General features: G+C 59.2%; 44 protein-coding genes (2 of these 44 cut by a window edge). 10 read left to right on the top strand and 34 right to left on the bottom strand.

All coding sequences use genetic code 11. The features are described from left to right. Both AC3RLQ_RS26715 and AC3RLQ_RS26710 read right to left on the bottom strand, forming a co-directional pair. Window positions 1–222 carry the 5' portion of a beta strand repeat-containing protein gene (locus AC3RLQ_RS26715; RefSeq protein WP_493031722.1) on the bottom strand. The gene continues 3,591 nt to the left of window position 1, outside the view, so only the first 222 of its 3,813 coding nucleotides appear in the window; the start codon lies at window positions 220–222; the stop codon falls past the left edge of the window. A 260-nt stretch (window positions 223–482) separates the two neighbouring features. Next, window positions 483–1,349, bottom strand: coding sequence for an RluA family pseudouridine synthase (locus AC3RLQ_RS26710; RefSeq protein WP_487683150.1), 867 nt, complete (start codon window positions 1,347–1,349; stop codon window positions 483–485). Between the two features lie 83 nt (window positions 1,350–1,432). On the opposite strand from AC3RLQ_RS26710, the gene AC3RLQ_RS26705 reads away from it, so the two are divergent. Then, on the top strand, window positions 1,433–2,005 hold the full coding sequence (locus tag AC3RLQ_RS26705; RefSeq protein WP_493031721.1) for a c-type cytochrome domain-containing protein: 573 nt from the start codon (window positions 1,433–1,435) through the stop codon (window positions 2,003–2,005). Between the two features lie 2 nt (window positions 2,006–2,007). On the opposite strand, the gene AC3RLQ_RS26700 is transcribed toward AC3RLQ_RS26705, so the two are convergent. Further along, window positions 2,008–2,439, bottom strand: coding sequence for a YkgJ family cysteine cluster protein (locus AC3RLQ_RS26700; RefSeq protein ID WP_422319937.1), 432 nt, complete (start codon window positions 2,437–2,439; stop codon window positions 2,008–2,010). Window positions 2,440–2,621: 182 nt separating this feature from the next. Between AC3RLQ_RS26700 and AC3RLQ_RS26695 the strand changes: the two genes are divergently transcribed. The 3 genes from AC3RLQ_RS26695 to AC3RLQ_RS26685 are packed head-to-tail and all read left to right on the top strand — an operon-like array spanning window position 2,622 to window position 6,216. Further along, window positions 2,622–5,204: a protein kinase domain-containing protein gene (locus AC3RLQ_RS26695; protein WP_493031720.1), complete on the top strand. Its 2,583-nt coding sequence runs from the start codon at window positions 2,622–2,624 to the stop codon at window positions 5,202–5,204. Next, window positions 5,201–5,626 carry a SufE family protein gene (locus tag AC3RLQ_RS26690; protein ID WP_493031719.1) on the top strand — a complete coding sequence of 142 codons (426 nt, stop codon included), beginning with the start codon at window positions 5,201–5,203 and terminating at the stop codon, window positions 5,624–5,626. Before AC3RLQ_RS26695 ends, AC3RLQ_RS26690 begins: the two co-directional genes overlap by 4 nt. Before the next feature lie 2 nt (window positions 5,627–5,628). After that, a complete protein-coding gene (locus AC3RLQ_RS26685) occupies window positions 5,629–6,216 on the top strand; it encodes a GNAT family N-acetyltransferase (RefSeq protein WP_493031718.1) in 588 nt (195 codons plus the stop codon). A gap of 9 nt (window positions 6,217–6,225) precedes the next feature. Here AC3RLQ_RS26685 and AC3RLQ_RS26680 read toward each other — a convergent pair whose 3' ends face one another. From AC3RLQ_RS26680 to purM, 8 genes are all read right to left on the bottom strand, one after another. Then, window positions 6,226–8,529, bottom strand: a complete 2,304-nt coding sequence (locus AC3RLQ_RS26680; protein WP_493031717.1) for a dienelactone hydrolase family protein — start codon at window positions 8,527–8,529, stop codon at window positions 6,226–6,228. A gap of 114 nt (window positions 8,530–8,643) precedes the next feature. Beyond that, window positions 8,644–9,195: an acyltransferase gene (locus AC3RLQ_RS26675; protein WP_493031716.1), complete on the bottom strand. Its 552-nt coding sequence runs from the start codon at window positions 9,193–9,195 to the stop codon at window positions 8,644–8,646. Between the two features lie 121 nt (window positions 9,196–9,316). Beyond that, window positions 9,317–10,264 (bottom strand): ROK family protein, encoded by a 948-nt coding sequence (locus AC3RLQ_RS26670; RefSeq protein ID WP_493031715.1) that lies wholly within the window; start codon window positions 10,262–10,264, stop codon window positions 9,317–9,319. After that, window positions 10,261–11,184 carry a methylenetetrahydrofolate reductase [NAD(P)H] gene (metF, locus tag AC3RLQ_RS26665; protein WP_395729992.1) on the bottom strand — a complete coding sequence of 308 codons (924 nt, stop codon included), beginning with the start codon at window positions 11,182–11,184 and terminating at the stop codon, window positions 10,261–10,263. Before metF ends, AC3RLQ_RS26670 begins: the two co-directional genes overlap by 4 nt. Window positions 11,185–11,211: 27 nt before the next feature. Beyond that, window positions 11,212–12,504 carry a diaminopimelate decarboxylase gene (gene lysA, locus AC3RLQ_RS26660; RefSeq protein WP_422319945.1) on the bottom strand — a complete coding sequence of 431 codons (1,293 nt, stop codon included), beginning with the start codon at window positions 12,502–12,504 and terminating at the stop codon, window positions 11,212–11,214. 52 nt (window positions 12,505–12,556) lie between these two features. Next, the gene (locus tag AC3RLQ_RS26655; RefSeq protein ID WP_493031714.1) at window positions 12,557–13,807 is read right to left on the bottom strand and encodes a hypothetical protein; all 1,251 of its coding nucleotides are present in this window, start codon (window positions 13,805–13,807) and stop codon (window positions 12,557–12,559) included. Between the two features lie 119 nt (window positions 13,808–13,926). Then, window positions 13,927–14,613, bottom strand: a complete 687-nt coding sequence (locus AC3RLQ_RS26650; RefSeq protein WP_493031713.1) for an SGNH/GDSL hydrolase family protein — start codon at window positions 14,611–14,613, stop codon at window positions 13,927–13,929. Window positions 14,614–14,648: 35 nt separating this feature from the next. Next, window positions 14,649–15,650: a phosphoribosylformylglycinamidine cyclo-ligase gene (purM, locus tag AC3RLQ_RS26645; RefSeq protein WP_493031712.1), complete on the bottom strand. Its 1,002-nt coding sequence runs from the start codon at window positions 15,648–15,650 to the stop codon at window positions 14,649–14,651. A gap of 173 nt (window positions 15,651–15,823) precedes the next feature. On the opposite strand from purM, the gene AC3RLQ_RS26640 reads away from it, so the two are divergent. Then, window positions 15,824–17,200: a DUF1501 domain-containing protein gene (locus tag AC3RLQ_RS26640; protein ID WP_493031711.1), complete on the top strand. Its 1,377-nt coding sequence runs from the start codon at window positions 15,824–15,826 to the stop codon at window positions 17,198–17,200. Between the two features lie 2 nt (window positions 17,201–17,202). Here AC3RLQ_RS26640 and AC3RLQ_RS26635 read toward each other — a convergent pair whose 3' ends face one another. Then, the gene (locus AC3RLQ_RS26635; protein WP_493031710.1) at window positions 17,203–17,640 is read right to left on the bottom strand and encodes a 3D domain-containing protein; all 438 of its coding nucleotides are present in this window, start codon (window positions 17,638–17,640) and stop codon (window positions 17,203–17,205) included. A gap of 292 nt (window positions 17,641–17,932) precedes the next feature. On the opposite strand from AC3RLQ_RS26635, the gene AC3RLQ_RS26630 reads away from it, so the two are divergent. Both AC3RLQ_RS26630 and AC3RLQ_RS26625 read left to right on the top strand, forming a co-directional pair. Next, entirely contained in the window at window positions 17,933–19,378 is a 1,446-nt protein-coding gene (locus tag AC3RLQ_RS26630; RefSeq protein WP_493031709.1) for an amidohydrolase family protein, read from the top strand. After that, window positions 19,375–20,082: a 3-keto-disaccharide hydrolase gene (locus tag AC3RLQ_RS26625; protein WP_493031708.1), complete on the top strand. Its 708-nt coding sequence runs from the start codon at window positions 19,375–19,377 to the stop codon at window positions 20,080–20,082. Before AC3RLQ_RS26630 ends, AC3RLQ_RS26625 begins: the two co-directional genes overlap by 4 nt. Here AC3RLQ_RS26625 and AC3RLQ_RS26620 read toward each other — a convergent pair whose 3' ends face one another. Next, complete coding sequence (locus AC3RLQ_RS26620) at window positions 20,083–21,420, bottom strand: neutral/alkaline non-lysosomal ceramidase N-terminal domain-containing protein (protein ID WP_493031707.1); 1,338 nt, start codon at window positions 21,418–21,420, stop codon at window positions 20,083–20,085. Between the two features lie 120 nt (window positions 21,421–21,540). On the opposite strand from AC3RLQ_RS26620, the gene AC3RLQ_RS26615 reads away from it, so the two are divergent. Next, on the top strand, window positions 21,541–22,521 hold the full coding sequence (locus AC3RLQ_RS26615; protein ID WP_493031706.1) for a hypothetical protein: 981 nt from the start codon (window positions 21,541–21,543) through the stop codon (window positions 22,519–22,521). Between the two features lie 5 nt (window positions 22,522–22,526). Here AC3RLQ_RS26615 and AC3RLQ_RS26610 read toward each other — a convergent pair whose 3' ends face one another. From AC3RLQ_RS26610 to AC3RLQ_RS26600, 3 genes are read right to left on the bottom strand one after another with little or no spacing between them, the layout of a single operon-like run. Continuing rightward, window positions 22,527–23,951 carry a hypothetical protein gene (locus AC3RLQ_RS26610; RefSeq protein WP_493031705.1) on the bottom strand — a complete coding sequence of 475 codons (1,425 nt, stop codon included), beginning with the start codon at window positions 23,949–23,951 and terminating at the stop codon, window positions 22,527–22,529. 32 nt (window positions 23,952–23,983) lie between these two features. Beyond that, complete coding sequence (locus AC3RLQ_RS26605; protein WP_493031704.1) at window positions 23,984–24,958, bottom strand: Kelch repeat-containing protein; 975 nt, start codon at window positions 24,956–24,958, stop codon at window positions 23,984–23,986. A gap of 15 nt (window positions 24,959–24,973) precedes the next feature. Further along, on the bottom strand, window positions 24,974–26,410 hold the full coding sequence (locus AC3RLQ_RS26600; protein WP_493031703.1) for a Gfo/Idh/MocA family protein: 1,437 nt from the start codon (window positions 26,408–26,410) through the stop codon (window positions 24,974–24,976). 81 nt (window positions 26,411–26,491) lie between these two features. Between AC3RLQ_RS26600 and AC3RLQ_RS26595 the strand changes: the two genes are divergently transcribed. Further along, on the top strand, window positions 26,492–29,281 hold the full coding sequence (locus AC3RLQ_RS26595) for an outer membrane protein assembly factor BamB family protein (RefSeq protein ID WP_493031702.1): 2,790 nt from the start codon (window positions 26,492–26,494) through the stop codon (window positions 29,279–29,281). Between the two features lie 18 nt (window positions 29,282–29,299). Here AC3RLQ_RS26595 and AC3RLQ_RS26590 read toward each other — a convergent pair whose 3' ends face one another. From AC3RLQ_RS26590 to AC3RLQ_RS26535, 12 genes are all read right to left on the bottom strand, one after another. Further along, window positions 29,300–30,391 (bottom strand): lactonase family protein, encoded by a 1,092-nt coding sequence (locus tag AC3RLQ_RS26590; RefSeq protein ID WP_493031701.1) that lies wholly within the window; start codon window positions 30,389–30,391, stop codon window positions 29,300–29,302. Window positions 30,392–30,446: 55 nt separating this feature from the next. Further along, on the bottom strand, window positions 30,447–31,859 hold the full coding sequence (locus AC3RLQ_RS26585) for a DUF1501 domain-containing protein (RefSeq protein ID WP_493031700.1): 1,413 nt from the start codon (window positions 31,857–31,859) through the stop codon (window positions 30,447–30,449). Then, window positions 31,849–33,678 carry a DUF1549 and DUF1553 domain-containing protein gene (locus AC3RLQ_RS26580; protein ID WP_493031699.1) on the bottom strand — a complete coding sequence of 610 codons (1,830 nt, stop codon included), beginning with the start codon at window positions 33,676–33,678 and terminating at the stop codon, window positions 31,849–31,851. The genes AC3RLQ_RS26585 and AC3RLQ_RS26580 overlap by 11 nt, the downstream gene beginning before the upstream one ends. A 33-nt stretch (window positions 33,679–33,711) precedes the next feature. Then, entirely contained in the window at window positions 33,712–35,193 is a 1,482-nt protein-coding gene (locus AC3RLQ_RS26575; protein ID WP_493031698.1) for a DUF1501 domain-containing protein, read from the bottom strand. A gap of 5 nt (window positions 35,194–35,198) precedes the next feature. Continuing rightward, window positions 35,199–36,536: a DUF1501 domain-containing protein gene (locus AC3RLQ_RS26570; protein ID WP_493031697.1), complete on the bottom strand. Its 1,338-nt coding sequence runs from the start codon at window positions 36,534–36,536 to the stop codon at window positions 35,199–35,201. Window positions 36,537–36,593: 57 nt separating this feature from the next. Beyond that, entirely contained in the window at window positions 36,594–38,720 is a 2,127-nt protein-coding gene (locus AC3RLQ_RS26565; RefSeq protein WP_493031696.1) for a PSD1 and planctomycete cytochrome C domain-containing protein, read from the bottom strand. Window positions 38,721–38,722: 2 nt separating this feature from the next. Then, window positions 38,723–39,739 (bottom strand): alkaline phosphatase D family protein, encoded by a 1,017-nt coding sequence (locus AC3RLQ_RS26560; protein ID WP_493031695.1) that lies wholly within the window; start codon window positions 39,737–39,739, stop codon window positions 38,723–38,725. 17 nt (window positions 39,740–39,756) lie between these two features. Next, window positions 39,757–40,764 (bottom strand): Gfo/Idh/MocA family protein, encoded by a 1,008-nt coding sequence (locus AC3RLQ_RS26555; RefSeq protein ID WP_493031694.1) that lies wholly within the window; start codon window positions 40,762–40,764, stop codon window positions 39,757–39,759. Between the two features lie 37 nt (window positions 40,765–40,801). Further along, window positions 40,802–42,046, bottom strand: a complete 1,245-nt coding sequence (locus AC3RLQ_RS26550) for a hypothetical protein (protein ID WP_493031693.1) — start codon at window positions 42,044–42,046, stop codon at window positions 40,802–40,804. Between the two features lie 22 nt (window positions 42,047–42,068). Beyond that, on the bottom strand, window positions 42,069–43,250 hold the full coding sequence (locus AC3RLQ_RS26545) for a sialidase family protein (protein WP_493031692.1): 1,182 nt from the start codon (window positions 43,248–43,250) through the stop codon (window positions 42,069–42,071). Between the two features lie 76 nt (window positions 43,251–43,326). Further along, entirely contained in the window at window positions 43,327–44,733 is a 1,407-nt protein-coding gene (locus tag AC3RLQ_RS26540) for a DUF1501 domain-containing protein (RefSeq protein WP_493031691.1), read from the bottom strand. A 4-nt stretch (window positions 44,734–44,737) separates the two neighbouring features. Further along, complete coding sequence (locus AC3RLQ_RS26535; protein ID WP_493031690.1) at window positions 44,738–47,884, bottom strand: PSD1 and planctomycete cytochrome C domain-containing protein; 3,147 nt, start codon at window positions 47,882–47,884, stop codon at window positions 44,738–44,740. Between the two features lie 105 nt (window positions 47,885–47,989). Between AC3RLQ_RS26535 and AC3RLQ_RS26530 the strand changes: the two genes are divergently transcribed. Further along, on the top strand, window positions 47,990–49,183 hold the full coding sequence (locus AC3RLQ_RS26530; RefSeq protein WP_493031689.1) for a hypothetical protein: 1,194 nt from the start codon (window positions 47,990–47,992) through the stop codon (window positions 49,181–49,183). 4 nt (window positions 49,184–49,187) lie between these two features. On the opposite strand, the gene AC3RLQ_RS26525 is transcribed toward AC3RLQ_RS26530, so the two are convergent. From AC3RLQ_RS26525 to AC3RLQ_RS26500, 6 genes are all read right to left on the bottom strand, one after another. Then, the gene (locus AC3RLQ_RS26525) at window positions 49,188–49,850 is read right to left on the bottom strand and encodes an SGNH/GDSL hydrolase family protein (protein ID WP_493031688.1); all 663 of its coding nucleotides are present in this window, start codon (window positions 49,848–49,850) and stop codon (window positions 49,188–49,190) included. Window positions 49,851–49,876: 26 nt separating this feature from the next. Further along, complete coding sequence (locus tag AC3RLQ_RS26520) at window positions 49,877–51,742, bottom strand: alpha/beta hydrolase domain-containing protein (protein WP_493031687.1); 1,866 nt, start codon at window positions 51,740–51,742, stop codon at window positions 49,877–49,879. A gap of 76 nt (window positions 51,743–51,818) precedes the next feature. After that, on the bottom strand, window positions 51,819–52,463 hold the full coding sequence (locus AC3RLQ_RS26515; protein WP_493031686.1) for a gluconate 2-dehydrogenase subunit 3 family protein: 645 nt from the start codon (window positions 52,461–52,463) through the stop codon (window positions 51,819–51,821). Beyond that, the gene (locus AC3RLQ_RS26510; RefSeq protein WP_493031685.1) at window positions 52,463–54,274 is read right to left on the bottom strand and encodes a GMC oxidoreductase; all 1,812 of its coding nucleotides are present in this window, start codon (window positions 54,272–54,274) and stop codon (window positions 52,463–52,465) included. Before AC3RLQ_RS26510 ends, AC3RLQ_RS26515 begins: the two co-directional genes overlap by 1 nt. Window positions 54,275–54,313: 39 nt before the next feature. Next, complete coding sequence (locus AC3RLQ_RS26505) at window positions 54,314–55,645, bottom strand: DUF1552 domain-containing protein (RefSeq protein ID WP_493031684.1); 1,332 nt, start codon at window positions 55,643–55,645, stop codon at window positions 54,314–54,316. Between the two features lie 12 nt (window positions 55,646–55,657). After that, window positions 55,658–57,671 carry the 3' portion of a DUF1592 domain-containing protein gene (locus tag AC3RLQ_RS26500; protein WP_493031683.1) on the bottom strand. Its footprint extends 947 nt past the window's final position, so 2,014 of the gene's 2,961 nt are visible here — the last part of the coding sequence; its start codon lies off the right edge, out of view; it ends in the stop codon at window positions 55,658–55,660.

Below are 57,671 nucleotides of genomic sequence, written 5' to 3'. Positions count from 1 at the left end.
ATTGGTGCCGGCGGAAAAGTGGAGATCGTTGCTGCCGTCTGTGGTGCTCTGAAAGGTGTTGCTAACACCGGCTGGATCGGTGTTCCAAAAGAGACTGCTGCCCCAAGTGCCGGTGGCTGCACCGGAGCCGTCGGCGGTGCCGTTGGTATCCCAGTAGAGGTCGTTGGCAGCCTGCAGCCTGCCATTGAGGCAGAGCATGACGCTCCAGGCGATGGCTGTCATGAAACACCGATTCAGACACGGACCCAGAACACGCAGCGAGAACGCTGGGGCCTGAAGAGAAGTGACTGAAGATGAAAAATGGGAGACGGCAGCTGGGGTGGAGGCGGCTTTCAAATCAAGGAGGTTTTTTTCAGACATGCGTCTGAATGAGGGCTCCTGACATACGCCAAGACACCGTCCGTTTCGACAGCAAAAAGGCCCTCGACACTAGGAAAAAGCGCCAGTTTAGACAGACCTTTAAAACAAACTAGCGCCCACCATTACACCAGCTTGGCCAGAGCGTCCGGCAGGGGCAGAACGAAGTCCATTTTTTCCTCGGTCGCGGGATGGATGAAATGAAGCTCGCTGGAGTGGAGGCCGAGGCGTCTGGCGGGATCGGTGGTGGCACCGTAGGGCTTGTCTCCCACGATGGGATGGCCCATGTCGGAAAGATGGACACGGATCTGGTGGCGCCGTCCGGTTTCGAGCTTCAGCTCGACGAGCGTGGTGTGATGCGTGCGCTTGAGCACTTTGAAATGGGTGATGGCCTCGCGGGTGTCCTCATCCGGCGGAACGCTGCGGACGCGCAGGGAGAACTCTTCATTGAGATGGCAGCGCAGGGTGCCGGAATCCCGTTTGATGACGCCTTCGGTGATGGCGAGGTAGGTTTTGTCAAAAAGGTGCCAGTTCTGCTGCAGGATGCGCTTGAAAGGCTCAGTTTTGGCAAAAACGATGAGTCCGGAGGTGTCGCGATCCAGACGATGGACGATCCAGACGCGGTTGCGGACATCGGTGCCGCGCACGTGGTCGGTGAGTGCGGCATAGGCGGTGCGGCCACTGCCGGAATCCGTGGCCACAGTTAGCCAGCCTGCGCCTTTGTTCAGCACGATGATGGCCTCATCCTCATACACGATGCTGAGACCGGCAGGCAGGGGCTTGACATTGGCACGCGGGGCGCGCTCCACCTTGATGGTGATCTTGTCGCCGGGCTTGAGCTTGTGGTCGTGGCGGGTCACGGCGTGGTCATTCACGCGGACGCTGCCGTATTTGAGCCACTGCTTGAGGCGCGTACGCTTCATGTCCGGCCAGTTTTCGAAAAGAAAAGGCAGGAGTTCGGTGGCTGCGGTGACGGTGCGTTGCTCAGGCATGGGGTCACATGCCACGGAAAAAAGATGCTGGCTAAGGAAAAGCGGGATGGCACGTTCCTGCTGAGCTCAAAAACGCGCCTTCCATGTCCCTGCTCCGCCCTTCCCTGATCGTTCCATTCCTAGCTGTCTCATCCGTCTTTGCGGCGGATTTCCAAAAGGACATCCAGCCCATTCTGGAGCGGAACTGCTATGAGTGCCACAGTGAGAAAACCGGGAAAAAGAAGGGGGGCTTTGTCTTTGACGACCTGAAGACCTTCAAAATGGACATCGCTGACAACGACGTGGCGCAGATCCGCCCGGGGAAACCTTCGGAAAGCCATTTCCTCGAAGTCATCGTCAATGACGGCAAGAACCACATGCCGCCCAATGAAAACCTTTCCGGTGCGGAGATCAAAAAGATCACGGAATGGATCAGTGAAGGGGCAAGCTTTGACAAGGATGCGCCGAAACTGGCCCCGACAGCGGTCAAAAAATCACTGCCACCGATCATGAGCTGGACCAGCACCGAAGGCAAAACGATCAAGGCGGGCTTTGTGCGCCTGGAGGGTGAATACGTGGTGCTGCGCATGCCTGCCAACGGCAAGGAGGCATCCGTGGCGCTGACGAGGCTGTCCGAGGCCAGCCAGAAGCTGGCGCGTGATTGCGCAGCGCCTTGAGGTCACATTTCAGCCAGGGCGTCACTCACGGCGGATTCCAGGGGGCGGGAACCGCTGCCGCCGAGACGTTCGTCGAGAGCTTCAAGACGCTGGATGAGATCCGCCACGTGCTTGCGTGGATACATGCCCCCGGCTTCGGCACAAAAGTGGGTGCGGCAGCCAAAGGGGCGGTTTTTGTAGATAGTGCAACGGCCATCGCGACCCAGCAGGGGGCAGGCGCCGTCGGGATGAGGTTTGAGCGCCTTGCGTCCGCTGGCACGGACTCCCTGGGCTGCATACAAAGCCTCCCCACGGGTGAGCATGGGGGTGTGACCTGCCAGCCGGAAGTGGCAGCAACCGGTGCGCATCTCGCACTGTCGGGGCAGCGGCCGACGCTCCAGCTCGGCGTAAATCGCCTCGATTTCATGGCGGTGGTCTGGCTTTGGTGGTTTCATGCGGGGGGGGACATGCAGCATGGCTGCGCTGGCAGGGGTGGCACGCGATTTTTGCAATGCGGCATTTTGAGATTTGAGATTTCCCATTCCGCCCCCATCGTACGAGCCCGTGATGCTTCTGCAGTCCAGTTTTCGCGTCATCCGGGGTCATCAACCACCTACTAGAGACACCTGAATCACGCATGAGTCTGCCTGAAATCGCCGGACATGAATTGCAGGACCTAGTCGGCAGCGGGCGGTGTGGTGCCGTGTACCGGGCGGTGTCCGCCAACGGCAAAGCCTGTGCCGTGAAGGTGTTTAGTTCGATGGCGATCAATCGCAAAGCGCTGGCGACGGCCTTCCGCGCCTTGCAGCAGATGCCGCACCATCGCGGTGTGCTGCCGGTGGAAAGCTACAGTTTTGACAGAACGCCCTACTTTTGTGTGATGCCGCTGGTCGGCGTGATGACGAAGGACAGCCATGGCCGCCGTCAGTGGCAGACACCGACGCTGGAATCCGCCTGCAATGGCCTGCCACCGGAGCAGGCCTGGCGCCACATCTATGAAGTCGCCGATGCCCTCTCCTGGCTGCACAAGCACGGCATTCCGCATGGCAACCTGCGCCCGTCGAACATCCTGCTGGAGGACGATGCGGAGTCTTCGATCCGCCTCACCGACATCGCTCAGGGCTGGGTGGGGGGGATTCATCATCTCGAATTGACGGATCACTTTGTGCATCTCTGCCCCGAACAGGCGGAAAACCCGGATGGGGTGTTTGCAGGCTATGGTCCGTCTTGGGATGTGTACAGCTTTGGTGTGCTGGCATATCGCCTGCTCAACGGCACTCTGCCGCGCGGTGCGGACATGTGGGCGAGCGAGGTGGAACGTGCCCAGCAGCAGGCGGCATTGGGGCTGGCCGTACAAGTGAACAGCAATGCTTTGCTGGCCGCCGTCAAAGCGCAGCCTAAAATCTACTGGCCGCAGGAGGCCCAGTCCAAATGGGAGGAGCGCCGCCGCAGCATCATCGAGCGGGCCTTGGATCTGAACCCAGCAGCGCGCTGGGCGGACATGCGCGAGATTGTGCGTGAGTTTGAGGTGCTGGAAAGCGACTACCTGCTGGAAGAATCGCGTGAGCAGACCGTGCGCGAGCGTCAGAAGCAGGCCAAAAAGGTGCTGACGTGGCAGACCACCGCCATTTCCCTGCTGGTCATTTTCGTGCTCTGCTTTGTTTACGCCTTCAGGACCCAGCGAAACCTGAACAAGGCGGAAAACACCATCTCCAACATCAATGAGGTGCACAAGATGGAAAGTGATGCGCTTCACAACCGCATCGACCTGCTGACCAGTGAGCGCGACAACGAGCACAGCGCCAAGGCTGTGGCGGATCAAAATCTGCAGAATTCGCAGAACGCGGTGGACCAGTTCCTCACGCAGCTGCTGCAGACCCCCACGGGCAATGAGATGGAGGCCAGCTTTCAGAAGGAGCAGCTGCATGACGCACTGGCCTACTGCATGCGCGGGCTCCCTGCTCTGGAACAATCCCCCACGCTCGGAGTGGAAAGGCTGCGTGCGTATGGCAACATCGGCCAGCTGCACCTCAAGCTGCGCAACAGCGTGCAGGCGGTGGTTTACCTCACCAAGGCGCGTGATCAGGCCGCTGAATTGATCCGTAAAGCAACCGGAGAAGGAGCCCAGACCGCACTTTACCAGCAGTGGCTGGGCCGCTACAGCCTGCTGCTCTCCGACATCCGCGGACGCGAGGGCCGCCATGTGGAATCCCTCACCCTGCTCAAGGAAGCCACGGTCAATCTGGACAAGGGCCTGGCGGCTGATCCGAAAAACCGCCTCGCGCGGAATGAATGCGCCCGTGCATGGCTAGAATATGGCCTGCGCACGCTGCGCAATGGAGATGTGGCCGACTCCGAGCAGGCGCTGGCGCGAGTGCCGACGATTCTCGATGCCAAGATGATCGGTCACGACCTGATCAACGACGAAAAATTCATCCTCGCACGGGCCAAGTTTGCCAAAGGCATCAGCCAGCGTGATGCGGGCAAGGTCGAGGATGCGCTCAACACGCTGATCGATTCCGTGAAGGACATGGGAGAGCTGGTGCTCGGCAGCAGCCCGCGCAACCAGGACCAGGCGTTGCTGCTGGCGGAGGCCTACACCGAACTGGCAGAACTGATTGGTCGTCATTTCAGTGGCTCGGATGCCAAGGAGGCGCACAACCAGGCGGTCCCAATCCTGCTGGAACTCAATCGTCTGCTGCCTGAGTGGGGCGAGGTGAAGTACCTGCTTGCCCGCAATTACGGTGCCCTTGCTTCGCTATCACGCGATGCTGGCAACCCGGCTGAGGCAAGCAAGAAGAAGCAAGATGCCATCGAGCTGGTGAACGAAATCCTCGCGGATGACAAGGAGAATGTGCGCTACGGCTTTCTGCTGGCCAAACTGCGCGGCGAATACGCCGAACTGCTCGCTGACACTGGCAAGACTTCCGCTTCACTTCCGATTGCGAAGCAGGCCGTGGAATCTCTCGAATCACTCATCAAGGCGCAGCCTGCCAATGACAACCTCACCCCGGAGCGACGCATGTGGGCCAGCCAGCTGGCGCAACTCTATGGCTCGCTGGGTCACACCAGCGAGAGCGCCGGCAAAAAGACCGAAGCCAAGGCTGCCTTTGCCAATGCCGTGGCGATCTGGGAAAAACTCGCCGCCGCAATTGCCAATGACGAGGCCATCCAGACGGGCCTCAACTGGAGCCGGGGCCGTCTCGCGAAGCTGAAATGAGCCTTGATGAAAAACAGCAGTCGCTCATCGACGACCTGAACATCATTCACGACCCGCATGAACGTCTGAACGCCGTCGTCATGCGCGGGCATGCGGTGAAACTGAATGAGGCGCAAAAAACTGAAGCAAATCTTGTGCCCGGCTGCGTCTCGCGCGTCTGGCTGCATGGTGAGCTCGTGAATGGCCGCACACGCTTCCTCTGCGATGCCGAATCCCCCATGGTGAAAGGTCTCGCCGCGCTGCTGTGCGAATTGTACACCGACGCCGAACCTTCCGAAGTCGCTGCGGTCGAGCCTCGTATGTGGGAAGCATGTGGTTTCACCAAAATGCTTTCGCCCACGCGTTTGAACGGACTGGCCAACATGCGCCTCAGGATCCGCGACATGGCGAACCAGTTTATCACTTCCAACTCGTCCCTCTAAGCATGCTGCGCCTGCAAAACTTCCATGGTGCTGAACTGGCACCGCATCTCGATGCGCTGGGTGAACTGCGCATCGCGGTGTTTCATGAGTATCCCTATCTGTATGCCGGCACACTGGAGCATGAGCGTGAGTATCTTGGAACCTATGTGAGGTCCAGCGGCAGTCTGGTGGTGCTGGTGTTTGATGAGGAGCGGGTGGTGGGAGCGACGACGTGCCTGCCAATGGTTGATGAAGGGCCTGAATTTCAAGCGGCGTTCGTGCAGGCTGATTACGATCTCTCCACCATCTGCTACTTCGGTGAATCGATCCTGCTGCCCGCCTATCGAGGCCAAGGCATTGGCAAAGAGTTCTTCGTACGACGTGAAGCCCACGCTCGAAAGCTGGGCATGAAATGCAGCACGTTCTGCGCGGTGGACCGCCCTGCCGAGCATCCTCAGCGCCCGCAGGGCTATCGGCCGCTCGACAAGTTTTGGGGCAATCAGGGTTATGAAAAGCATCCGGAGCTGCAGGCGACGTTTGTGTGGAAGGAGATCGGTGAAGAGACCGAATCTCCAAAGACATTGACGTTTTGGATAAAGGAACTGGCGTGATGGCGCGAGCTAGGGCTTGGGCCAGTTCAACTGTTTGTGCAGGAAGTTAAAAGTCCCCTGCCCATTGATGGTGTGGCCACCGTTGAAGAACTCGATTTCGGTTTTTTCCTCCATGCCAAACTGGGCGTAGAGCCAGCGGGTCTTGGCATATTCATAGGCGACCCAGGGATCGATGGAGACGCCGTCGTGATGACCGCGCTCGACCATGAACGGCCGTGGGAACATGAGGTAAGTGAGCTCGGCGTAGCTGAAGGTGCTGCCCATGTTGAAATAGGGCATCTCCCACTCGTCCGTGAACATGAAGCTGTGCTTGTCCTCGGTGGTGGCAACCTTGCGGGTCCAGTCGTTGAAGTCACCGGAGCAGATGGAGAGGCAGTAGCCGTCGAGCAATGGCGGAATGCGCACAGCAGATTCCCCGCCGTAGCTGAGACCGTAGAAGCCGATGCGTTTGGCATCCACCTGCGGGAGATCAGCGAGCCATTTGAGCCATTGCTGGTGATGCCGCAGCATGACGGAAAACATGGAGGTTTTCACTGTGTTGCCTTTGCGTGAGAGGGTGCGGTACTGCTCCTCTTCCTTGTACAAATTATGCGGGGCGAGGGTGATAAAACCGCGCTCAGCGAGATGGGCGGCAAAGTCGTGATACGCGGGCTTGTCGCCTTCGATCACGTCTGATGGAATGCCATGGCGTCCATGCTGACAGACGACGACGGGACGCTTCTCTCCGGGCTGCAAATCTTTGGGCAGAAGAAGAACTCCCCAGGCGAAACCTTCACCACCGACATCCAGCACGACTTCGTAGCCCGTCCATTTTGGTTTGTCGTAAATCTTGCGCGTGCGTGGCTTCGGCGTGGGCAGCGGCGTGTCAATCCTGCCGATCACTTCGTCCCAGAACGTCTTGCGGAAGTCTTTGGTCGCAGCAATGAACTTGTCGGGCTTTTTGTCGGCAAATTGGGCGTAGGTCCAGGCATCATTACGAAACTCCGGCATGGCCTTGAAGAGGAAGAAATCATTTCTGACCTGATCCGATCCCCGTATCAAGCGCTGCACATGGGCCTCGATTTCCTTCATCTGAGCAAACTGGCGCACGGCAGGCAGATAAGTCTGGCGCAGGTTCTGGGGCAGCTCTTTGGACAGCGCCATGTTCGTCTCGGTCTTGAGCAGCTTCGCGAGGGCGTTAGCCGCAGCAGCATCACCGCGTACGAGTGAACGACGTTGAAGGCTGGCCGGCACCAGTGAATCAATGCGCAGATACTCCTCCTCCACCTCGTCAAACTCGGGCGTGCTGAGCTTGCCTGGTGCAGCCTGGCCTTTTTTGCCCTTGGGCTCGGGAGGACCATCCACATTGGGTTCTTCCGCATACTGAATGACGAGTCCGCGTGGAGCGATGAGTGAGGCGATTTCGGCGTCGCCAAATTCGGCGAGGAGGCCCCACACGTTGCGATACAGAGGCTCGCGCCAGGTGCGCTGGCGTGATTTGAAGTAACCGCTCACCAGTGCAGCGTCGATGCGCGGATCCACAGCGGCTGCGTACATGGCGATGAGCCCGCCTTCGCCATAACCTGCGATGCCAATCTGCTCGTTGCGATGGATGTTGATCCAATCCACCAGCGCCAGCACCTTCTGCACTTCGTAGCCGATGATGTGCCGGCCCATCATGTAGGCCTGCCGGTGAATCCATTCACGATGCGGCATGTTCGTCATGAGGATCTCCGGATTACCTGAGCCTGCATCACTGCGATTGATCAAGACCGGCACGATGACGGCGAAGCCATTTTCCACGAACCGACGGGCGATCTGCGCCTCTGGCGCCACACCCGAAGTCAGACCAGCGATCTGCTCCGGTGTCTGATCGGCATCCGGCAGTGCGATGATGTAGCCGCGAGGCTTGCCTTTCGGTTCCAACAGCAGGCCTTCTCCCGAGACTTGCTCCAACACCGGCCAGCGAACCTGGTAGATGCGGTAGGTTTTCGTCTTGCCCACCAGCGCCAGGTTTGTCTCATCCCCGTAACGTTCAAGGGCCACAGGCACACGCTTGTCCTTGAGGCCGATGATGTGCTTGAAGTGTTCACGATTCACGTGGACCGACTCCGCATAGGCTTGCGGAGACGAGACGTTGCGGTGCCAATGCTGCGCGCGCGTTTTCAGCGAGTCGGCAATCAGCTGGTCCATGTCCTCCAGCGCTGCAGCGTGCATCTGCTCGGAGATGTCACCTTTCTTGATCAGAGGCTGTGTCTCAGGCAGTGTCTCAGGCTGCTGAGCCAAGAGGCGTGCACCCAGCAACAGGGCAGCAAGAACGAGCGGTAGTTTCATGGAGATGAATCAACGCTCATCATGCCAGTCTTGCAAGCATGGTGGAAATGAGAGCAGTCTTACTTATAGGTGGCGTTTGCCCGATGGGCGGGAGTGGAATACCACTGGACCATCTCATGACCGGACCCAGTCATCTTCACATGTGATGGACTTGATCACCTTCGCAGGAATGCCCGCAGCAATGCTTCGTGCGGGAATGTGCCCGCGCACAATCGCCCCCGCCGCGATAACCGAGTGATCTCCAATGGTCGAGCCTGGAAGAACCATGACACGAGCTCCGAGCCATACGTTTTTCCCAATGGTGATGCTCTCCAACCTGACGGGCTCCGAGGGCTCAACCGCGTGAAAATCAGTGTCATACAGCACCACCCAGTCGGCGATTTTTGTATTCGGCCCGATGGTGATGCCCGTCGAGCAGCAGATGTTTACTCCATCGTTGATAAAGCAGCCATCACCGATGCTTAACCTGGCGTCTTTAAAAACATCGATCCTTGTCTGGGTACGAAACGATCGAAAGCAGACACCGCTCCCCAGATGAAATGCCCCCTGGTTGCGTATTACAGGCCAGCGGCCATCCACATAACCTCGTCCAGGTGTGCCCACGTTGTTGATTTGGCAGTATCTGGCGAAGAAGAGATTTCGAACCTTGTTAAGATACCGTTTCATGGTCGGAAGACTGCCTGGGTGGTCGGTTGGATTGAAAGGACAGATTCCTGCCCCCCTCTTCAACGACAGGACCACCGGCTATTTTTCCGGAACACGCCAAGTCACTATTTATAGGGCCTTTTTAGAAAGAGCCTATCTCGGTCTTCTGATTCAAGTGCCGGTCCAGCTCATATTTCCCGAGCGCCAGCGCCCCGAGCAGCCCTGAGCGTGCGCCCAGGCCGGGAGAGACGATGAAGTCATCGATGCTGCGGCCTAGCTCGGGGATGCGGAGGTAGCCGTTGTTGAGCCTGTGGAGCTGGCCGCGGATGAGCGGAAGGATGTGCTCCTGGCTCATGACACCACCACCGAGAATGATGCGTTTGGGCGAAATGCTGAGCGTGAGGTTCATCAGCGCATGAGCCATGACATCAGCAACCTCTTCCCAGGCAGGATGGTCGGGTGGCAGCGCGTCCGCTTTGACACCCCAACGAGAGGCGAGAGCGGTGCCGCTGACGTAGCCTTCAACGCAGCTTTTGTGAAACGGGCAATGGCAGGCCTGCTGAATCGCGGAAGAGTTGTGAGGTGGTGGCACCAGGATGTGGCCAATCTCAGGATGCAGCGCACCGTGCAGCAGCTGACCGTTGATCAGCACTCCGCCACCGACCCCCGTACCAACGGTGATGTAAATGAGCGGATCCGTATCCTGCCCGGCACCCCAGAGGTATTCACCGAGTACGGCGGCGTTCACGTCAGTGTCCCAGGCGATGGGCACGTGGTAGCGGTCGTGCAGCTTGGACACGATGTTGGTGAACTGCCAGCCGGGTTTTGGCGTGGTGGTGATGTAGCCGTAGGTTTCGCTTTTTTTGTCGAGGTCGATCGGGCCGAAAGAGCCGATGCCGATCGCGGCGATGGAGCCGTACTTCGACTTGGCCATCGAGAGGAAGCGGGTCACTCCCGCGAGGGTGTCTTCCGGCGTGGTGGTGTCAATGCGCGTGACGTCTCGGACATCGTGAGGGCCGGTGCCGACCGCGCAAACGAACTTGGTGCCGCCGGCCTCAATAGCGGCGATGAGGGGGGCTTCTTCGCTCATGAGTGTGGCCGCACGGCGGCGGAGTCACGAATGCCGAGACTGGAGTAGATCTCGCGCGTGGCGTGGGATTTGTTCAGGGTATAGAAATGGATGCCATCGACGCCGTGATCGAGCAGATCATGGCACTGCTCGGTGGCGTAGTGAATGCCGACTTTCTGCACGGCGGCTTCGTCACCACCACAGCGCTGGATGGCGCGGAGGAGCTTGGCGGGGTAGCGAGCACCGGCCGCGAGTTCCGCCATACGGCGCATGCCTGAGGCGCTGGTGATCGGCATGATGCCGGCGATGATCGGGATGTTGATCCCGGCCAGTTGGCAGCGTTCGCGGAAGTCGAAGAAGTCGTGATTATCGAAGAACAGCTGCGTGCAGATGTAGTCCGCTCCGGCATCGACCTTTGCCTTGAGATAATCCATCTCCAGCACGCGGTTCGGCGTGGTTGGATGACCTTCAGGGAATCCGGCGACACCGATGCCAAAGCCACGTTTGTCGGGGTGCGCGCCGCTGTCGTTGAACTTTTTGATGAAGGCCACAAGGTCGGCGGCATGCTGGAAGGCGTCTTTGGCACGGTCGTAGTTGGCAAGATTCTTGGGCGGATCTCCGCCGAGGGCGAGGATGTTGCTCACGCCCGCCTTCGCGTAGCGTTCGAGGATGGCGGCAATGTCCGCCTCGCTGTGGCAGACACAAGTGAGGTGCGGCACCGCATCGAGACTCGTGGTGGTTTTGATGCGCACGACAAGATCATGCGTGAGCTCGCGTGTGGAACCGCCTGCGCCGTAGGTGACGCTGACAAACGAAGGTTTGAAAGCCTCGAGTTCGCCGATGGCCTGATACAGCGCTTCAAAGGCCTCGGCGCTCTTCGGCGGGAAGAACTCAAACGAGAGTGTGGGACGCTGGTCTTGGAGGATGTCGGCGATGTGCATGTCGATGGTGCGCAGTTCTCAGCTAATTCAGGCGATGTGCTCGCCTTTGAGGACGTCTTCGAGGGTCTGGCGTTCGCGCACGACGGTGGCCTTCTCATCATCGACCATGATTTCAGCAGGCATTGGGCGTGTATTGTAGTTCGAAGCCATGGTGAAACCATAAGCTCCGGCGCTGAGCACCGCGAGGTATTCGCCCTCTTTGACGAGAGGGAGCTCGCGGTTCTGGGCGAGGAAGTCGCCGGATTCACAGATCGGACCGACCACATCGACTTTCTCGACGGTGGCGTTTGCTGGCTGCTTGAGGGGCACGATTTGATGCCAGCCTTCGTAAAGTGTCGGACGGATGAGGTCATTCATGCCAGCATCAACGATCTTGAAGACTTTGGCAGAGCCGCGCTTCTCATAGAGCACTTTGGTGAGCATGACCCCGGCGTTGCCGACCATAAAGCGGCCGGGTTCGCAAAGAATGCGCAGACCGAGCGGTTCGAGGTGCGGCACCACGGCTTCGGCGTAGGCCTGAATGGTGAGCGGATGGACTTCGGCATTTTCCTGCCACCAGGCTGAGTCACCGGAGTCGAGGCTCTGCTTGTAGTTGATGCCGATGCCACCGCCGATGCTGAAGAATTCAATGCCGTAGCTCTTTTTCACCTGGGTCACGAGGGGGATGACCTTCTGCACGGCTTCCAGGAAAGGATCCACATTGGTGAGCTGCGAACCGATGTGCATCTGCAGACCTTTGATGATCAGATTCGGACAGTCGGCGGCCACGCGGGCATAGACGTCGATGATCTGGTCGAAATCGATGCCGAACTTGTTCTCGCTCTTGCCGGTGGTGATCTTGGCGTGCGTCTTCGCATCGACATTAGGATTCACGCGGACGGCGACGGGGGCCTGCATGCCGAGCTCGCCGGCGACCTGATTGATGTAGTGCAGTTCCGCCTCTGATTCGGCGTTGAAGCAGTAGATGCCCTGCTTGAGGGCGTATTCGATTTCGTCGCGAGTTTTGCCGACGCCGGCAAAGGTGCATTTGGCGGGATCGCCACCGGCCTTAATGACACGGTAGAGTTCGCCAGCGGAGACGATGTCAAAGCCGCCGCCGAGTTTGGCGATGGTGTTGAGCACGGCGAGATTCGAATTTGCCTTCACCGCAAAGCAGATCAGGTGATCCAGCTTGGCCAGAGCAGCGTCCAGACGGGTGTAATGTCCGGCGATGGTGCTCTTGGAATAGACATAGAGCGGCGTGCCGTATTTCTCGGCAAGGGACTGAAGGGGGACGTTTTCGGCAAATAACTGGCCTTGGTGGTAGCGGAAGCTGTGCATAAGCGGGCGGCGTAAATAGGCGGGATTCACGCCTGCGCAACCCCGCTAAGGTTCATCCTTGGTGCATTTCCACGAGTTTTCTTCCGGAGGACAGCATCTCCACGAGCCACAGACGCATGGCTTTGAAGCCTCGCAAGAGCGCCCCGTCCATGACTTCCTGGCAGCCGAAGTGCCGGGCGATCGTGTCTTCCAGCCTGCGGTAACGAGGCAGCAGAATGAGAGTACTGCGAACCGCAGCGCACTCTGAAGCTGGGCGCTGAGCCAGTGAGGGATGCAGCAGTCCTTTGCAGATGACCATGTTTGTGTCTGCCAGAGCAATGCGTCGCTCAGGCAATACCAGCCACGGGTGATAGGTCAGAACGGCACAGCCTGCGGGGTCCTGTTTCAGCCTGACCAGCGTACGCACGGGCACGCCCTCGGTACGGCGTGCCAGGAAGCCTTTCACGCCCGTTTCCACATCGGCGACGGTGGCGCGTTTGTTGAGCAGAAAATCGCTGCCCATGAGGGTGCCGAAAAGGGTGAGGCGAAACGACCAGCCTGCGAAGAGCAGGCCGATGAGAATCAGCAGAAGGGAAACCGCCGCACCGGCATACGGATGAATTATTGTGCTACCGGCTACCAGGGCGATGAGGCCAAGTTTGGCGATTTTGAGGCCCGCATCGACGATGCCAAAGGGAGAGAGAGCGATGAGGACATTGAGAGCGTGCGAACTGAGCCAGACGACGCCGAAAGCCATGACGGCGACGGGAATGGAAATCCAGGGTGTGTGCACGCCAAAGTCAAGGACGCTGGCCAGCGGCATCACGGCCAATCCTGAATCCGCCAGCGCATTCATGGCCTGCGGCTCCCCCTTGTTAAAGTGAGCCATGGCGAGTGCTACCAGAGGCACGAAGCCGACGCTGGCGACGAGGGCGCTGACCTTGTTTTCGAACAGCTCAAGGAAATCGAGGGGCTTTTTGACCAGCGGTGGAGCAGCGGTGCCGAGGAAGTCTTTGAGAAAGCAGATGAGGATCAGCGCCAGACCTGTGCCCCAGACTCCTGGGTGGCAGTACCAAGGCAGGCGATGGCGCAGATGGGGCTCGGTCTTGTAGAAGGTCCATACGCCCATGGCGCTGACACCCAGCAGCGGGCTGATGGCGACGCCAGTAATTTCGGAGATGCCTTCCGACAAAGAAACGCCGGGCAGCAGCATGGATTCACGCAGCAGTTTGTCCGGTGCAGTCTCGGCAGCTTTGAGCAGTGGACTGCCCACCACGGCAACGAGCACCATGACAAACAAGCAGCGGCGAAACAGGGTATTCATGACAGGTGTGGGTTGGTTACGTCGCATGGCCAATGCAACCCGCCCATGATGCACTGGAATCCGCCGCAGGCGCTGACAAAAAATCACGCTGTGTGGAATGGGCAAACCACCCGCCCAACTCACTTGGTCAGGGCCTTGCTGATCTCCTCAGCGACCTGCTGGGCCAGATATTCGCTGCCTGCGGGGGTGTAATGCACATCGCGCGGATTCTGCATCGTGGCGAGCTGGGGAGTGATGTGGGCGTTCAGGTCATCGACGGCGACGCCGTTTTCGGACATCACTTTGGCGGCGATGTCATTGTACTCCTTCACTTGCCCGAATTTGCGTGGTGGATTGAGCTCTCCTTCCGGGATGGGCGTGGTCGTGGCCCAGATGAGCTTGGCACCGGTTTTTTTCAGGGTGGCGACGAGGCTGCGCAGATTGGCCTCGTAATCAGCGGGTTCGACTTGGCGCTTGCCGTCCGGCATGTATTTGAGGTCGTGGATGCCCCAGTTGAAGTGAATCACGTCCCATTTGCTGGTACCGAGCCATTTGGCGATGTTGGCGACGCCGTTTTTGGTCGGACCGCCGTTCGTGGGGATGCGGTGGACGTTGGCCTTGCCCTCCAGCAATTTCCGCACGGGCAGCGTGTAGCCGATGGAAATGGAATCGCCGATCAGCAAAACGCGCGGCAGGCCCGCGACATCCTGGATCGGGTCCATGGCCGGATTCGGGGTGCGTTTGGCCTTGGCGGCTGGCGCTGGCTGCTGAGCGGTGGCGCTCAGCAGGACGAAGAGGAATGCGAAGGAAGGAAGGAGGCGGTTCATGGAACCTCCCTTCACTGCCGAAAAGGCGGAATCTTTCAGACGATCTCCACGCTGACCTGGGCGCTGGTGTCCATCTCACCGATGATTTTGGCGTTTTTGCCGCAGGTGAGGGCTTTGTCGGCATCTGCCGATGAGACAATGGCGACCCAGCCGAGGCCCATGTTGAAGGTGTCGATGGCGTCTTTTTGGTCCGCGTGGCGCAGGACTTTTTGCACTACATCGTTCTGCCAGAATGGAATACGGAGATTTGCACCCAGGCCGCGCTTGAGGAACATGCGACCAAGGTTTTCCGGCAGACCACCACCGGTGATATGGGCCATGGCCTTCGGCCGGATGCCTGCGGCTTTGATAGCAGCCGTCTGCTCATGATAGAGAAGCGTAGGAAGCAGCAGAGTACACATCTCGTCCTCGCTGAACTGGATGTTCTCCTTTTCGATGATGCGGCGGACGAGGCTGAAGCCGTTCGCGTGGAAACCAGCGCTGGGCCAGCCGATGAGCACGTCACCGGCAGCGATGGTGCCAGGATCGAGCAAATCTTCCTTTTCGCAGGCGCCAATGGCGAAGCCGCTCAGCTCGACCATGCCCTCGGGCACCATGCCGGGCATCTCGGCCGTCTCGCCTCCGGCGAGAATGCAATTGCAAGCCTCCAGGTATTCGGTCATGCCAGCGATAATCCGGGTGATCTGCGTCTTCTGAATCTTCGGGATTCCCACGTAATCGAGGAACATGATGGGATCAGCCCCGGTCGTGAGCACGTCGTTCACATTCATAGCCACGAGGTCTTTGCCGGCGGCTTCGAGCTGATCGTGCTTGAGCAGCAGCTCGATCTTCGTGCCGACCCCGTCACAGCCTGTGAGAATCATCGGATGCTTGTAGCCGCTGAGGTCGTAGGCGGCGGCAAACAGACCAAAAGGATTTGCCAGCTTCCGCTTCTGCTGGGTGCGCTTCACCAGCACGCCGATGTCATCGACCAGCGATGCTGCTTCGTGAATATCGACGCCTGCTTGTTTGTACGTGTGTGCGGAGGGGCTGCTCATGGAAAATGGATGGCCGGTTGCCTAGCCCGAAAGCGGGGGCGGCTCAAACGGAAACTCACCATTGAGGCTCCGCAGGCAGTTTCCCCCCTCCCCCCCTCGGCAGCGATTTGCCGGGACAAAGCAAGGTAAGCGGTCTCGCGACGTAGGTTCTTCAGCCTTCGGCCCTCCCATATATGAAAACCACTGCCACTCCCTCACCGAGCATTCCGCAGGCTTTCAGCCCAGTGAGCGGCGATTTGCTGCGCATCGGCTCGACCCGTCGCGGCTTTTTGCAGACCGGGCTTGCGGGACTGGCCGGTATTTCAGTCCCCTCCCTGTTCCAGCAGCAGGCCTTCGCCGCAGCGGCAGGACAGGCCACGCGAAAGACGAATGTGGTGCTTTTTTGGCTCTCGGGCGGTCCGAGCCACATCGACATGTGGGACCCCAAACCCGATGCGCCGAGCGAGATTCGTGGCCCTTTCGGCCACATCCCGACCAAAGTACCGGGCATCCACGTGTGCGAACATCTGCCACTGACCGCGAAGATCATGGACCGGCTCACGTTGGTTCGTTCGGTTGATTGCAGCGCCAGCGATCACACCCCCATCACCATGCAGGCCTGCAATCCGCTGGCACGGCGCACGAACGATGGTCGTGATGGCGGCGGCTATCCTTCCATGGGTTCCATCGCCGCGAAGTTTCGGGGTGCCAATGCCCCGGGAATTCCTGGATATGTGGCGCTCGCAGATTCACTGCCCGCCGACATCTGGGGCGCGGGCCATATGGGCAATGCCTTCAATCCTGTCAGCGGCAAGGATTTGTCCGGCCGCCTCAAGCTCGTCGACGGTCTAAGCATCGAGAGGCTCGGCAGCCGTCGTGATCTGGCGGAGCAGATGGACCAGTGGAAACGTGGCATCGGCACGAATGAATCCATCGCCTCGGCGGATCATTTCACGCAGCAGGCTTATGAGGTGCTCATGACCGGCAGTGCGCAGCGTGCGCTCAATTTGGATGAAGAATCATCCGCCATGCGGGACAAATACGGTCGCGACAGTCTTGGTGAGAAAGCCTTGCTGGCACGCCGACTCATTGAGGCGGGCTCCACCTTTGTGACCGTCAGCGGTGCCTGGGGTTACTTTGATCATCATGGTGATGAAGTGAAGTGGGGCGGCATCAAAAAAGGTCTCACCCCGCTGCTGCCCAGCGTGGACCGCACCTTGCACGCCATCGTCACCGATCTTGAAGACCGTGGGCTGCTGGACAGCACGTTGATTTTGATGATGGGCGAGTTTGGCCGCAGTCCCGTGATCAATAAAAATGCTGGTCGCGATCACTGGCCGCGCGTGATGTCCATGGTCATGGCCGGCGGCGGTTTGCGCCATGGTCAGGTCATCGGCAGTACCGACAAGCATGGCGGAGAGATCGAGACCCGCCGAGTCGCACCGGGAGATCTCGCGGCCACGGTGTTTCATCATCTCGGCATCGAACAGAACACGAACTGGATCGACCCTCAGGGCCGCCCGCGGCCCATCGTGCACGAAGGAGGCAAGGTGATGGCCGAGCTGGTGTAGAGCTACTGAATTCCGATGCCGGAGGGCGAACGGGTCTCGATAGCGCTGACCATCTGGCGGATGTGGGGTTTGATCCCTACGCGCGGTTTCATGATCGCAAGACTCTGGTCAAAGGAGCCCCACTTGAGCACCTTGATGTTTACATTACGGGCCCCCCATTGGTTCATTGAAGCCTTGGAGGGGCGGTAGAGATCGATGGTCTTGGTACCAACGAGAGCGGAGCCGTAATCATCCACTTGATAGACATAGGGCTCGCCCTCGATCTTAAATTCCGTCCCGACCGGGTAAACGGACCAGTCGGCAGCGGCGCTGCGCACAGCGCCAAACTTGAGGGTGTTGCCGACGGCGCTCTTGGCACCATAGACAATGTGGTCGCTTTCACTTTGGGTGTAAGCGGTCGTCTTGACATTGCTGAGGGTGCTGCCGGAACGCAGACTCACCACCTTTCGAGGCGCAACTTTGGACACACTTTGGCAGGAAGCACAACCCGCGCACAGCGCGGCCAGCAGGAATAAACGGAGGTTAGTCATTATGGGATGGGCGCGTCTCTTTGCGTGCCCGGGGGTGAAGACTGAGACAGGCATCGGGGCCCCATGTTCGATCTTTTCGCCCCCACCATCACGCGCCACATACCGCTTAGAGCGTCAACGCTTCCCATAGACATCATAATAATGCCTATCGTAAGCGGGCTGGCCCTACGAAGAAATCAAGCCGGCGTGCCGTTTGAGGTTCATGAGGTCGTTTTTGCTCTTCGTGTTGTTTTTTCATGTCAGCCGCTCTTTCGCGGAAGAATACGACCTCGTACTCAACAGTGGCCGTTTGATTGACCCGGCGACAAATCTGGACGCTGTTCGTCACATTGGCGTTCGTGAGGGCAAGATCGCCGCGATCTCTGAAACACCGCTTGCCGGTAAAGAAACGCTGAATGTGAAGGGTCATGTCGTCGCGCCTGGTTTCATCGACCTCCATGCCCATGGGCAGACCACGAGTGATATGCAGATCAAAGCTTGTGATGGCGTCACCACAGCGCTCGATCTGGAAGCGGGAGTGTATCCGGTGGCGGCGTGGTATCGTTCGATGGAAGGCACGGCACCACTGAACTACGGAGCCACGGTGGGCCACATCGCCACACGCTTTGCCGCATTTCATCCTGGACTGGAGATCGGACACTGGGCGGTCAACCGTGCCAAGGTGGCGGGACTCGGCGCGAAGCCTGATGGAGCAAACAAGGGGGCGACGGACAAGGAATTGAAACTCATGGGCGATGCGATAAACCGTGGACTCGATGAGGGCGCGCTGGGCATTGGCTTTGGCATCAACTACACGCCTGCCGCCACACCGGACGAGATCGAGGCCATGTTTCGCATCGCAGCCAAGCGCAAGGTGCCCGCGTTTGTGCATATGCGCGCCTTTGGCATCGCCGCGATCCAGGAAGCGATCAGCGCCGCAAAAACGACCGGCGCGGCGTTGCACATCGTACATGTTGGCAGCAGCGCCATTGGCGACATGAGGGAAGTTTTGAAACTTATCGATGCCAGCAAGGCCGCAGGCATGGACATCAGCACCGAAGTGTACCCCTACACCGCCGCATCCACCGTGCTGGAGTCGGCGATGTTCAATCCCGGCTGGCAGGACAATCTCAAGATCGACTACGGCGATCTCGCCTGGGCCGCGACAGGTGAACGGCTCACGCAGGAAAGTTTCGAGCGCTACCGCAAGCAAGGCGGCTGGGTGATCATCTACATGATGAAGGATGAAAATGTGGAGATGGCCATCGTACACCCCGGGGTGATGATCGCGAGCGACGGTGTTCCCTTCATTGAAGGCAAAGGCCATCCTCGCGGCGCGGGAACCTTCGCTCGCGTGCTGGGCCATTACTCGCGCGAGAAAAAGCTGCTGCCGCTGATGGAAGCACTCGCCAAGATGACGATCCTGCCCGCCCGGCGTCTGGAAGGATATGTTCCCATGATGAAGGGAAAAGGCCGCATCGCTCTGGGTGCCGACGCGGACATCACCGTCTTCGATCCGGCGACCGTAATCGACCGTGCCACCTTTGAGGAGCCAACGGCACCTTCCGCCGGTATTCCCTATGTCATCGTGAACGGTATTCCCGTCGTGCGTGATGGCAAACTCGTGAAAGAAGCCCGTCCTGGACGCGCTGTAAGGATCACTCCATGAAACACATTTTTCTTAGCTTAATCCTTGGCACTGCCTTGCTCGCAGAGGACGCCCCACAGTGGCGCGATCTCTTCAACGGCAAGGATCTCACCGGCTGGGTGGATGTGAACACGAGCCCTGAAACCTGGGGCGTCAAAGACGGCATGCTCGTTTGCAAAGGCAAGCCCATCGGTGTGATGCGCAGTGAGAAGCAGTATGAGAACTTCGTCCTGCACATCGAATGGATGCACATGGAGGCGGGAGGAAATTCCGGTGTGTTTGTGTGGAGTGAAGGAACGGCAGCGCCGGGCAAAGAACTCCCGAAAGGCATGGAAGTACAAATGCTCGAACTCGAATGGCCGAAGCTGCATCCAGGCAAAGATGGGCTGCCGAATCATCCCGGCTATGTCTCAGGCGAACTCTTTGGCGCGAATGGTCTCGAAGGCATCCCGGACAATCCGCGTGGCAAAAGAAGCATGGCCTGGGAGATGCGCTGCAAGGGAAAGGGCGAGTGGAACACCTATGATGTTGTTTGTGTGGACGGCACGGTGAAGCTCTCGATCAACGGCAAGTTCGTGAATGGCATCAGCCAATCGACAGTACGCAAAGGCTACCTCTGTCTTGAGTCCGAAGGTGCGGAGATCCATTTTCGCAACATCCGCATTCTGGAGCTGCCCGGCGGCCGGGTAACGCCGGAGCAAACGGCACCGGTCGTGGAAAAGTAGTCACTTCGTCTGCTTCATCAATTCCTCGACCTTTGTCGTGATCCGCTCCTCCACGGTCTCGGTGTATGGCGCACGATGGCCGTATTCAAACATGCCGGTCACGCCTTCATAGCCGCCTTCTTTGAGCACACGCAGGCTGGGCACATAGCTCGTGAGATCATTGTTGTAACCGCAGACCCAGGTGCTGTTCCAGCCGTAGGCGGCTTTGAACTTGAGCGAGTAGTCCACCACCGTCTCACCGGTCAGTGCGATGAACTGAAAGTCTGTGCCAATGCGCCAGACTTGTACTGGATACTTCACACGATCCGGCGGCGAACCGAGTGTCTCGTATTGGCGAACGAAGTGCTCGAACTCGCGTTTCGGCATGCCGGTGAGGTTGGGGAGGCGTTGCTTGAGTTCTTCGAGCGGAATGCCTGGCTGCAGCGACAGCTCCGTCTCGCCCATCGCTGCATGAATCGGCCCGTTGAGTGGCGGCATCTTGGTGGCAATCACCTGACGCACCGCCTCTGCCAGAACTTTGCCATACATGCTCGCGAGTTCGGTCGCTTCGACATCCCGGCCGCGAATGCGTGGGAGCGGATTCGCATCGCCACCGCAGTTTTGCACAAACATCGCCACGGAGCCTGGGAACGACTTTTCCAACTCAAGCTGCGCGAAGCCTGCGTAGTCGCCATTGATGCTGAGGCCGCCGAGTGCGGTGGTGTGGCAGGAATAGCCGAAGACGATGGCCTTGAGATCATTGCCAGCCTTCACGGTGATGACTGGCACATCCTGATCCACCTGCCCACCGAGGGCGCGGCTCTCGGGGCCGCGTGAGCGCCGCCGATTGACCGCCACTCCGGCCAAACCTTGCTCAAAGGCCAGTTCAGCGGGCGCGAGGTTTGCGATAGCTTTCCCGATCACTTCCTCATACTTGGCGTAAACCATCGCCGTGTAGCGATCCTTCACCGCCGCTTCCTCCGGCGTGAATTCATAATACAGCCACAGCACATCCGCCGTCACCGGGCAGGAGTGATTGTGCGAGGTGTTCAGGATCAGCCGCTCTCTCGGAATGCCATGCTTTTCCAGAGCCGCCTTCGCGATGATGGCGACCATTGTGTCGCTCAGGCCTACGAGATCCGCCGTCACCAGCACCGACGTCGCGCCTGAGTCATCCTTGAGCGCGAGCGCCTTTAACCAGATGGGATGCTCCACTCGCTGGGACATGCGAGTCTTGCCGCCATAACCCGCAAGGGGCACCGGTTCCGTGGGAGTGATGTCTGCTTTAGCCGCTCCCGCCAGCCATGCGGCAGAGGTTGTCAGAGGCAGCAGCAAAAGCGTGAGACAAAAAAGTTTCATGGGCATTTCATACGTGATCCGTGCACCGATATTAGCCACCTTCATCGACTGCCCATCACAATCATTCACCTCTCCAAGCTGTCTTTTGACAACGTAACGCCCCCGTCCCACGCTAAATGCATGCTCATTCCATACTTCTGGGCCGAAGCGCGCCTGCAAAATAAACTGCCTGAGCGCCAGATCACCGTGCGGCGATGGGGCTGGTCTGACATCAGCCAGGCGGATGCTCAAGCGCTGGCCGACCAGCGTGCACAGGAGGCGATGAATCGAATCCAATCGGGTGAACCACTCCGCCGCCGGGAACCCAAAGCGGCCTATGACTGCGCTGATGGGGTGCCCATTCGTGAAGAAGTGGTGTCGCGGCATGGAAACACGGTGATCACGCGCAACAGCTATGGCTCGCTGTGTTTGAATGCTCCGAATGTGTTCTTTGCCGATGTGGATGCCGAGTGGCATCCGTCATTGCAGATGAGCATGCGGGGATGCCTGCTGATGGCTGCCACCGGTGTGGCTGCGGGCGTTTTGTTAAAATCGGCGCTGACCGGATTTGTACTGGTCATAGGCCTGCCATGGCTGACGTCGTGGATCATCGACAGGATCAATGCGAAGCGTCGTTCTGCTGCGGAGGCGGGAGAAAAGGAGCGGGCTCTGGGCGTCATCCGCGCCTTTTCAGCCGCACATCCGCTCTGGCACCTGCGCGTGTATGAGACGCCCGTCGGTTACCGGCTGCTGGCCATGCATGAGGTGTTTGAACCTGCAGAAGAGTCTTGCCAGAAAGCATTTGAAGAACTGAACACGGACAAGGTTTTCATGCGGCTCTGCGCCGTTCAGGGCTGCTTCCGTGCGCGGGTCAGTCCGAAATCCTGGCGCATGAAATACCGGCCACCGCTTAGCCTGCCCAAATCCAAATGGCCGTTTCCTGCGGAGCATGTTTCGCTGCGGCAGCGATGGATCGCAGCGTATGAGGAGCATGCGCCCCGATATGCGTCATGCCGGTTCATCGAGACTCTCGGCAGCAGGGTCACGCATCCTGAAGCAGAAGCGGTGCGTGAAGTGCATGATGAGTACTGCCAGGCGCATTCGAATCTGCCGCTGGCCTGAACCTGCTATTTGAGCTCCGCTGCCATCTCCATCAATGCATCCATCATTTTCACGGAGGCCTGAGGTTCCAGATTGTTCGTGCCGGGCCAGGTTTCGTAGCCGCCGAGTTCAAAGTGGCGTGGGGTGGGCATGTAGCCGTAGTAGCCGTTTGCCAGCTCGACCATGAAGGATTTGGCAAAGGGACTGCGCTTGCGGAATTCGACACCGGTTTCAGCGAAGGTTTCCGTCGGCGTGGTGCCGATGCAGATGTCGCCGATACGGAGGATCTGCACGGGGGACTTGGTGGCAGGGCTGGCCTGTGCGAGGCGCTGAATGCGCCCGGCATAGGCGAGAGGCAGATCGGCCTTGCCCTGGATGCGGGGAGTTTTGGCCTCAGTTTCTTTGGCCCAGGCGATGAGTTCCGGATCAATCTTGCGCCAAGCGACGTCGAGCTCACGATAGCGTGCGGCGAGAGGTGCGCTGTTCTGCCAGGTCACGTTTGCCAGGGCCGTGTTTACTTTTGCCGCGACGTCCTTTGCGACATAGCGCATCTGCTCATAGGGCTTTTTGCGCGGCTGCGGGCTGCGGAAGTTGATGTTGTTCGCGTCACCGCTGGTGCCGTTGGCCATCATCGCGACAAAGGGTGGATCATCGGAGCCCCCGGATTGCAGACGCTTCAGGGCTTCGCAATACATGCCGTAATAATCAGCGGAGATGTCCGCGCCATTCACGCCGCCAACATAATGCAGGGAATATGCCGAATAGACCGAGATGAGCCGCCCGCCGGGCTCGCGCAGGGCGATGAATGAAACAATGGGATCGGGCTCGCCAGCAGGCTCGACGAGTGCGGGATTGCCAGCTCCGGGGTTCATCTTCACCTTGTCGATTTTGCCGAAGGGATTGGGAGGCATTTTGCCCTCTTGAAGGAACCAGCGGCGGATATGCACATGCTCCGGCACCGCCACTGTGCCAAAGGCGATCTCCGCCGGACGCAGCAGATAGAGCGCACGCCGCACTCCGTCTGCGATGCGGCGGACAACAAATTTTTGGTAGTCCGTGAGTTCCAGATCGGAAAAATAACCCCGAACCGGACCACCCAGGGCATTCACCGCCGAATGGGTGTGCGTGCCGGAGATTACCACATTGGCCGCAGGGATGCCTGTTTCTTTTTCAATCAACTCCCGTGCAGCCACACAAACGCTGCGGTGGAGTCCTAGCAGATCACAGACGACGAGGGCGAGCTTTGTTTTACCGTCATCAAGCACGAGACAGCGTGCGTGCAGTTCATCGTGAATGTTGGTGCAGGGGAAGGGCAAAAAGCCGCCCACGACCTCGCCGCCGAGATCCGGCGTGATGTTGCTGGTGGCGGCACCTGCCATCAAAGGAGCCTTAGGGGCATCCGCAGCGTGAAGGGAGGCAACAGTAAAGAGAGCGAGGAAAAACGAGCGCATGAATCCTATACAGCGCTGAAGAGGCGGTTTTGTCACGGCTTCCAATCCACCGGCAGACTGAGCGACCACACTTCGTTCGAAAGCGGGCGCGCGTGCCCGCCTGCGAGCCAGAGCTTGTCCTGAAACACGAACACCGAGTGCTCATGCCGTGACTTCCAGCAGGTCTTCGTTTCCAAACGCTGCCAGTGCTTGCCATCGGCGCTGTGCCAGACATCGCCAAAATTATCTTTTTCCTTCGACCAGCCGCCGAGCACCCACATGCGCCCACGATAAACAGTCGCGCTGAACCACAGCCGTGGTGCCCAGGGTGCGGATTCGGTTTCGCAGGTCCAGTTCACTCCATCGCTCGATGACCACACGTCATTCTTCGCGTGGTAGCCCGGCACGTAGTTGCCGCCGCCGAGCACGTAGATTTTGTCATTCAGCACCACCGCCTGGTGATACGCACGCGGTGACCACGCCGCTTTTGCAGTCTCCAGCCTCCACTCTTTGCCATCATCTGACGACCAGACATCGTCCTTCAGGCTCGCATCATCGCCAAAGTAGTAGTTCTCCGTGCCGCCGAGCATCCACATGCGGCCGCGATGCTCCACCAGACCCGCAGCAAGTCGCGGAGTCCAACCTGCAAGCGCCGTGGCTTGATCCCACGTCACGCCATCAGTAGATGACCACACTTCATGGCTCGCCGAATGACCCGGCAGACGGCCTTTGTGCCACCCTCCCATGATCCACATGCGGTCATGAAAGGTGAGGCTCATCGCGAGATCACTGTGCAGCCACGGAGCATTCGGTGTTATCAACTTCCATGCTTTGCCATCGCTGGAGGCCCAGACATCCCGAGGCGGTTCCTCGAACGATTGAAACCAGCCGCCGCCGATCCAAAGCTGATCCTTGAACACCCACTCCGCCTGCGAATCACGTGCCTGCCAGGCTGCCTTAGATTCAAGCACCCAGTCGATCTCGGCAGCAGAAATTTTCAGGCTGATGAACCCGATCAGGAAAAGCATGAACGGTCGCATAATTCAGATCTCCGACTCCTTTGGCAGCAGGAAGGGCGCACGATACTCACGACCGAGCAACGCATTGGCCGGTTCGTTTTCGAGGAAGGATTCCTTGCCGCCATCCACGCGAAGATGCTGACCAAGGGTGAGTTTTGTCTTGTCCAGATCGACACCCGCATCGCTGAGATAATGGCGGGTGCGCTCCAGCGTCTCCTGCACGTCGTCATGAACCTTGATTTCGCCGAGGCTTTTAGCGATATCGTTCACCGAAGTCTGGGAGCCGAGCCGATACGAGATATTGGCGATGTGGCAGAGCGCGCTGCTTTGATGGCCCTCCTCGATCTCCGCTTTCAGATCGCCCTGCCTGCGGCTGCGCACGGCATTGAGGAAATTGGCGAAATGGTTCTCGGATTTGCCCTCGAAGGCGCGGATGAGATTACCCTTCGGATCATAGAGATTCGTGTCGGCGATGATGCCTTCGCTGCCGTAGAAGAACCACATGGATTTGATCGTCGGATGAAACGGCGCTGATTTAAGACCTCGCGTTTCAGAGATGATGGTCTTGTCGCCAAAGTCAAAGATGCCCACCTGCGAGTTCGGTGTCTCGGCGACATCAGTGTAACCGAGACGGCCACCGTAGCTCAACACGCTGCGGCCAAGACCGGTCACACCCAGGCCCCAGCGGCAGATGTCGAGCGAGTGGACGTTGTTGTTGCCGATCTCGCCGCTGCCGGTGTTCCAGAACCAGTGCCAGTCGTAGTGGAACTTGGGCCGGTTGAGTTTCGGCATCGCCGCTGGTCCGGCCCAGAGATTGTAGTCGCAGCGTGGCGGCATGGCGCATTCGGCCGGCCCACCGATGGAACCACGCCCACCGTAGATGATGCTTTTCGCCAGCTTTACCTCGCCAAGTTTACCCTCGCGCATGTATTTGACCGCCTCGGCCAAAGCACCCCGTGAACGATTCTGAGTCCCACCCTGACAGATGCGGCCCAGCTTTCGCGCCACCTGCACCATGCGCCTGCCTTCGATGACGTTATGGCTCACCGGCTTTTCCACATACACATCTTTGCCCGCCTGCATCGCCCAGATTGCAGAAAGTGAATGCCAGTGATTCGGCGACGCGATGAACACCACATCCACCGACTTGTCCTCCAGCACCTTTCGCAAGTCCTGCACCTTCTTCGGCATCGGCCGTTTCAATTCGACGAGCAATGCGCCCACTTCATCCGCGCGATCAAGGTCCGGGTCACATACATAAGCGACATCGCAGTCCGCGAGTCGCGCCAGCTCCCGCGCATGCGCCTTGCCACGAATGCCGCAGCCGATGATCGCAGCGGTGATTTTTTCATTGGCGCTGACCGGCTTGGTCTCAGCAGCAAACAAGGGCGCTGGCAGGCTGACTGCGGTGGCAGCCATGAGGGAGTCTTCAAAGAAACGGCGGCGGGTGAGAGAACGCATGGTGGGAAATTCATACGAGTCAAAAAGCGCCGGGCTTGCCGTTTTATCCAAATGAGCTGGCGCCTTCAAGAGTGCAGAAGCGTGCTGCTCCGCAGAGAAGAGGTGATCGGCTGCGAGTTCTGGCTGTTGGAGGCGTATTCACCCGTCATGATTCGTTTCCTTGTCCTCATCACCTTCGTTTGGATATTGAATGCCTCCGCTGAGGACTGGCCGCAGTTCATGTTCAACTCGGCGCATTCTGGCAATGCGGCGGCTCGTGACATCGACGTGAAAAAGCTGCACCTGGAGGGAGCGTTGTCGATGAAGGACGGCATCTACACATCGCCGGCAGTTGCGGAGGGCAAGGTGTATGTCGTGGATGGGTCAGGTTACGCTGCGTGCTTCGATACCGCGACATTGAAGGAGGTTTGGCATTTTCAAAGCAAAGGGGGGAAGCAAAACGTGAACAACGTGAGTTCACCGGTCATCGTGGGCACGCACCTACACTTTGGCACCGCAGCTGGGATCTATTACGTGCTGGACTGCAGCACAGGCGCGGTGGTAAAGGAGATCGAATGCGGCGAGCCAATCTTTAGTACGCCGGTCATCGGCAAGGACCGTGTCTATTTTGCCACGCTCGGTGCGCAGGTCTATGCGATCACGAACGAGGGAGAGGTGAAGTGGAAATGGGACTTCGTGAAGGAGGTGGTCGGCTTCGACGGCAACCGCTGGAGCGGCGAGGAGTGGGCGAAGTTCTGCGAGAAGCGGATGCTGGCAACACTGAAGCCGGGAAGCAAGCCAACGTCCAGCGACGGGCGCGTCACCTGGAAAGATCACTTCGTCTGCTCGCGCGACATCTGCCTCATCAAAGGGAACACCGTCGTCATGCCTGCGGGTGGGCGCACCCTGTTCATCGAAGACACGGGTGATGCGCCGAAGCTGAAAGCCACGGGCGAGATTCCAGAGTGGTCCGGCAAGGAATTTCCCGCGACCTTTGGGCAGAGCGCGGATGATGACGGCAATGTGTATGTGCAGTGGCACCGCCGGGACAATGCGGGCCGTGTGGACATCATGCGGCTGGAGGGTGACACGCTGACCACCGGCGACTTCGTGCCAGGCACGGACACGAACATCCGCATGGACGGCCTGCTGAGCTTTGCGCCTGTGGCGATTCGCGGGAAGGACGTTTATCGGGTGCGTCCGGAAAGTGATCGGGGACTCATGCGACACCGGCTGGACGCCAAGGATGACAGGGGGGAAGTGCTGACGATGGGGGGATTTATCGCTCCGCCAGTGATCACCAAGAATCACGTCATCGTGGGTGATCTCAATGGATGGCTGCACATTGAACCCATTGCAGAGCATCTTGCGATTGCCAGTTCCACCCAAGCCTCTGCCGCACCGATCTCTGCACCGGTGGCGGTGGCCGACGGCCGGATCTATGTGCCCAGCGAGGACGGCCGGGTCTATGTCTATGGTCCCAAGGACGTCGAATATGGACGGCATGACCGGGACGACATTGCCAAAATACGCAGCCCGCTCACCGGCAAGCTGGCCGCCTCCGAGTACGACTGGTACACGAACTACGGCAACTTCGCGGGACAGAACTCGAACAACCAGGGCATCGCGCCGCCGCTGCGCATGCGCTGGGCGCGGCGCCTCGAAGGAACAGTGAAGCATCTGCCAGTGTGCGGCGGCGGACGAATTTACACGCACACCGCCGAGGGCCAGATCATCGCGTGCGAGCAGGACACGGGCCGGCTGCTGTGGCGGCGCTGGTGGCCGGATGTGTATCTGTCTTTCACGTCACCACTGTTCATCGACGGCAAGCTCCTGATCCCGCAGGCAGGCATTAAAAAATCCTTTGTGCGCTGTCTGGATGCCGCGACAGGGCAGATGCTCTGGGAGGCGCCATTCACGGGGTCACCGAGTTGGAGCCGTCAGTTTCCGCCGGTCGTCTCCGGGAAGATCGCGATCTATGCGAGCGGCACCGGCGACTACGCACCGCAAGGAAGCGAGAAGCCATGGACCTTTGGCGGAGCACCGGTCAAACCGGCCGATGGACGTGATGTGATGAGCTTCATCTATTCCAATGACAATCCATACTATCCCACGAACCACCACCCGCGAGTCTGGGCCTGGGATCTCGACACCGGCAAGGTGGTATGGGAGAAAGACTTTTCCGACCAAGGCCGCGGCGGCAACGACTGCGGCATCTGCATCCTCGACGGCAAGCTCTATTACTCCGTGTTCTTCGGCTATGACGCCGAGCAGCGTGCGCGCCGCGGACAGCCGGTGGGAAACAACGGCCTCACGGTGTGCATCGAGCCCAAGTCCGGCAAAATCCTCTGGCAGACCAACGACTATTACGTCACCGCCAAATGCACGCTGAGCGCACGCGATGGCAGGCTCTACATCGGCGGATACAACAAGGCGGACGCAGGCACCGAAGACCGTTTCGTCTGGTGCCTCGATGCCAATACCGGCAAACTCATCTGGAAATCCGATGCCGTGACTTCGGCGCTGAACGTGGTCAGCGTCGGCGAGAGATTCATCTTCTCCAATGCGCTGCGTGGCAAAGGCAACATCTTTGACCGCAACACCGGCAAGGTCACCTACAGCATCCTCACGAACTATGCGTGCTGCCGCTTCACCCTGAGCGAGCCGTATGTCCTTGGTGCGAACATGGACATGATCGACCTCTCGCAAGAGGGCAAGCTGGTCTCCACAGGACCCGCTATCGATTCGCGCGAGTGCCTCGGCGCGGTGGTGAGCAACGGCCGCATCTTTTACACCTCGCAGGCGAGCGGTTTTGTCGTGTCGCAGACTTATGGGCCGGAGTCGAAGGAACTGCCGCCTGCATGGGAGGTGCGGAGCACTGTCAAACCATGATGAGGATGCGTGAAACGTTCACTTTACCCAGCGAATGCACGATGGCATCGGCATCTCGACGGGAGTGCCGGTGGCTGTGATCTTCCCGCTTGTGGCATCAATCCGAAACACGACCACGCTGTTTCCCGGCATGTTTGCACAGAGGAGCCATCGGCCATCCGGGGTGATGAGCAGGTTCTGCGGCCCTTTGCCGAGACTGGGATCGATGGAGAGCAGCGTGAGTCTGCCATCGTCAGCAATGCGATAGGATGCGATGCTGTCGTGGCCGCGATTTGTGCCGTAGAGGAACTTCCCGTCGGGAGTGATTTTCAAGTCAGCGGTGTAGCTTTTGCCGGTGAATCCGGTGGGAAGCGTGGAGATGGTCTGGCGTTCGGTGAGCGTGCCGGATGCAGGGGTATAATCAAAACACGTCACGGTGTTTGCCAGTTCGTTGATCACATACACGTGGCTGCCATTCGGATGAAACGTGAGGTGACGCGGCCCCGAGCCGGGCTGCATCTTCGCAAAGGGCTGCGCCTTATTTGGCGTGAGCTTTGCCTGGGCCGCATCAAGTTGGTAAACCAAGATCTTGTCGATGCCCAGATCGGCAGCGAGTGCGAAGCGGTTGTCCGGACTGATGACGATGCTATGCGCATTGGGTCCCTTCTGGCGTTCGGGGTCGATGCTGGAGCCGCTGTGCTGCACAAATGTGGCTGCTTCTCCCAGCAGACCATCCTCTTTCACCGGCAGCGACGCCACACTTCCTGACGCGTAATTTGCCACCACCACGGTCTTGCCCGTGGCATCGACATCGAGGTAACACGAAGCCGTTCCGCGCGCAGACTGCTGATTCAGCTTCTTCAGCCGGCCGGTGCGACCTTCAAGAGCGTAGGCCGCCACAAATTCATCATCCGCCCCACCGAACTTGTCGGCATTGATCGCATAGAGGAAGCGTTGGTCGGGCGAAACCGCCAGGAAGAACGGATTCTGGATATCAGTGGTTCGATGTAATGGCTGCAAAGCGCCTGTCTTCGAGTCGAAGCGAAACGCATGAATGCCAGCTTTGTCCCCCGAGGCGAACGCGGAGATAAACACCACAGGTTCGGCCGCCGATAGCGTGACGGAGGCCATGCAGAGAGCAGCTAGAAGCGAGAACGTAAAATAGCGCATAATGGAATGATAAGCCTCACGCAAGAATGCCAGTCACCACATCACCATACACGTCTGTCAGACGGAAGTCGCGACCGGCATAGCGATAGGTGAGCTGTTCATGATCGAGGCCGAGCTGATGCAAAATGGTCGCATGCAGATCATGAACATGAACCTTCTTTTCGACGGCATTCATGCCGAGTTCATCGGACGCACCATAGGCGAGGCCGCCTTTGATGCCGCCACCGGCCAGCAAAGTGCTGAAGGCGGTGTGGTGATGATCGCGACCACGGCGCATGGGATCGATCTGCTTGTTTTTATCCTGCGTTTCCTGCGAGTAGGGCGTGCGGCCAAACTCACCGGTCCAGACGACGAGGGTATCCTCCAGCAGGCCGCGCTGCTTGAGATCGCTGATGAGTGCGGCGGAGGCGCGGTCGCTGTCGGCGCAGAGTTTGGGGTGATTCTTGTAGTGGTCGCTGTGCGTGTCCCAGGGCTGGTTGCTGCTGCTGGTGTAATAGACGCTGATGTAGCGCACGCCGGATTCGGCAAGACGACGCGCGAGCAGGCAGGAGCGGCCAAAGGGTGTGTCGCCATACATCTCGCGCATCTTCGCGGGCTCGCGGCTGATGTCGAAGGCATCGCTGGCGGCGCTCTGCATGCGGTAGGCGGTTTCCATGGCCTTGATCTGGCCTTCGAGCGCGTGGTCCTGCTCGCGCTTGGCGGCGTGCAGGTGATTGAGCTTTTGAATGAGATCGATCTGGCGCCGCTGCTGCGCAGGGGCGAGCACGGAGTTGCGCACGTTGGCGACGAGCTTGTCCACGCTCATGTCGGAGGTGATGACGCCGGTGGCCTGATACTCTGAAGGCAGGAATGAATTGCTCCACAGCGCGGGGCCCACCACGATGTTGGGCGTGGGCCGCAGCACCACGAAGCCGGGCAGGTTTTCATTTTCACTGCCCAGGCCATACAGCACCCAGGAGCCCATGGACGGGCGGATGGGCTGGAGGTTGCCGGTGTTCATCATGAGCAGCGCGGGCTCATGATTCGGTACATTGGTGTGCATGGAGCGGATGACGCAGCAATCGTCAATGATGCTGCCCAGCGCGGGCAGGCTTTCGCTGACTTCGATGCCGCTCTGCCCGCACTTGTGAAACTGCAGCGGGGATGACATGAAGCCGCTGGTCTTCGGCGCTTTGTAGAGCTTGCCGGAGGGCTGCTGGCCTTCGTATTTCTTCAGCGCCGGCTTCGGATCAAAGGTGTCGATGTGCGAGGGCGCACCGTTCATGAAGAGGAAGATGACCCGCTTGGCGCGCGGTGTGATCTGCTGTTTCACTGCGGCACCGGCCTGCGAACCCATCATGCCCGCAAGGCCGATGGCACCAAAGCCAGCCGAGAGACGATGGAGGGCTTCGCGCCGGGTGAGCTGCGCGGGGTTGGAATCAGTCCACATAGAGCATTTCATTGGTGGCGAGAAGCGCCTGCGCCAGCTGCTCCCAAGCATTGGGGCCGGCTTCAGTGGCGGGCTGCTGTAAAAACTCACGGGCGATGGCGAGTTCCTCCGCCTCGGGCTCGCGCGCAAACAGGAGTGTGTAGGCGTGGCGGATGCGGGCGGCATCATCGCCGCCGGTTTCCTGGATGCGCCGGGCCAGGTGTTTTGACTGCTCAATGATGAAGGGGCTGTTCATCACATAGAGCTTCTGGGTGGGCGTGGTGCTGGTGCTGCGGCGTGCGGCATGGACGTTCGCATCCGGGTAGTCGAAGAGCATGAGCGTCTTGTTCAACTCACGGCGGCTGACCTGGGAGTAGATCGTGCGCTTGTGGTGCGTGGGTGCGTCAAGATTCTGCGAGGTGCCCCCTTCCCGGCTGAGCGTGCCTGCGGTAGCCATGATGGCATCCCGCCAGGACTCAATGCCGAGCTGGCGGCGGTTCATGCGCCAGAGGTGATCGTTTGCTTCATCGAGCTGCGCATTCGCCGCGCTGCCGCTGCTGCCCTGGCGGTAGGTGGCGGACATGACGAGCTCGCGCATGAGGCGCTTCACGGACCAGCCGTTTTGCATGAAGCGCAGCGCGAGGTCATCGAGCAGTTCGGGATGCGTGGGCTTGTCTCCCGTAGTGCCAAAGTTGCTCGGAGTGCGCACCAGCGGTTTGCCGAAGAGCAGGTCCCAGACGCGGTTCACCATCACGCGGGCGGTGAGCGTGTTGGTGGGATCGGTGATCTGGCGGGCCAGCTCGGCACGGCCGCTGCCTTGCTGAAACTTCACCGGCTGATCTTTGCTGAGCACCTGCAGCCAGCCACGCGGGACATTGGGGCCGGGCGTCTTAACATCGCCGCGATCATAGACGGGCAGGTCATGCGGGTTCACATCGCGCACGATGTGCAGGGTGCCCGGGTCCATTTTATCGGCCAAAGTTTTGCCGTCTTCATCCTTGCCATCAGGGCGCAGGTTCACCAGCTGCATGGAGGCAAAGACGCCGGCCATGGCGTAGTAATCGCGTGCGGTGATGGGATCGAACTTGTGATCGTGGCAACGTGCGCAGGCCACGGTGAGGCCAAGGAAGGTCTGTGACACGGTGTCCACCTGCTCCGACCATTCCTCCGCCTGCACATCGAGCATGCCGCGGGCATACAGCTTGTGCCCGAGGCCGAGAAAGCCGAGCGCCGCGAGGTCCGCCTTGTTTTGCGGCTCGATCAAATCCACCGCGAGCTGCTTCTGTACGAAGGCATCGTAGGGCAGGTCGGCATTGAAGGCGGCGATGACCCAGTCGCGATAACGCCAGGCGTTCGGATAGGCGAAGGACGAATTGTTGCCCACCTGATGCGCCTGATCCTCGGCATAGCGGGCGAGGTTCAGCCACATGGCGGCCATGCGTTCGCCAAAGGCTCGGCGGCTGAGCAGACCATCCACAAGTCGTGCGTAGGCATCCGGGCGCGTGTCATTCACAAAGGCCTGCACTTCCTCCGGCGTGGGCGGCAGTCCGGTGAGATCAAACGTGGCGCGGCGGATCAGCGTGCGTGCATCGGCCTCGCGTGTGGGCGTGAGGTCTGCGGCCTCCATGCTGGCGAAAATGAAGTGATCCACGCGCTCGCGCGGCCAAGAGGTTTCCTTCACATTCGGGAGGGCCTGAGCCTTGGGCGGCACAAAGGACCAATGCTGGCGCGCTTTGTTCCAGTCAATCGGCGCAGGATCCGCTGCCTGCGTGGTGACGCAGAGCAGAAGCAGCGTGGCGATGGTTTGAAACGGGGCGTTTGGCACCCGGACATTACGCACTCAAAAGCCCTGTTTTACGCTCGATAATCGCAGTTAGGCAATCAGCCCCTTCACCACCTTGGCCGGATTCACGCCGGTTAGGCGGAAGTCGAGGCCCTGGAAGCGGTAGCTGAGCTTGTTGTGATTGAGGCCGAAAAGGTGGAGAATCGTGGCGTGGAAGTCGTGGATGGACACGGGATCACGCGCGACGCGCCAGGCAAAATCATCCGTCTCGCCATGGACTTGGCCGCCTTTAATGCCGCCCCCCGCCATCCACAGGCTGAAGGCATAGGGATGATGATCGCGGCCTGTGACCTTCTTGAAGCCTTTCCGATTTTCGCCCAACGCGGTGCGGCCAAATTCGCTGCCCCACACGACGAGCGTGGTATCGAGCAGGCCACGTTGTTTGAGGTCTTTGAGCAGTGCCGCGATGGGCTGATCCACCATCCCGCAATTGTGCGCGAGCTGGGGATCGAGGGCGCTGTGGTGGTCCCATGAGGCGTGGATGATGTTCACGAAGCGCACGCCGCGCTCCACCATCCGCCGTGCATTGAGGCAATGCCGCGAAAAGGTCTGGTAGTTGCCGATGCCGCCGAGGTTGCTCTTGATGGGAGGCTCGATGCGGTTCACACCATAGGCATCCAGCGTGGCCTGGGATTCACCGCTCAGGTCCACCAGCTCCGGTGCGGCGCTCTGCATGCGGAAGGCGAGCTCGTAACTGTTGATGCGCGCCGCTATCTCAGGGTCACCGATGTGCTGGTGCTGAAGACGGTTGAGGTCGTTCAGAGCGCGAATGCTTGCAGACTGCATCTCCGGCGAGATGCCTGCGGGATTGCCCAGATTCAAAACAGGCGAGGCACCATTGCGAAACATCACTCCGGAATACGAGGAAGGCAGGAAGCCGCTGGACCAGGTGGAACTGCCACCCGGCAGCCCGCGACCTTTGCTGACCATGACGACATAGGAGGGCAGCTCCTGCGACGGATTGCCGAGACCATAGGTCACCCACGAACCCACGCTCGGGCGCCCGAGGCGGGATTCTCCACAGTTCAGCATGAGCTGGCCCGGCAGATGATTGAACTGCGTGGTGTGCATGGAGCGCACCAGGGCGATGTCATCCGCGCAGGTGGCGATGTGCGGCAGCAGATCGCTGATTTCCATGCCGCACTGCCCGTGCTTTTTGAAGACACGGCTGGTGCCCATCACCGTGGCCGTGTCTTTTTGCAGGAAGGCAAACTTCGCATCCCCTATGATCGAATCGGGCAGCGGCTGGCCATCGTATTTGTTGAGCAGGGGCTTCGGATCAAAGAGATCCATCTGCGAGGGGCCGCCTTCGAGGAAGATGAAGATGCAGCGCTCCGCCTTCGGCGCAAAATGCGGACGGCGTGTGGCCTGAGGATCGGCCGGCATGTCCGCCTCCGCAGCGAGCAGTCCATCCTGTCGCAGCAATGAAGCCAGGGCGAGCGTCCCAAGGCCACAGGAACTAGTCGCCAGGAAATCGCGACGAGTTTGGGTGATGTACTCCTGCGGCGACATGAGGGTCAGGCCAGTTCCTTGATCGACTGGAATTCGTTATCGACGAGATAGTGCGGACGACCGGAGAAGTCAGACACCGTGCTTGTGTGCGGATTGATGCCCAGGTTGTTATACAGCGTGGCGAAGATCTCCTGGAAATGCACTGGGCGGTCCGTGGCTTCGCCGCCGAGGCGGTCCGTGGCGCCGATGACCCGGCCGTTCTGCATGCCGCCACCCGCGAGCAGTGCACAGGAAACATTGGGCCAGTGATCACGACCACCCTTGTCATTGACGCGCGGAGTGCGGCCAAATTCGCCCCAGGCGAGCACGGTCACATCCTTGTCCATGCCACGTTCATGCAAATCCTGTACGAGAGCGCTGATCGCCTGATCAAAGTCGGGCAAATTCTCCTGGGCGTTTTTAAAGTTCTGCCCATGCCAGTCCCAGAAGCTGTAACTGAGTGTCACCACGCGCACACCGGCTTCCACCAGCCGACGCGCCAGCAGGAACTGCTCATTGAGGCGCGGTGCGGCATCGCCCTGGATTTTTTCCGTACCTTTGCCATAGCGCTCGCGGACCTTGGGAGACTCTTTGGAAAGGTCGAGCGCATCGACAAGCTGCGAAGAAGTCAGAATGCCGTAGGCCTGCTGCCGGAAGACATCGATGCCCGCCATGGTGCCCGAGGCATCCGTCTCGCGGCGGAAGGTGTCGAAGGCGGAGAGCAGTCCGCGCCGATCACCCAAGCGTTCCAAGGTCACACCGTTGAGCGACATGTCCTCCTTGCCGCGCTCCAGCGGCATAAAGGGCGCATGGGCCACGCCGAGGAAACTCGGACGCCCTTGGTTGTACGGCGTGTGCTTCATCTGCTGTGAGAGATTTACGTAGCCAGGAACCGTGGGAGCCCCGCCTTTCAGCTTGGACACCACGCTGCCGATCTCCGGCCAGCCGCCAGGAGGTGCATTGTTACTGAGGCGACCTGTCACACACTGAAAGCTCTCATGCCGGTCCTTCGCACCCACGACGCTCCGAATGAAGGTGAGCTTGTCCGCCATCTTCGCCATGCGCGGCAAATGCTCGCTGATCTGGATGCCTGAAACATTGGTGCCGATGGGCTTGAATGGTCCGCGAACCTCCGAAGGTGCATTCACCTTGATGTCATACATGTCCTGATGTGGAGGTCCGCCAGGCAGATAGACAAGGATGAGCGCCTTCTGCGATTTGCCGACTCCTTGTGCCGACTCCGCACGCAGCAGTTCTGAAAAGCTCAGGCCTCCCAGACCGAGCCCGCCGATACGCAGAAACGAGCGTCTGGAAAGGCCGTCGCAGTAGCAGCTGGTGGGTTGTTTGGAGAAAAGAGTGAGCATGAGGTTTAAACGGCGGCCGGACGTAAGGTGTTGCGGTGGCGAGGTGAGGAAAGGAGGCTATTCACGATTGATGAACTCATCCAAGTTCATGAGCACCCGCGCGACAGCGACGAGCGTGGCGGCTTCGATTTGACCGGACACGGGAACAAGGGTGCTGGTGCTGCCAAGGACCTCCAAGGTTTTTGCACCGCCCTTTTTCACACGAGCTTTCTGTTCGCTGTGAAATCCGGCAAGGCGCTGCATCTCCTCAGCGCGCGGAGAACGGTTGAGTGTCCATTCAAACAGGTGCCGCAGGCGGCTGGCCGTGTCATGAGATGACTCACGCATTGCGCGCAAGGCGAGCGCCTGCGCGGCTTCCACGAAGACGCTGTCATTCATCATGGCCAGAGCCTGGAGCGGTGTATTGCTGCGTTCACGCCGCACGCAGGCGTCTGCGGCGTCGGGTGAATCAAAGGTGGTGAGAGTGGGATACAGCACGCTGCGCAGAGTAATGATGTACAGGCTGCGGCGGTAAATTTCGTCACCAGGACTGGCCTGCCAATTTGAAGAGCGACCCACATCAAACACATCTTCTGGAAGTGGAGGCCGGAAGCTGGGGCCGCCGAGGGTGCGCTTTAACAAGCCGCTGACAGAGAGCGCGGAGTCGCGCAAGATTTCAGCATCCAGGCGGATGCGATTCTGACGGGCGAGGAGGCAGTTCAGCGGATCGAGTTCAACGATGTCTTCACGGTGCGCTGAGGACTGGCGATAGGTGGCGCTCATCACGATGAGCTTGATGAGTTGCTTGCGGCTCCAGCCGTTGCGCATGAACTCAGAGGCGAGCCAGTCAAGCAGATCGGGATGCGAGGGCGATTCGCCGGCGGTGCCGAAGTCATCCGGCGTTCGCACGAAACCAAAGCCGAAGAGCTTGCTCCAGATATGATTCACCGCGACGCGGCTGGTGAGCGGATGCTGCGGCGCGACAAGCCAGTGCGCGAGATCAAGTCGGCCGGGCTCCGGCTGAACGGGCTTTGCCATCGGCGGCAGCGCGGAAAGGCTGGCGGGAATGACATCAGGGCCGCGGCGGGTGTAGTCGCCCGCCAGATGAACATAGGTCTGGCGACGATCCTTGTCAGCCTCGGCCAAGGCTTGTGCCTTGGTCTTCGCATCGTCACGGTCCACGGTGTTGTCGAAGAAGGCGTAGAAGCTGTAGTAGTCGCGGATGGTGATGGGATCGTATTTGTGCGTGTGGCACTGCGCACAACCCACGGTGAGCCCCATCCAGACACGACCGGTGGTATTGACTCGATCCACGAGGTTTTGGTAACGCGCCTCCTCCTTGTCCACGCCTGCCTCGGTGTTCAGCGCGGCATTGCGATGAAAGCCGGTGGCGGTGATTTGATCCGGCGTGGGTTGCGGCAGCAGGTCGCCTGCGATTTGCTCAATGGTAAACTGATCAAACGGAAGGTCAGTATTGAAGGCACGGATGACCCAGTCGCGATACAGGTAGGCGTTGGGGCGAAAGCCATCGCCGAGGAAGCCGTTTGAATCCGCGTAACGCGCCATGTCCAGCCAGTGGCGTGCCCAGCGCTCGCCAAAATTGGGCGAGGCAAGAATGCGGTCCACGATCTGCTCGTATTTTTGCTCAGACCAATCGGAAAGAGCAGCGAAATCCGATGGGGATGGCGGCAGGCCGGTGAGATCGAGATAAACGCGGCGAATCAGAGCGGCAGGTGAGGCTGCGGGGGCGGGCTTGAGTCCATGCGTGCGGAGTCTGGCGGCAATGAAAGCATCAATGGGATTTTTACCGTCCGACTGCGGCACGGCGGGACGCTTGATCGGTTCAAAGGCCCAGTGATTCTGGTATTCAGCGCCTGCTGCAATCCAACGACGAATGAGGTCGCGCTCAATTTTGGTAAGCTGCTTCGGCGACGAAGGCGGCGGCATCACATCAGCGGGATCGGTGTGGGTGATTCGTTTCCACAGTTCACTGGCCTCGGGCTGGCCGGGCTTGATGGCCGCCTTTACAGCCTCGGCACGCACATCCAGACGCAGATCGGCCTCGCGCTTGTCTTCGTCCGGGCCATGGCAGGCGTAGCATTTCGCAGCGAGGATGGGGCGTATGTCGCGATTAAATTCCACACGCGGTTCTGCAGCGAGAGCGCTGCAGGAGACCATGATGACGAATGGAATAACGAGACGCATGGCTAACTTATCAGCAGTTCACGGAAAGGCAGAGTCTGCGTAATCTTGGTACCGCCGTCTTCTCCGAGGACCTTCACCGTGATCGTGGCAGCGGCCCAGTCAATGCGCAGATGGCCGACGTTGGGCAGGTGGTAGGTCTGGGGAATGCAGCGGTGCTGGTTCGGCGTGGGAGTGCCGCGCGGATGCTTCTGCGTCATTGAACTGGTGGTGAAATCGAACACGCCATTGTGCGAGAACTCGCACCAGTGGCGGTCGCCGCTCAAGATCACCGCAGTCTGACCCTGCAGGAGTTTCAGGAGGCGCTGCTGCTCGTGCGGCATGTTGGCCCAGCATTCACCGCCATGTGCCTGCGGGGAAAACTGGATGCTGGACACGATAAGGCGGAGTTCCGCCGGCTGCTGAAGCACCTGGGCGAGCCAGCTCCACTGCGCGGCGCCCAGCATGGTGGCGGCAGGGTCATCCGTGGGCACGTAAGCGCCGCCGAGCATGGCCTTGTCCTTCGGCACCTTTTTGAGCGGACTGCGAAAGTAGCGTGTGTCCAGCATGACGACCTGCACGCGCTTGCCGGCCGGACCGAAGGTCTGCGCCTGATAAACACCTTCCTGCTGACGGCGTGGTGATGCGGCGGGCTCGTCGAGCCAGTTCCAGAACTCCACCTGCGCCTCTTTTTTGTGCGGGTAGCTCCCGCCGCCGTCGTTTTCGCCAAAGTCGTGATCGTCCCAGGTGGCGAGGATGGGCTTGTTTTGCAGGCCTTTGAAAAAGCGGCTGTTTTTGAGCAGCGCGTACTTTTCCTGCATCATCGGGATGCCGCCTTTGTCCGCATAGATGTTGTCCCCCATGAAGATGAACAGATCGCGCGGCAGGGTGAGCGTGCGATCGAGCATGGGGTGATCGTGCGTGTCGAGGCAGGAGCCGAAAACGATGTCCTGCAATGGGGGATCGTCGGCGGCATGGGCAGCGACCCAGCCAATGGCGGGAAGAGTCGCGAGGAAATGACGGCGGCTGTTGAGCCTGGGCATGGACGGGGGCGATGGGTTCATGGCACAAGCTTCGCCGCCTCTATTTTCGCCTTTGCCAGCACATCAGCCAGCGCGACAGGTTTGCCACCCTGGCGCAGGCTTTCATCCGCCGCCTCCATGAAGGTGAATATTTCGATCGTCTCGGCTTCACTCACCGGCGGCTCTCCAGTGCGGAAGAACTTGCCGATCTGGCGGCAAAGCGCCTCATAACTGATGGTTTTGGCCCCCTGACGCACGCCTTTGCTTCCATAAACTATGGCACCGAATTCGGACTTTCCCCTCACAATTCCACGATAAGTGCCAATTCGCCCATCCTTCCACACGCCCGTGACTTGATCGGTGATGGGGCCTTTGCTGCGTGACACGGTTTGACATCCAGTCCCCATAAGCGTGAAGAGGGATTCGATGCCGTGGATGGCATAGAAAAACAAGTCCGGCGTGCCGCTCTGATATGAACACGGCCCCCAGGTGGTGACACCGAGGATGTCGCCAATTTCCTCGTTGCCTTTCAGGGCGATGAGGTCGGCCCCGAAGCGTGAGGATGAACTCGACCAGGTCTTGACGTGGTGCTTCTTGGCGAGCTCAAACAACGCGATGGTTTCTGGAAGAGTGCCAGCAATGGGTTTGTCGATGTACACGAGTTTGCCCGATTGAAAGACCTCACGCGCTTCTTTCAAATGGATGCGGCCATCCACGCTCTCAATCAGCACGACATCGACCTTTTCGAGCAGCTTGGAAATGGAGTCCACAATCTCCACACCCATTCCGCTTACCTGCTCGGTGAATTTGGCCACGCGGTCTTTGCTGGCAGGCATGTCGGTGCCACCGGGATAACCCGCCACCACCTTGATGCCTGCGAGATCACCATCGGCCTTCGGATTGTTGAAGAGCTTGGTGAACGCGGGCACGTGTGAGGTATCGAGACCGATAATGCCAGCACGGAGTGGCTTGAGCGTGTCCTGGGAGAGCGCGGAGCCTGCCAGACTGAGGAAGAGAGCCGCTGCGAGCGGAAGAACCTGTTTCATAATGGCTTACACTTACGCAATGAAGTACTGAGGTTGATCAGGTCATCAGCCCCTGAATGTCGATCAGGTGTAACTGGCGCCCTTGATCGGCATGCGGAGCGTCGATGCAAACCCACCGTTCGTCACGGCTCGAACGCGGGTGATTGTCCACCCGCCATTCGCCGGTGTATTCGCGGGGCAAGTGGAACTCACCGAGGTCGATGCGTTTGTTGGTAGCGATGTGATACAGGTGCGGGGTCTGGATGCGACGCACGCCTTTGGGATAGGTGTCGTTCAGAATCCACTCGTTGTGGCGCAGGTAGGTCAGGTGGCCGCCACTGTCGAGAACGCCATGACCGATCTCCTCAACGATGCCGCTGTCCTTGTCCTCAAAGAGGAAGTCGCCCCACTCCTTGTTGCCGAGCCAGTCCTTGGCCTGGGAGAGAATGTGCGTGGCATCGCGCCAGATGAAGTGAGAGGCGTAGCCATTGGGAATGACGATGCGCAGATCGCTTCCGTCCATGTTGGCCGTGATCAGGCGGGTCAGATGCCCGCCCTTCGGTTGCGTCCAGCGATGCAGCATGATGAAGCGTTTTCCATCAGGACCAACGAGAAGGTGGTAAGCGTGATGCTTTGAGTCGGGATGGTTTTCCATCACCACGCCGGTCTTGGCGAGCAGCTCGTGCGAGACAATGAGCTTCTCCGCACCGGTTTCGATATTTACATGGGTGACGCCGCTTCCTGCGGGTGCCATGTCATCAAAAAAACGGTCCTTGATGCCGGCATAGCCGTAGCCGGGCCGGCAGTCGGCCACGCGTGAGAAATCACAGCTCACAGCTTCCTTGCCATTCGGAGCGAGCGCGTAGATGGGGCTGGGAATCGTGTTCTTCTCGCCCGTCTTCACATCGAGGATGTGACTGACAAAGCGATCCTTCTCACGATCATTCCAGATCACCTTGGATTCGGTGCCGGGAATCCATTGCAGCATGCAGCCCTGCTGCCAGCACCAGGCACGGGACTTGCCGAGAGGGATCCATTTGTCTTTCTCCTGCAGATCGACCATGCCGACCTCGATCTCGTCGTCCGCAGTCGGAGAGCGATGTTCGAAGCTGGCTTTGTTGCTGAGCACAAAACGGTTGTCCGGCGAGAACTGGAGCTTGTCATAGTAGGCAAACCAATGGAACCCGGGGCCTTTGGTGATGACACGCGTTGGCGGAAACTTGGGCGCATCCTGCGCACGTGCAGCGAGCGATCCGAGAGCGAGCGTGGAGAGAAACTGACGGCGGTTGGGGAATGAGGTCATGGCTGTAAAAATTGACGATCTGTTATTTGGCGGCCTTTTCATCGAGCTCCGCCAGTTTGAAACGGACGCTCACGATGTAGGGAGCCTCGCCTTCCGTCCAGTGGCCGTAGGTGGTGGTGACGATGGTGCCGTCTGGCAGCACCTCGATGCCAGGGTAGGTGCAATCGGCACCTTTGGTATTGTCCATGATGCGCACGCGATACTGGCCCTCAGTGCCATTGACGATGTCTTCGTATTTGCCCACCCATCCGACCCAGTCGCCTTTGGTCGAACTGACATGCGTGGTATCACGAAAGCTGATGAACAGGCGACCATCGGGCGTGTATTTGGCGACGTGCCGATCTCCCGTGAGTGCCGCAGGCAGTTCCTTGGGCTCGCTCCAGGTCTGGCCTTCATCGTTCGAGAAGATGACGAACGAATTGTACTTCCGTGAATTTTCACGCAACAGCACGGCAATCTGTTTTCCATCCGGCGAGCGCAACGCGCCCGGCTCGCACAAGTTCGCATCTGGCAGCATGGCGATAGGGGTGGGCGCGCTCCAAGTGAGTCCACCGTCTTTGGAAAGCGTGGTGTAAACCCAGAAGCGCCAGGCTTTGGCCGGCGCGCCACGGATGAACCGACCGTCATCATGGAAGAACGCCATATAATGCCCCGGTGTTTTCAGATCGATCACCGTGCCCATAGTTACGATGCCACCGAAGTTGCCGATGGGTGCCAGTTCGCTCCATTTTGCCCCATCATCTTCGGTAATGGCCATGCGAATGGGGTAAAGGCCGCTGAACATGATGATGCGCTTCTTGCCGCTGGCATCCACCACACGGTGCAGAGTCGGCACCTCCACTGAGGTCTCCCATGATTTTGGCGTCGGCAGCCGCTCGCTCCACGTCAGTCCCGTGTCGTTGCTGCGCTTGTAAACAATGGGGCCGCGCCCGTGTCCTTTCGGGTAGACGATGAGCATGGTTTTGTTGTCTTCGAGCAGCAGCGTGGTCGGATGCCCGAGATACTGCCCTTTCTCCTGATCCACGATGACCTGTCGCTCTTTATCACCGCTGATATCGACGATGGGAATCGTGTAGCCGGGCGCGAGCATCGTTTTGAGATTTTTCGGCGGCACCAGAGTGACGTCCACTTTTTGCAGCCCCGTTTGGGCTAGAACGGAAGTGAGCAGCAGGGGGAAAAGGATGACTAGGGATCGACGATGCATGCAAAGCAAACGGACAACCTCGCGAAGGCTTTGCAAAGGAATCATCTTGGTGAAGCGGACTCACCATCCACCGCGATCAAGCGCCCAGCAGTTTCGTCATCGGGTGCCCCTCGTTCTGGTCGATGCGTTCGGGACGGCCTTTGTGGTTATAGACGAGCTTGGTATGATCCAGGCCCATTAGATACAGGATGGTCGAATGGATGTCATGCACATGCAGGCGGTCTTCAACGGCATAGAGGCCGAGGTCGTCCGTGGCACCGTAGGTCTGGCCACCCTTTACGCCGCCACCCGCCATCCACATGGTAAAGCCTGTGGGGTTGTGGTCACGGCCATCACCTTGCTCGCTCATGGGGGTGCGGCCAAATTCACCGCCCCAGATGACGAGTGTTTCGTCGAGCAAACCACGAGCCTTGAGATCGCCAAGAAGGCCGGCAATGGGTTTATCAACCGCATTGCAGAGCCGCGAATGATTCACCTCGATGCCTTTGTGGCTGTCCCACTTGCTGCCAGCACCGCTGTAGAGCTGGATGAAGCGCACGCCGTTTTCGACGAGGCGGCGGGCGAGCAGGCAGTTCCGGCCAAACACAGCGGTGGCCTCGTTGTCCATGCCATAAAGCTGTTTCGTGGCCTCGGTTTCTTTGCTCAGGTCCACCGCCTGCGGTGCCTCGGCCTGCATCTTGTAGGCGAGTTCATAACCGCGGATGCGGGCATCGAGTTCAGTATTGCTGGCACGAGTTGCGCCGTAGTCACGGTTCAAGGCACCGAGCAGGTCGAGTTTGTCGCGCTGCCGCTTGCGGTCCACGCCTTTGGGATTTTCGAGGTATTTGATCGGCACGCCGTCAGAGTTGAACTCCACACCCTGATACACGGCGGGCATGAAGCCGTTGCCCCAGTTGCGCACACCATTCACCACGGTAGCTTCGCTGTCTTTGATGACCACAAATCCAGGCAGATTCTGATTTTCGGAACCAAGTCCATATGAGGCCCAGGCACCGAGCGAAGGCCGTCCGCCAAAGACGGAACCGGTGTTCATGGAACACACACCGCCGGCATGATTGATGCCGCTCGAGGCGCAAGAATGAATCACCGCAAGGTCGTCCGCATGCTGCGCCACGTTTTGAAACCAGTCGGATATCCACAGGCCGCCCTGGCCGTACTGCTTCCAGGTGCGTTTGCATTCCAGCAGCGGCGACTTGGTTTCACCCATGGCGGTGATCGGCGGCTTGAAACTCGCAGGCAGAGACTGGCCGGCGAGCTTGTTCAGCAGCGGCTTGTAATCAAAGGTGTCCAGATGGCTGGGCCCGCCTTCCATGAACAGGAAGATCACGCTCTTGGCCTTTGCCGCACGCTGTGGCAGCGTGGTGGCGGCAGAAGCGCTTTGTTCACCCATCAAACCGGCCAGCGCCACGGCACCAAAGCCGCAGCCGGCGGTTTGCAGAAACTCGCGCCGTGTGTTGGGAAAATCGAATCGGTTGCAGCTCATGGTATTAGTGGAGATAAAAGAACTCGTTGGTATTCAAAAGGACCTGGCAGAGATCATTCATGGCCTGATGGAAGGGATCGTCCGCCTCAACTGTTTTCGCGTCTGAACCCGACCACGCCAGCTGCGAAGTTAGCGGATCTGCAGAACGCCAGATGACAAGACCGGCCGCCCATTTCTCAGCGTCTTCATTGAGAGCCTTGTCATCCAGCACACCACTGGCCACGCGCAGAGCCTCGATCCGGCCATCCCACTGGTGCGTGGGGGCGCGCTTGTGCAAACCACCAATCACGAGCTGCGAAGAGCCCATGCTGAGTTTCGAACGAATGTCCATGGGGACCACGGCAGTCTGAGCGGCGGCTCCCGCCGTGTCGAGATCACGCACGGTGAAGGTGACGGTATGACCGATGCATGAAACACGCGCAGCAATGTGATAACGGCGGCCAAGTTCAATGTGGATGTCCGAAGGCACAACCTGATAGCCAATGTTGGAGTTTTCATCCTCCCCAACCACCTGAATGATGACGTTGCGCGGCTTGTAGCGTGATTTTTCACCTGTCACCCCAAGGCTCCAGCCAAACGCCTCCAGGCTGTCCTTACCGCCAAACCAGCGCGAGGCGATGGTGCGCACCGAAGCATTCACATCAATGCTGTTGAGGCTCGCGATGGCCTCCACGGTGAATTCATCCCCTTCCTTTTCGCCGTTTTGGACGATGAGGCGCTCATGCGGGGAGTTCTCCTTGAAAGCGCCGCTGCTTTCATCCGCATCGTTCGAAGCCACCGGCGCAGTCGCGGTTCCAGCGCGTTTCTTCAAAAAGGATTCCGCCTTTTCGCGTTCCATTTTCGTCGGCAAGCGACCCAGCACGGCGAGCCAGACATCATCAATGTTTTCCACGCGTCCAGCCAGCTTGCGCGCACGGGCCAGCAGCCAGTCCCCATTGAGCAGTTGCAGCGCCTGCGTCGGCGTGGTGGTGCTCTGACGTTCAGCCGTGCTGGCAAAACCGGCGGGTGCATCAAGGGCGCGAAGCAACTCGTTCTGATTGTTGCGCTTCTTCATCGTGTAGATGGAGCGGCGAGTGCCGTTTCCATCTTCGGAGGGGCCACCGGCCTTCGCATCGAGTTCACCGCTCGCAGCCAGCAGCGCGTCGCGCACCTGCTCCGCATCAAGACGGCGGGGGTTGAAGTGCCATAGGTAATGGTTGGATGGATCGATCTGCGCGATGGCGGAGGTCGGCTCGCGTCGTGCCGTCTGGCGATACGTTGCGGAAAGCATGATCTCACGATGCAGCGGTTTCAGATGCCAGCCATTCGCAACGAACTTGGTGGTGAGGTAGTCGAGCAGTTCGGGATGCGTGGGTTTCTCTCCCAGCTTGCCAAAGTCGCTCGCCGTCGCGACGATGCCGCGGCCGAAATGATACTGCCAGACACGGTTCACGATGACGCGTGTGGAGAGCCGGTTGTCCGGGCGCGTGATCCAGTTTGCCAGGACAGTGCGGCGGCCTGTGGAATTGCCGATGGGTTTGATCTCGGGCTCCTTCGGTTCCAGCAAGGTGAGAAATCCGGGCGCGATTTCCTGTTCACCCTTGCGCGTCTTGAGCGCTACTGAGGGTGCTTTAGTCCCGGCATCCGTCGCCACAAAAGCATCCAGCAAAGGCTTCGGCTTGAGTTCGTCGAATTTCTTCAACTCCTCCGCCAATGCCTTGTATTCCGCCTTTTTTTCCTCCGTCTTGAGACTCTTCATCGGATCAAAGGTCTTGCGCTCGCGCTGCAATTGCCGCTCACACAATCCGGCGAGCTGTTTTTCCAAGGCCTCGCGCTGCGCATCTGGCTTCCTCACCATTTCCTGCAAATCTTCGGTGAAACGTGTCAGTGCGCGCTCCACCTTGGGTTCGACCAGAGGCTTCGTCAGCGCGTCCATCTTGGCGCGAATGTCAGCAGTGGCGGTCTCCCACTTGGCCTGCTGCTCATCATAAGCTTTCTTTTCAGCAGGAGTCGCCAGCTTCATGTCATCGCGCCATTGCACCGGGGCGAGGAAGGCACGCAGACGGTAGTAGTCCTTCTGCAAGATGGGATCAAACTTGTGATTGTGGCAGTGCGCACAGCCCATGCTCAGGCCGAGGAAGAGCTCGCCGGTGGTGTCCGTCATGTCGGTGAGAATAATGTCCCACTGACCCTTCACATCGCGCTGGTTCCATTCGTACACCGGATTGCGCAGGAAGCAGGTGGCGATCAGCACATTCGGATCATTCGGAGCGATCTCATCACCCGCTAGCTGCTCGCGCACGAACTGGTCGTAGGGTTTGTCGTCGTTGAAGGATTTGATGACATAGTCGCGGTAGGGCCACACGGATGGACGATACTCATCTGCATTGTAGCCGTCGCTCTCGGCATAGCGCACAAGATCGAGCCAGTGCTGCGCCCAGCGCTCTCCGTATTGGGGGCTGGCCAGCAGCTCATCGACCAGCTTCTCATAAGCACGCGGGTCCTTGTCATTTACAAATGCATCGATCTGCTCACGAGTCGGAGGCAGGCCATGCAGATCAAAATACACACGCCGGACCAGCTCGTTGCGATCCGCGGCCGCCGCCGGGTCGAGTTTCATCTCCATCTGTTTCGCCAGGACGAAGCGATCAATGTCGTTGCGCACCCACGAACTCTTCACTTGGGGCGGTGAAACTTTTGCCACCGGCTTGAAGAACCAGTAATTGCGCTGCTCCTCGGTGAAACCGCCTTCTGTCACGACGACTTTCTCAGCCGCATCCTGAGGCCATGGAGCGCCCAGCTTGATCCATTTCTCCAGAATGGCGATCTCAGCGTCGGGCATCTTGCCGCCATTGTTTTTTGGCGGCATCTGAAATTCCTCGTCTTTATAATGGATCGCCTCGACCAAGGCCGACTTCTCCGGATGGCCAGGAATCAAGGCGGGGCCGGTGTCGCCACCCGTCTTCAAATAGCCGATGTTGTCCACACGCAGGCCGCCCTTCTGCTTGGTCTTGCTGTGGCATTCGAAACAGCGTTTCACCAAGATCGGGCGCACTTCGTTTTCGAAGAATTTCATGGCCGAACGTGCGGCATCGTCGTCGGCAGCAAACGACACTCCCGCAGTGTGGCAGGTGAAAAGGAAAAGGAGGGCTGGAAGGCGGGACCGTGTCATGTCGATAGTAAAAGGCCTGAGAAATACGTCTTTGGACACGAAAATTGGCAAAATCACGCCTGTTTGAGTGCCCAGAGGGAAAAGCGTGCTTCCCTTGGGCTCCACATGCCCTCTAAACCCTGCAAGCCTCTGGCCTCTCTCCTCCTACTGGCTGCGGCGGCAATGACTGTTTTATTGCCCACAGCCGAGCCATCCACGATAGATCGTTTCAACTACATCCTCGGCACCCAGGCCATCGGTGGAAAGTACCAGTTCACCGGCCAGGATCCTCTGGTGGAGTCCGCCGAGGTCATCCGAGCCATGGGGGCGAGCTGCATGAAGTTCGACCTGCGGCCCAAACCAAAGCATTACCCGGGCGCCCATTCACTCGTCGAACTGGCACGCGACGAATCTAGCCACCGCAAGGTGCTGAACATGCCCTTTGCCCATTTCCAGCTCTGGGCGGAGCCTTTTGCGAACACTTCATGGAAGCAGGGCTTCTCCAAAGCCCACGCGGAACTGGAATATCAGGAGATGTACGCCCTCGTCGTGCATCTGCTGAAAACCTACAGCGGCACCGGCAAGACCTTCTACCTCGGCCACTGGGAAGGCGACAATCTCCTGCGCGGCAGCATCAGCAAATCCGCCGACGCCCAAATGACCCCTGAGAAAGTGCAGGGCATGATCGACTGGCTGACCACCCGGCAACGCGCCGTGGACGACGCCAAACGCAACACGCCCCATCAAAACGTGCAGGTCTGGCACTACACCGAACTCAATCACCCGACGATCTCCCTGCGCGAAAACCGTCCCTCACTGGTCAATCAAGTGCTGCCCCACGTGCCGGTGGACTTCGTTTCTTACTCGGCCTACGACGTCACGAACGTCCCCAAGCCGGAAGAAATCAAAGCCGTGCTCAGCTACATCGAGTCCAAGCTCAAGCCGAAGAGTGCCATTCAGGGCAAGCGTGTCTTCATCGGCGAATACGGTTACTCAGTCTTTCACAACGGCAAGCCGCACCACTCACCGGCGGAGCAGAACCGGCTTTCTCTCATCACCATCCAGACGGCGTTGGAATGGGGTTGTCCCTTCATCCTCTACTGGGAGCTCTACAACAATGAGCTTGAAGCGGACGGCCAGCAGCGCGGATTTTGGATGATCGATGACAAGGGCGTCAAACAGCCGATCTTCGAAACTCACCGGCTCTACTATCAGTGGGCGCGGCAGTTCGTTGCTGAATCCATCTCACGCACCGGCAAACCTACAGCCGATGACGAATTCCGCGCAGCCGCAGCTGAGTATTTCAAATCGCTGCGCTAGAAACTCACGGCACAGCCTTCACCAAGGCTGCTGCGATGGCCGCCATGCCTTTGTCTCCAGGATGATTCGCCACGCCCGCGTGTTTGTAGGGCCGCTCTGAACGAGCGTAGTTCGCTTCATCTTTGCTCAGGCTGCCGATGTTGACGTAAATGCCACCCACGGCGGTGCAGGCTTGCTGGAGGGCTTCATCCTTGGCGGCATTGGCCCAGAAGCAACTGCGCACGAGGATAGTGGGCTTGCGGTCACCCTTGAGAGCACGCAGCAAGGTGGTCACGCTGGCCTGCAACTTCGTCTTGTCTTCGGCTGTCTTCAGACCTGGCACGTTCTCGCCGATGGCCAGGATGATCAGGTCCGCTTTGAACTCGATGGCCTCCTTCAGTTTGGTAGCGATGTCGTAGCCTGAGTAAGCGCGCTCAAAGTCGGCGATGTTCTTAACCATCACCTCGGGTGCAGCGCCTGCTTTTTCCGTCAGCGCCTTGGTGACGAGGTGCACGTAGTCGTTTGCCTCCGCAGTTGCCGCCATGCCCCAGTTTCCCGACCAGTCAATATCAGCCTTGGGACCATGCTTGGTGATGCTGTTGCCGAGGAAGAGCACCTTGGTCTGCGCCGAGGCGTGAACTGTGGCGCCGATGAAGATTATGAGGAGAAGGAGACGATGACAGGTCATAGGGTTGGTTGGATGGAAAAATGTGGCTACTGCGCAGGCTGTTGCATCACCCAGTCCCAGCGATCGCCCGCCTGCTTGAGCTGCGGTTCGAGATCTTGCTCGCTGAGGAGCCGCTGGCTGATGAGTTTTTGTAGGACGTCTTTCACCTGCGACAGATAGACCTCGCGGGATGCATATCGTTCCGCCAGCGCTGGACGCGGATCATGAGCCGCTTCGCGTTGTTCACGTGTGGCAGCAAAAGGAACCCAGGCACCGCGCAGCAGCACAGGCTCCAGCGGTGAGCCCATCGACGCCGGACGAAACACCCAGCCAGTCGCCGTGCCCAATGGAACCGCCACGTCCGGCATGCGGATGCCTGCGATGTCATTGCCGTCCGCATCCACCTGCGGCACCAGCAGCGGCAGTTCCTGGCCTTCACCGGCACCATCCGCCCACTGCGGATTGCGCACGCGACCGCCAGCTTTCAGCAGCCTCGGATCCCCCATGCCTGGGATGGTGGGAAAACGCACCTCTGCGACCGGGATGAGCGTGCCATCCGCATGCTTCGGATACACACTGGGCGGTGGATCAACGCCCTCCGTCACCCAGCGATGCATCGCCAGGCGCAGGGCCGTGACCACGGCGCTGGCATTGACGGGATTCGCCAGCGGCGCGCCCTTGACCTGCGCGGTCGGAGGGAAACCCGATGCGCCATGCTGCGTGCCCGCGAAGAAGTAGGAGCGCACATTTTCCGGAAATGAAATGTCCTTGGCCCCGTCCGGAGTCGTGTGCGTCAGCGCCGCCACACGACCCGCCCCCCAATATTCAGCGGCGGTGTTCATATAGAAAATTTTGGGCGGATGCCTGACTCGTGAGTTGTCCAGAATCCCTTCCGCATGACCGCTCGCGGGATCAGCCTGCGCCGTGTCGGCAAACGGATACGAGGCCGTGTAAAAGCCCGCCAAAGCGCGTGGGGTTGACCAGCGCTGGTTCAGCACCAGACGTCCTGCGCCCGCCACATGGGACATCACACCATCCAGCGTCTGCCGGTCCTGCTCGTCGGTATTGAAGCCGAGATAAACAAAGTCGCGCAAAAACCGCCCGCACTGCGAGGAGCCAAACGCATACGCATGTTTAACCGGTGCCAGTGAGCTTTCATCATGCTTCAGCCATGCCACGGCATCGCGGATGGCCGCATAGCCGAGCCCGGCCAGCGGCGGTGCTTCAGCCAGATAGAAAATTTCATACGTTTTCCCCGGCTCAAACCCACCCTCCAGATGGAGGCAGTCGCCCTTCAGGCTCCATGCTTTTCGCGGAATCTCGGCACCCCCGGGATAGGCCATGCGTGACCGCACGATCAACCGGCTCTCAGGGCCTTCCGCGTTCACAGGCGGGTAATTCGTCAAATCTGTGATCGTTTGTTCATCCGCAGGTTTGTCCGGCGTGAAGGTGGCGCTCACCACGCCACGAATCGCACTGCCATCCTTGTTCTGCGCCGATGGCACCTTGATGCTCATTTTCCCGGGCTGCGCAGGCACATCAAACTCCCAGCCGACATTCAGCACGGTGAAGCCCTGCTTCACGATCCAATCGCTCAATCCCGCTTTGCCGCCACGATTCGGGATCTCCACCCAGGCAGCACCATTGCTGCTCGCAGCAGATTTCGGCTTCAAGAGGCGCATGTCCGCAGAAAAACTGACCTTGCCAGCCGCATTCACCGGAGCCAGCGACACATCGGCGATGATGGCATTGCCGGGCAATGCTGGATCAATTTCGAAATGCAGTCGTCCGACGATCTGCTCATAGCCGGTCGTCCCCATGTCCGAACGCTCCAACACCTCCACGCGCACCACGGCGGCATGTGTGGAGCAGGCAGCCAGAAGGAAAAGAAAAAGACCTGGGAGCAAAGGCATCGATTTGATACCACACGGATTTCTATTTTTTGGCAGCATCATCATCTCACGATCGTGGGGGGGTATTCACAAAAAGTCACGCGAGACCCACATGCTTCAGCGCCTCAATGGGAGGCCCTTCGAAGGTACCTGAAGGCAGGTTCCCCACATAGCCAATGGCCTTCATGCCTTCGGGCGTGGTGTAGTAGCCGCCGGCGGTCAGATCACGGAAGCGTTTGAAGAACACCGCAGCTTTCTTGTGGACGACCTGCGGTTTCGCAGCGGCAAGATCCCTGCAGATTGCCGTTTGTTGTTCGAGCGCGAGATCGGAGAAGGCTTTGCCAAAGCGGGTGTTCGCTTCCTGATCGATCCATTGCAGGCCTTCGAGTACGAGACGCCGATCGCCTGCCTGAGCAGGATATGGCGAACTAATCCATTCATCAATGAAGTCCGGCACCCCGACAGCCGAGGCGCTGGGTGAGGTTTCATCCGCAGGCATGATGACATCGCAAAGGGCGCGAGTCGTTCGGCGCTGGGGCTCCGTCAGCGTGAGCGGCCAGACATCACCGGGCTTGTAAATTTTCACCATGACGGGATCAGTCCCGTAGCCTTGGGCTTTAATGGGGCTGATGTCAGCCGCGAAGAGATTCGGGTCGCGCACAGCCATGGTCGCCGTGGCGGTGAGCATCCATTGCAGCGCCTTGCGGCGGTCCATGCGTGGGAGGTCGTCGGGAGTGCTCATCAGATATTGCCTTTCTTCATTTCATCCATCAGATGGTCGGCCATGCGCCATGCCAGCGCCATGATCGTGAGCGTGGGGTTCTTGTCCGCAGTACTGGCAAAAGGGGCGCCATCGGCCATGAAAAGATTCTTCACGTCCCAGGTCTGGCTCCATTGATTCGTCACCGAGGACTCGCGGTCAGCGCCCATAATCGCACCGCCAACCTCATGAATCACCTCGCCACCGCGCCGGATCAGCTTGGCCGGATCTGAATCGGCCTTCGCCGCCACCTTGCCGCCCATGGCTTCAAGCAAGTCACGGATGCGCTGTTGCTGATGCTTCACCTGGTTGAGTTCAAAGTCCGTCCACTTCCAGTGAAAACGCAGCACCGGAATACCCCACTGATCCTTCAACTCGGGATCGAGTTCGCAGAAGGAGCCCTCGTTCGGCAGCATGGTTCCCTGTGCGCCAAAGCCCAGATGGCAGCCGTAATAGCGCCGCGCCTCTTCTTTGAGCTTCGCGCCAAACAGCACGCCCTCGTGTCCCAGCTTGCTCTCAATGCCATTCAATGTTGTCAGCGATGGCATCTGCCGGCCGCTGGTAAACTCCAGATGATAACCACCGGGAAAACCCAGCTCGCCTTTGGCATTCTGCGCGTGCATCGTCCACGGCACATAGGCATGCGGTCCGCCCGTCCCGTCTTCATTATGGATCGGCATGCCCTCAAAGGCGGGAATGTGCGCGCTGAGACTGCTGGACACCGAATCCGTAACGTATTTGCCCACCTTACCGCTGGAGTTTGCCAGTCCCTGCGGGAAAGCAGCAGACTTGGAGTTCAGCAGCAGGCGCACCGACTCCTGGGAACTGGCCGCCAGCACCACGGCGCGGCCTTTGGCGTGGCCTTCGCTGCCGTCTTTCTTGTTGATGAAGGTGATGCCCGTGGCCCGGCCCTGTTTGTCCAGCGTGACTTCGCGCGCCATCGCATTCGGCAGGATGTCGAGATTTCCCGTGGCCAGCGCGGGGCGCAAATGCACAGTCTGTGAGTCGTAGTTTGCACGAATGGCGCAGCCGCGATGACAGTCTGTGGCCCAAAAGCATGGCGACCGCGTGCGCATGGAGTCCGCCAAGATACTCTGCGCCTTCGCATTGCCCGGATGCAGTTTGGCCGGAAGCGTGTCGGCATCCTGCGGCTTCGTCAGCACCGCACGATGAATCGAGGCCACATGCGCGCCGACCTTTTTCCCGTGCTTCTGCGCATAGAGCTCGCCCACGCGCAGCTTGGGCGCTGGCTGCAGCACGCCCGGCGATGAATTCGGCGAGTTTTCCAAGCCTTCATTCGTGCCAAAGACACCGATCAGCATCTCCACCTTGTCGTAGTAAGGCGCGATGTCGTCATAGCCAATCGGCCAGTCGAAGCCGAGGCCAAAGCGTGCACGCGGCTTGAAGTCGTAGGGCCCGTTGCGCAGCGTGATGCGCCCCCAGTGATTCGTCCGCCCGCCCATCATGCGCTGCCGCCACCAGCGGAACTGATCTGCCGGCTCCTTGCTCGCATTCGTGTAAGGCTCCCCTGGAATGTCCCAGCCGCTGTTGATCGAACAGTCGTGGAATCCGTACTGCTTGTCCGGCGTCTTCTCACCACGCAACGGGGCCTGGCTTGGCAATTGCAGCATCGCCACCTCGGACTGCACATCAAACGCACGCCCAGCCTCCAGAATGAGTACCTTCAGTCCCTCCATCGTCAGCGTGTAAGCCGTCTGCCCACCACCCGCCCCCGAACCAACAATGACCACGTCATAGGAATCCTGGAGTTTGTCGGCGGTGATGATGGGCATGAGATGTAAATGAAACTGAAAAGCGAAAACGTGGGTTTTTCAAACCTCTTCCAGCATCATTTTCGCATCGCCGAAGATCTTCGGGTGCTGGCCCATCTTGTCCATCATCGACATGAATAGACGGCACATCTGGCGCTCGGGCTTGTCTTTGTAATCGAGTGCACGGCCACCTTTGAGCCGTCCGCCAGCGCCGCCGAGTACAATCACGGGAAGCTGGTCGTTGTCGTGTTTTGCACCGGCCATCATGCTTGAGCAGTGCATGATCATGGTGTTGTCCAGCAGGGTGCGCGAGCCTTCCTTGATGGCGTCCATCTTGTGCGCAAGGTAGGCGAGTTGCTCCATAAAAAACTGATTCACTTTCAGCCAGTCCTCTCCGTCGCTATGCGAAAGCAGATGGTGGATCATGTAGTCGATGCCATGACCTGCCTGCTGCACGCTCGGCAGATTCGGAAACCGCAGAGCGCTGTGGTCGTTGTTGAGCTTCAGCGTGGTGATGCGCGTGGTATCGGTCTGAAAGCCGAGCACAAGAAGGTCCATCATGAGCCGCATATGCTCGCCGATGTCCTGCGGTATGCCGTCGGCAGGACGTTTGATGTTCGGTTTGTCGAGTGTAGGCCGCCAGCCCTGCAGTTCGCCACGTTTCCCGGCGTTCTCGATGCGCTTCTCCACATCACGCACGGAATCCAGATATTCGTCGAGCTTACGCTGGTCATTGCGGCTGATATCACGCCGCAAATCCTGCGCGTCGGCCAGCACCGCATCCAGCACACTCTTGTCTGCAGGTGAAGCTTCATCCTTGAACAGGCGGTCAAAAGCCAGCGCTGGATAAAGCTCCAGCGGCGTCGGCGTCGTCGGTGAACTCCATGAAATGTGCGAACTGTAGAGCATCGAATAGTTTTTGTGCACCGAGGGGTTCGATTTCTCACACGCGAGCACGAGGCTAGGCACCTTGGTGCTGCGGCCATAAGTCTGCGCCAGCACCTGATCAAAACTCGTGCCCGAACGAATCTCCCCACCTGAGGCGATCGGCGCGCCCGAAAGCATGTTCCCGGTCTGCGACGAATGGATGTTCCCCTTCCGCGCTTCTTCATGATACAGGCCGCGCAAAAACAACATCTTCTCACGGAATTCATGCAACGGCTGCAGCACCTTGCCGAGTTCCATCCCCTTCCCTTCGCCTTTGGCCCACCACTCTTTCGAATGGAAGCCGTTTCCGGAAAAGGTCACGCACAGGCGCACCGGTGCTTCACTGGCCGGCTTGTCTCGTTTCGGTTCATCGCCCCAGACATTGAAGGACTCCAGCCACGGCAGGGCCATGGAGACGCCGGTTCCGCGCAGGAAGGCGCGACGTGAAAAATGGTGTGTGTTCATAAAAGGGAGGGATCAGTGTTGGGCGATGGTGTCTTTCCCGCGCACTTCGCGAAACTGCGGGCTGCGCACGACGAGATCAATCAGGGTGCCGATGCGGTGATCACTCCGGACCATCGAGTCGATGAGGGGTCTGTCAGAAAGCTGCACACTGCGACCCAAGGCATAACCGAGAAGCTTGCGGCAGAACTGGCGGAGGAAATCATCGCCACGTTTATTGGTCAGGTAATCACGCAAGTCATTAAGTCCATCGACGGCGGTGCCATCCGGCAGCACCGTTTTCGTGTCGGCTTTGCGAGCGCGGCCGATGGCATCGAAACCTTCGAGCGCGAAGCCGAAGGGATCGATGCGGCGATGGCAGCCTGCGCAGTTTTCATCCCGGCTGTGGCGCTCGATGAGCTGCCGTTCGCTGAGATTTGCAGGAGTTTCTTCGGGCAGAATAGGCACGCCTTTTGGCGGAATGGGCAGTTTGTCACCCAGGATGACCTCACTGAGCCAGGTGCCACGCAGAATGGCGCTGGTGCGTGATGCGCCTGATTGCTTCGCCAGCGTCGCCGCAAAGCCAAGGATGCCGCCTCTTCCCTTGGATTGAATGCCCTCCAAACGCCGCCAGCCATCGACTTGCACATCGAGTGCGTAATGCTTCGCGAGGCTGGCATTCACGAATGTGTGATCGGCATTGAGCAATGACAGCACGCTGCGATCAGCTTGAAACAGGTCGATGAAGAAACGTACCACCTCCTCCTGCATGTCGCCGCGCAAGGAGACGAAGGTCGGAAAATGGCGCTCGCTCTTTTCATCCAGCGTCTCGACATCGCGCACATGCAGCCACTGGCAGCCGAACTCCGTGGCGAGACGGCGGATCTTATCGTCCTTCAGCATGCGTCGCGCTTGGGCCGCAAGCACCGCGGGGTCATGCAGTTTTCCAGCAGCCGCGAGCTGGTGAAGCCCCGCATCCGGAGTCGATGACCAAAGGAAATAACTCAGGCGTGTGGCGAGTTCCCCATCATTCACAGGCGCGGATTTCGTTCCGGGCATGGCTTTCTCACCGCGATACAAAAACGCGGGGGCCACAAGCACACGAGCGATCAGCATGCGCACCGCAGCAGTATGTGGCAGTTCCTGCTTGCGCAGTTTTTGATACAAGGAACGCAGCTCAATCTGCTCCGCATCACTGAGCGGGCGGCGCCATGCCCGTGTGGCGAAGTCAATTGCAGCCTGTACATGCCGGGGTTCGGCGGCAAGCTGCTGCTGCTTGAACAGTTCGGCGTCTCGGTAAATCGGCTCACGCAACGGTTCAAAGGCTTTGGGATCGGCGTCCTGAGTGGCAAATTGCCAGAGCTGCTCGAAGACATCGATCTGCTTCAATGGAGCTTCACTGATAAAACGCAGTTCCTCCCACAAGCGGTCGATTTCAGCGATCTGATTCTTGTTAAGCATCAATTGCTTCAAGTGCTCATCTTCTCGATAGAACAAAGTGAGCGTCACCACTTCATCCGCAGGAACGATCTTCGTGTAGCAAAGAGCGGCGGGAAACAGCGCACGAAACTCAGCGATCTGAGCAGTGAGTTGCTTCCGCATCTCGCTGTTGTCCCCCACTAGGATAGGCGCATCAAAGCTCAACGGTTTTTCGCCATCCGACCAAGTGCCTTTTTTGCCGGGCTTGTTGATGATCACCTTGCTGGCAACAAGTGCCGCAGGCCCAGTGGGTTTGGCGGTCAGCACCCGCACTTGCACAGCACCTTGGGAATCAGGATGCAGTCGGGCGGCAATGATAAACTCGGCATCCTTGCCGAGGTCGGCAGGGATGACAGCTTCCTCTCCGGAAATCGAAACAGGCCGGTCCTGCTGCCCCGGCGTGACGATTCGCGCATTTTCCCAGACGGCGCTGGCCTTGCCGATGGCGAACGAGGTCAAATAAAGTTTCGTCACACCACTGGCAGGCAATTTGACCCGCAACACCTCGCTGGCGGTCAACGGCAGCACCGGCACCTGCCAGGATTTCGGTCCATTGAGCTTGCCGATGTGC

This window comes from Prosthecobacter sp. GW821-HT29F12, assembly GCF_058803405.1.
The sequence above is the reverse complement of the archived record's forward strand: the minus strand, read 5'-3'. Positions and strand labels throughout refer to the sequence as shown.

Coding starts and splice junctions, on each gene's coding strand:
- AC3RLQ_RS26710 (WP_487683150.1), bottom strand. CDS start 1,349: ATGCCTGAGCAACGCACCGTCACCGCAGCCACCGAACTCCTGCCTTTT.
- AC3RLQ_RS26705 (WP_493031721.1), top strand. CDS start 1,433: ATGTCCCTGCTCCGCCCTTCCCTGATCGTTCCATTCCTAGCTGTCTCA.
- AC3RLQ_RS26700 (WP_422319937.1), bottom strand. CDS start 2,439: ATGAAACCACCAAAGCCAGACCACCGCCATGAAATCGAGGCGATTTAC.
- AC3RLQ_RS26695 (WP_493031720.1), top strand. CDS start 2,622: ATGAGTCTGCCTGAAATCGCCGGACATGAATTGCAGGACCTAGTCGGC.
- AC3RLQ_RS26690 (WP_493031719.1), top strand. CDS start 5,201: ATGAGCCTTGATGAAAAACAGCAGTCGCTCATCGACGACCTGAACATC.
- AC3RLQ_RS26685 (WP_493031718.1), top strand. CDS start 5,629: ATGCTGCGCCTGCAAAACTTCCATGGTGCTGAACTGGCACCGCATCTC.
- AC3RLQ_RS26680 (WP_493031717.1), bottom strand. CDS start 8,529: ATGAAACTACCGCTCGTTCTTGCTGCCCTGTTGCTGGGTGCACGCCTC.
- AC3RLQ_RS26675 (WP_493031716.1), bottom strand. CDS start 9,195: ATGAAACGGTATCTTAACAAGGTTCGAAATCTCTTCTTCGCCAGATAC.
- AC3RLQ_RS26670 (WP_493031715.1), bottom strand. CDS start 10,264: ATGAGCGAAGAAGCCCCCCTCATCGCCGCTATTGAGGCCGGCGGCACC.
- metF (WP_395729992.1), bottom strand. CDS start 11,184: ATGCACATCGCCGACATCCTCCAAGACCAGCGTCCCACACTCTCGTTT.
- lysA (WP_422319945.1), bottom strand. CDS start 12,504: ATGCACAGCTTCCGCTACCACCAAGGCCAGTTATTTGCCGAAAACGTC.
- AC3RLQ_RS26655 (WP_493031714.1), bottom strand. CDS start 13,807: ATGAATACCCTGTTTCGCCGCTGCTTGTTTGTCATGGTGCTCGTTGCC.
- AC3RLQ_RS26650 (WP_493031713.1), bottom strand. CDS start 14,613: ATGAACCGCCTCCTTCCTTCCTTCGCATTCCTCTTCGTCCTGCTGAGC.
- purM (WP_493031712.1), bottom strand. CDS start 15,650: ATGAGCAGCCCCTCCGCACACACGTACAAACAAGCAGGCGTCGATATT.
- AC3RLQ_RS26640 (WP_493031711.1), top strand. CDS start 15,824: ATGAAAACCACTGCCACTCCCTCACCGAGCATTCCGCAGGCTTTCAGC.
- AC3RLQ_RS26630 (WP_493031709.1), top strand. CDS start 17,933: ATGAGGTCGTTTTTGCTCTTCGTGTTGTTTTTTCATGTCAGCCGCTCT.
- AC3RLQ_RS26625 (WP_493031708.1), top strand. CDS start 19,375: ATGAAACACATTTTTCTTAGCTTAATCCTTGGCACTGCCTTGCTCGCA.
- AC3RLQ_RS26620 (WP_493031707.1), bottom strand. CDS start 21,420: ATGAAACTTTTTTGTCTCACGCTTTTGCTGCTGCCTCTGACAACCTCT.
- AC3RLQ_RS26615 (WP_493031706.1), top strand. CDS start 21,541: ATGCTCATTCCATACTTCTGGGCCGAAGCGCGCCTGCAAAATAAACTG.
- AC3RLQ_RS26610 (WP_493031705.1), bottom strand. CDS start 23,951: ATGCGCTCGTTTTTCCTCGCTCTCTTTACTGTTGCCTCCCTTCACGCT.
- AC3RLQ_RS26605 (WP_493031704.1), bottom strand. CDS start 24,958: ATGCTTTTCCTGATCGGGTTCATCAGCCTGAAAATTTCTGCTGCCGAG.
- AC3RLQ_RS26600 (WP_493031703.1), bottom strand. CDS start 26,410: ATGCGTTCTCTCACCCGCCGCCGTTTCTTTGAAGACTCCCTCATGGCT.
- AC3RLQ_RS26590 (WP_493031701.1), bottom strand. CDS start 30,391: ATGGCCTCCGTCACGCTATCGGCGGCCGAACCTGTGGTGTTTATCTCC.
- AC3RLQ_RS26585 (WP_493031700.1), bottom strand. CDS start 31,859: ATGTGGACTGATTCCAACCCCGCGCAGCTCACCCGGCGCGAAGCCCTC.
- AC3RLQ_RS26575 (WP_493031698.1), bottom strand. CDS start 35,193: ATGTCGCCGCAGGAGTACATCACCCAAACTCGTCGCGATTTCCTGGCG.
- AC3RLQ_RS26570 (WP_493031697.1), bottom strand. CDS start 36,536: ATGCTCACTCTTTTCTCCAAACAACCCACCAGCTGCTACTGCGACGGC.
- AC3RLQ_RS26565 (WP_493031696.1), bottom strand. CDS start 38,720: ATGCGTCTCGTTATTCCATTCGTCATCATGGTCTCCTGCAGCGCTCTC.
- AC3RLQ_RS26560 (WP_493031695.1), bottom strand. CDS start 39,739: ATGCCCAGGCTCAACAGCCGCCGTCATTTCCTCGCGACTCTTCCCGCC.
- AC3RLQ_RS26555 (WP_493031694.1), bottom strand. CDS start 40,764: ATGAAACAGGTTCTTCCGCTCGCAGCGGCTCTCTTCCTCAGTCTGGCA.
- AC3RLQ_RS26550 (WP_493031693.1), bottom strand. CDS start 42,046: ATGACCTCATTCCCCAACCGCCGTCAGTTTCTCTCCACGCTCGCTCTC.
- AC3RLQ_RS26545 (WP_493031692.1), bottom strand. CDS start 43,250: ATGCATCGTCGATCCCTAGTCATCCTTTTCCCCCTGCTGCTCACTTCC.
- AC3RLQ_RS26540 (WP_493031691.1), bottom strand. CDS start 44,733: ATGAGCTGCAACCGATTCGATTTTCCCAACACACGGCGCGAGTTTCTG.
- AC3RLQ_RS26535 (WP_493031690.1), bottom strand. CDS start 47,884: ATGACACGGTCCCGCCTTCCAGCCCTCCTTTTCCTTTTCACCTGCCAC.
- AC3RLQ_RS26530 (WP_493031689.1), top strand. CDS start 47,990: ATGCCCTCTAAACCCTGCAAGCCTCTGGCCTCTCTCCTCCTACTGGCT.
- AC3RLQ_RS26525 (WP_493031688.1), bottom strand. CDS start 49,850: ATGACCTGTCATCGTCTCCTTCTCCTCATAATCTTCATCGGCGCCACA.
- AC3RLQ_RS26520 (WP_493031687.1), bottom strand. CDS start 51,742: ATGCCTTTGCTCCCAGGTCTTTTTCTTTTCCTTCTGGCTGCCTGCTCC.
- AC3RLQ_RS26515 (WP_493031686.1), bottom strand. CDS start 52,463: ATGAGCACTCCCGACGACCTCCCACGCATGGACCGCCGCAAGGCGCTG.
- AC3RLQ_RS26510 (WP_493031685.1), bottom strand. CDS start 54,274: ATGCCCATCATCACCGCCGACAAACTCCAGGATTCCTATGACGTGGTC.
- AC3RLQ_RS26505 (WP_493031684.1), bottom strand. CDS start 55,645: ATGAACACACACCATTTTTCACGTCGCGCCTTCCTGCGCGGAACCGGC.